At 55.7% G+C, this 57429-nt stretch carries 53 protein-coding genes and 1 other RNA gene (2 of these 54 running past the window's edge); 12 read left to right on the top strand and 42 right to left on the bottom strand.

Going from position 1 to position 57429, the window contains the following annotated elements; translation table 11 throughout:
* The 4 genes from ACIP6T_RS19410 to ACIP6T_RS19395 all read right to left on the bottom strand — a co-directional run.
* A protein-coding gene (locus tag ACIP6T_RS19410; RefSeq protein ID WP_400458455.1) for an efflux RND transporter permease subunit crosses the window boundary here: on the bottom strand, positions 1-330 show its beginning. It extends 2802 nt beyond the left edge of the window; the window shows 330 of its 3132 coding nt (coding positions 1-330); its start codon is at positions 328-330; its stop codon lies beyond the left edge, outside the window.
* An 8-nt stretch (positions 331-338) separates the two neighbouring features.
* Positions 339-1475, bottom strand: a complete 1137-nt coding sequence (locus ACIP6T_RS19405; protein ID WP_400458453.1) for an efflux RND transporter periplasmic adaptor subunit — start codon at positions 1473-1475, stop codon at positions 339-341.
* 478 nt (positions 1476-1953) lie between these two features.
* Positions 1954-3687 carry a penicillin-binding transpeptidase domain-containing protein gene (locus ACIP6T_RS19400; RefSeq protein ID WP_097096175.1) on the bottom strand — a complete coding sequence of 578 codons (1734 nt, stop codon included), beginning with the start codon at positions 3685-3687 and terminating at the stop codon, positions 1954-1956.
* A 245-nt stretch (positions 3688-3932) separates the two neighbouring features.
* On the bottom strand, positions 3933-6206 hold the full coding sequence (locus ACIP6T_RS19395) for a molybdopterin-dependent oxidoreductase (RefSeq protein WP_400458451.1): 2274 nt from the start codon (positions 6204-6206) through the stop codon (positions 3933-3935).
* 196 nt (positions 6207-6402) lie between these two features.
* Here ACIP6T_RS19395 and galR point away from each other — a divergent pair, with 196 nt between their 5' ends.
* Positions 6403-7404 carry an HTH-type transcriptional regulator GalR gene (gene galR, locus ACIP6T_RS19390; RefSeq protein WP_097096173.1) on the top strand — a complete coding sequence of 334 codons (1002 nt, stop codon included), beginning with the start codon at positions 6403-6405 and terminating at the stop codon, positions 7402-7404.
* 197 nt (positions 7405-7601) lie between these two features.
* On the opposite strand, the gene ACIP6T_RS19385 is transcribed toward galR, so the two are convergent.
* Together ACIP6T_RS19385 and lysA are read right to left on the bottom strand one after the other, a co-directional pair.
* A complete protein-coding gene (locus tag ACIP6T_RS19385) occupies positions 7602-8051 on the bottom strand; it encodes a GNAT family N-acetyltransferase (protein WP_097096172.1) in 450 nt (149 codons plus the stop codon).
* On the bottom strand, positions 8048-9304 hold the full coding sequence (lysA, locus tag ACIP6T_RS19380; RefSeq protein WP_400458448.1) for a diaminopimelate decarboxylase: 1257 nt from the start codon (positions 9302-9304) through the stop codon (positions 8048-8050). Before lysA ends, ACIP6T_RS19385 begins: the two co-directional genes overlap by 4 nt.
* 110 nt (positions 9305-9414) lie before the next feature.
* Between lysA and ACIP6T_RS19375 the strand changes: the two genes are divergently transcribed.
* Entirely contained in the window at positions 9415-10335 is a 921-nt protein-coding gene (locus ACIP6T_RS19375; protein ID WP_345828426.1) for a LysR family transcriptional regulator, read from the top strand.
* Here the strand turns inward: ACIP6T_RS19375 and ACIP6T_RS19370 are convergent.
* A complete protein-coding gene (locus ACIP6T_RS19370; protein ID WP_097096169.1) occupies positions 10332-11495 on the bottom strand; it encodes an MFS transporter in 1164 nt (387 codons plus the stop codon). The genes ACIP6T_RS19375 and ACIP6T_RS19370 overlap by 4 nt on opposite strands.
* A gap of 364 nt (positions 11496-11859) precedes the next feature.
* On the opposite strand from ACIP6T_RS19370, the gene ACIP6T_RS19365 reads away from it, so the two are divergent.
* Positions 11860-12486, top strand: coding sequence for a hypothetical protein (locus ACIP6T_RS19365; RefSeq protein ID WP_097096168.1), 627 nt, complete (start codon positions 11860-11862; stop codon positions 12484-12486).
* A gap of 115 nt (positions 12487-12601) precedes the next feature.
* Here ACIP6T_RS19365 and ACIP6T_RS19360 read toward each other — a convergent pair whose 3' ends face one another.
* From ACIP6T_RS19360 to xerD, 12 genes are all read right to left on the bottom strand, one after another.
* Complete coding sequence (locus tag ACIP6T_RS19360) at positions 12602-13276, bottom strand: DUF1989 domain-containing protein (protein WP_400458445.1); 675 nt, start codon at positions 13274-13276, stop codon at positions 12602-12604.
* 13 nt (positions 13277-13289) lie between these two features.
* Entirely contained in the window at positions 13290-13955 is a 666-nt protein-coding gene (locus ACIP6T_RS19355) for an amino acid ABC transporter permease (RefSeq protein ID WP_345828420.1), read from the bottom strand.
* Positions 13955-14605 carry an amino acid ABC transporter permease gene (locus ACIP6T_RS19350; protein WP_400458443.1) on the bottom strand — a complete coding sequence of 217 codons (651 nt, stop codon included), beginning with the start codon at positions 14603-14605 and terminating at the stop codon, positions 13955-13957. Before ACIP6T_RS19350 ends, ACIP6T_RS19355 begins: the two co-directional genes overlap by 1 nt.
* A gap of 3 nt (positions 14606-14608) precedes the next feature.
* The gene (locus ACIP6T_RS19345; RefSeq protein ID WP_400458441.1) at positions 14609-15256 is read right to left on the bottom strand and encodes an urea carboxylase-associated family protein; all 648 of its coding nucleotides are present in this window, start codon (positions 15254-15256) and stop codon (positions 14609-14611) included.
* Complete coding sequence (locus tag ACIP6T_RS19340; protein WP_400458439.1) at positions 15240-15872, bottom strand: DUF1989 domain-containing protein; 633 nt, start codon at positions 15870-15872, stop codon at positions 15240-15242. The genes ACIP6T_RS19345 and ACIP6T_RS19340 overlap by 17 nt, the downstream gene beginning before the upstream one ends.
* A gap of 2 nt (positions 15873-15874) precedes the next feature.
* Positions 15875-16711 carry a transporter substrate-binding domain-containing protein gene (locus tag ACIP6T_RS19335; protein ID WP_400458438.1) on the bottom strand — a complete coding sequence of 279 codons (837 nt, stop codon included), beginning with the start codon at positions 16709-16711 and terminating at the stop codon, positions 15875-15877.
* 261 nt (positions 16712-16972) lie between these two features.
* Positions 16973-17824 carry a MurR/RpiR family transcriptional regulator gene (locus ACIP6T_RS19330; protein WP_097096162.1) on the bottom strand — a complete coding sequence of 284 codons (852 nt, stop codon included), beginning with the start codon at positions 17822-17824 and terminating at the stop codon, positions 16973-16975.
* Between the two features lie 131 nt (positions 17825-17955).
* A complete protein-coding gene (lysS, locus tag ACIP6T_RS19325; RefSeq protein ID WP_345828416.1) occupies positions 17956-19476 on the bottom strand; it encodes a lysine--tRNA ligase in 1521 nt (506 codons plus the stop codon).
* Positions 19477-19485: 9 nt separating this feature from the next.
* Positions 19486-20584, bottom strand: a protein-coding gene (gene prfB, locus ACIP6T_RS19320; RefSeq protein ID WP_097096160.1) for a peptide chain release factor 2 whose coding sequence is annotated in 2 segments (ribosomal slippage) — positions 19486-20508 and positions 20510-20584 — 1098 coding nt in all. Because the reading frame shifts where the segments join, the coding sequence is not laid out codon by codon here.
* Positions 20585-20782: 198 nt separating this feature from the next.
* Positions 20783-22510: a single-stranded-DNA-specific exonuclease RecJ gene (recJ, locus tag ACIP6T_RS19315; RefSeq protein ID WP_097096159.1), complete on the bottom strand. Its 1728-nt coding sequence runs from the start codon at positions 22508-22510 to the stop codon at positions 20783-20785.
* Between the two features lie 6 nt (positions 22511-22516).
* Positions 22517-23230 (bottom strand): bifunctional protein-disulfide isomerase/oxidoreductase DsbC, encoded by a 714-nt coding sequence (dsbC, locus tag ACIP6T_RS19310; protein ID WP_097096158.1) that lies wholly within the window; start codon positions 23228-23230, stop codon positions 22517-22519.
* A gap of 22 nt (positions 23231-23252) precedes the next feature.
* Positions 23253-24146 (bottom strand): site-specific tyrosine recombinase XerD, encoded by an 894-nt coding sequence (gene xerD / locus ACIP6T_RS19305; RefSeq protein ID WP_370659792.1) that lies wholly within the window; start codon positions 24144-24146, stop codon positions 23253-23255.
* Between the two features lie 100 nt (positions 24147-24246).
* Between xerD and fldB the strand changes: the two genes are divergently transcribed.
* The gene (fldB, locus tag ACIP6T_RS19300) at positions 24247-24765 is read left to right on the top strand and encodes a flavodoxin FldB (protein WP_097096157.1); all 519 of its coding nucleotides are present in this window, start codon (positions 24247-24249) and stop codon (positions 24763-24765) included.
* Here the strand turns inward: fldB and ACIP6T_RS19295 are convergent.
* A complete protein-coding gene (locus ACIP6T_RS19295; RefSeq protein WP_345828412.1) occupies positions 24762-25181 on the bottom strand; it encodes a protein YgfX in 420 nt (139 codons plus the stop codon). The two genes, fldB and ACIP6T_RS19295, sit on opposite strands and share 4 nt — an antisense overlap.
* Positions 25156-25422 carry an FAD assembly factor SdhE gene (gene sdhE / locus ACIP6T_RS19290; protein WP_007890277.1) on the bottom strand — a complete coding sequence of 89 codons (267 nt, stop codon included), beginning with the start codon at positions 25420-25422 and terminating at the stop codon, positions 25156-25158. The genes ACIP6T_RS19295 and sdhE overlap by 26 nt, the downstream gene beginning before the upstream one ends.
* Before the next feature lie 217 nt (positions 25423-25639).
* Here sdhE and ygfZ point away from each other — a divergent pair, with 217 nt between their 5' ends.
* Positions 25640-26623, top strand: coding sequence for a tRNA-modifying protein YgfZ (gene ygfZ / locus ACIP6T_RS19285; RefSeq protein WP_400458435.1), 984 nt, complete (start codon positions 25640-25642; stop codon positions 26621-26623).
* 71 nt (positions 26624-26694) lie between these two features.
* Here ygfZ and ACIP6T_RS19280 read toward each other — a convergent pair whose 3' ends face one another.
* From ACIP6T_RS19280 to ACIP6T_RS19240, 9 genes are all read right to left on the bottom strand, one after another.
* Positions 26695-27348 (bottom strand): hemolysin III family protein, encoded by a 654-nt coding sequence (locus ACIP6T_RS19280; RefSeq protein ID WP_097096154.1) that lies wholly within the window; start codon positions 27346-27348, stop codon positions 26695-26697.
* Between the two features lie 241 nt (positions 27349-27589).
* Complete coding sequence (locus tag ACIP6T_RS19275) at positions 27590-28333, bottom strand: SDR family oxidoreductase (RefSeq protein WP_097096153.1); 744 nt, start codon at positions 28331-28333, stop codon at positions 27590-27592.
* 186 nt (positions 28334-28519) lie between these two features.
* Positions 28520-31393 carry an aminomethyl-transferring glycine dehydrogenase gene (gene gcvP, locus ACIP6T_RS19270; protein ID WP_400458433.1) on the bottom strand — a complete coding sequence of 958 codons (2874 nt, stop codon included), beginning with the start codon at positions 31391-31393 and terminating at the stop codon, positions 28520-28522.
* Positions 31394-31492: 99 nt separating this feature from the next.
* Positions 31493-31879 carry a glycine cleavage system protein GcvH gene (gene gcvH, locus ACIP6T_RS19265; RefSeq protein WP_097096151.1) on the bottom strand — a complete coding sequence of 129 codons (387 nt, stop codon included), beginning with the start codon at positions 31877-31879 and terminating at the stop codon, positions 31493-31495.
* Between the two features lie 22 nt (positions 31880-31901).
* A complete protein-coding gene (gene gcvT / locus ACIP6T_RS19260) occupies positions 31902-32999 on the bottom strand; it encodes a glycine cleavage system aminomethyltransferase GcvT (RefSeq protein ID WP_400458430.1) in 1098 nt (365 codons plus the stop codon).
* Positions 33000-33421: 422 nt separating this feature from the next.
* Positions 33422-34624: an FAD-dependent 2-octaprenylphenol hydroxylase gene (ubiI, locus tag ACIP6T_RS19255; RefSeq protein WP_400458429.1), complete on the bottom strand. Its 1203-nt coding sequence runs from the start codon at positions 34622-34624 to the stop codon at positions 33422-33424.
* 20 nt (positions 34625-34644) lie between these two features.
* On the bottom strand, positions 34645-35823 hold the full coding sequence (gene ubiH, locus ACIP6T_RS19250; protein WP_097096148.1) for a 2-octaprenyl-6-methoxyphenyl hydroxylase: 1179 nt from the start codon (positions 35821-35823) through the stop codon (positions 34645-34647).
* A complete protein-coding gene (pepP, locus tag ACIP6T_RS19245) occupies positions 35820-37142 on the bottom strand; it encodes a Xaa-Pro aminopeptidase (protein WP_400458427.1) in 1323 nt (440 codons plus the stop codon). Before pepP ends, ubiH begins: the two co-directional genes overlap by 4 nt.
* 50 nt (positions 37143-37192) lie before the next feature.
* Positions 37193-37774, bottom strand: coding sequence for a YecA family protein (locus tag ACIP6T_RS19240; protein WP_097096146.1), 582 nt, complete (start codon positions 37772-37774; stop codon positions 37193-37195).
* A 170-nt stretch (positions 37775-37944) separates the two neighbouring features.
* Here ACIP6T_RS19240 and zapA point away from each other — a divergent pair, with 170 nt between their 5' ends.
* From zapA to ACIP6T_RS19225, 3 genes are all read left to right on the top strand, one after another.
* The gene (gene zapA / locus ACIP6T_RS19235) at positions 37945-38274 is read left to right on the top strand and encodes a cell division protein ZapA (RefSeq protein ID WP_007890288.1); all 330 of its coding nucleotides are present in this window, start codon (positions 37945-37947) and stop codon (positions 38272-38274) included.
* A 39-nt stretch (positions 38275-38313) separates the two neighbouring features.
* Positions 38314-38497: non-coding RNA, 6S RNA (ssrS, locus tag ACIP6T_RS19230), on the top strand.
* Positions 38498-38577: 80 nt separating this feature from the next.
* The gene (locus ACIP6T_RS19225) at positions 38578-39174 is read left to right on the top strand and encodes a 5-formyltetrahydrofolate cyclo-ligase (RefSeq protein ID WP_345828399.1); all 597 of its coding nucleotides are present in this window, start codon (positions 38578-38580) and stop codon (positions 39172-39174) included.
* A gap of 38 nt (positions 39175-39212) precedes the next feature.
* Here the strand turns inward: ACIP6T_RS19225 and serA are convergent, their stop codons facing one another.
* Entirely contained in the window at positions 39213-40451 is a 1239-nt protein-coding gene (gene serA, locus ACIP6T_RS19220; protein ID WP_345828398.1) for a phosphoglycerate dehydrogenase, read from the bottom strand.
* A 279-nt stretch (positions 40452-40730) separates the two neighbouring features.
* Positions 40731-41390, bottom strand: a complete 660-nt coding sequence (rpiA, locus tag ACIP6T_RS19215; RefSeq protein WP_345828397.1) for a ribose-5-phosphate isomerase RpiA — start codon at positions 41388-41390, stop codon at positions 40731-40733.
* A 180-nt stretch (positions 41391-41570) separates the two neighbouring features.
* Here rpiA and ACIP6T_RS19210 point away from each other — a divergent pair, with 180 nt between their 5' ends.
* Positions 41571-42476: a LysR family transcriptional regulator ArgP gene (locus ACIP6T_RS19210; RefSeq protein WP_097096142.1), complete on the top strand. Its 906-nt coding sequence runs from the start codon at positions 41571-41573 to the stop codon at positions 42474-42476.
* A 38-nt stretch (positions 42477-42514) separates the two neighbouring features.
* Here the strand turns inward: ACIP6T_RS19210 and ACIP6T_RS19205 are convergent, their stop codons facing one another.
* Positions 42515-43243 (bottom strand): oxidative stress defense protein, encoded by a 729-nt coding sequence (locus ACIP6T_RS19205; RefSeq protein ID WP_400458423.1) that lies wholly within the window; start codon positions 43241-43243, stop codon positions 42515-42517.
* A 216-nt stretch (positions 43244-43459) separates the two neighbouring features.
* On the opposite strand from ACIP6T_RS19205, the gene ACIP6T_RS19200 reads away from it, so the two are divergent.
* The gene (locus tag ACIP6T_RS19200; RefSeq protein WP_400458421.1) at positions 43460-44767 is read left to right on the top strand and encodes an MFS transporter; all 1308 of its coding nucleotides are present in this window, start codon (positions 43460-43462) and stop codon (positions 44765-44767) included.
* On the opposite strand, the gene ACIP6T_RS19195 is transcribed toward ACIP6T_RS19200, so the two are convergent.
* Positions 44754-45452, bottom strand: coding sequence for a helix-turn-helix domain-containing protein (locus ACIP6T_RS19195; RefSeq protein WP_097096139.1), 699 nt, complete (start codon positions 45450-45452; stop codon positions 44754-44756). The two genes, ACIP6T_RS19200 and ACIP6T_RS19195, sit on opposite strands and share 14 nt — an antisense overlap.
* A 57-nt stretch (positions 45453-45509) precedes the next feature.
* Between ACIP6T_RS19195 and ACIP6T_RS19190 the strand changes: the two genes are divergently transcribed.
* On the top strand, positions 45510-47768 hold the full coding sequence (locus ACIP6T_RS19190) for an FAD-dependent oxidoreductase (RefSeq protein WP_400458571.1): 2259 nt from the start codon (positions 45510-45512) through the stop codon (positions 47766-47768).
* Here ACIP6T_RS19190 and argO read toward each other — a convergent pair.
* The 6 genes from argO to tkt form a co-directional block, all read right to left on the bottom strand.
* Positions 47765-48388 (bottom strand): arginine exporter ArgO, encoded by a 624-nt coding sequence (gene argO, locus ACIP6T_RS19185; protein ID WP_400458419.1) that lies wholly within the window; start codon positions 48386-48388, stop codon positions 47765-47767. The genes ACIP6T_RS19190 and argO overlap by 4 nt on opposite strands.
* A gap of 130 nt (positions 48389-48518) precedes the next feature.
* Positions 48519-49394 (bottom strand): small-conductance mechanosensitive channel MscS, encoded by an 876-nt coding sequence (gene mscS / locus ACIP6T_RS19180; RefSeq protein ID WP_097096136.1) that lies wholly within the window; start codon positions 49392-49394, stop codon positions 48519-48521.
* Positions 49395-49582: 188 nt separating this feature from the next.
* Complete coding sequence (gene fbaA, locus ACIP6T_RS19175; protein WP_097096135.1) at positions 49583-50662, bottom strand: class II fructose-bisphosphate aldolase; 1080 nt, start codon at positions 50660-50662, stop codon at positions 49583-49585.
* Positions 50663-50766: 104 nt separating this feature from the next.
* Positions 50767-51930: a phosphoglycerate kinase gene (gene pgk / locus ACIP6T_RS19170; protein WP_400458416.1), complete on the bottom strand. Its 1164-nt coding sequence runs from the start codon at positions 51928-51930 to the stop codon at positions 50767-50769.
* Between the two features lie 51 nt (positions 51931-51981).
* Positions 51982-53001: an erythrose-4-phosphate dehydrogenase gene (epd, locus tag ACIP6T_RS19165; RefSeq protein WP_097096133.1), complete on the bottom strand. Its 1020-nt coding sequence runs from the start codon at positions 52999-53001 to the stop codon at positions 51982-51984.
* A 346-nt stretch (positions 53002-53347) separates the two neighbouring features.
* The gene (gene tkt / locus ACIP6T_RS19160) at positions 53348-55339 is read right to left on the bottom strand and encodes a transketolase (protein WP_400458414.1); all 1992 of its coding nucleotides are present in this window, start codon (positions 55337-55339) and stop codon (positions 53348-53350) included.
* 273 nt (positions 55340-55612) lie between these two features.
* On the opposite strand from tkt, the gene ACIP6T_RS19155 reads away from it, so the two are divergent.
* Entirely contained in the window at positions 55613-56365 is a 753-nt protein-coding gene (locus tag ACIP6T_RS19155) for a M48 family metallopeptidase (RefSeq protein ID WP_345828383.1), read from the top strand.
* A 73-nt stretch (positions 56366-56438) separates the two neighbouring features.
* Here the strand turns inward: ACIP6T_RS19155 and ACIP6T_RS19150 are convergent, their stop codons facing one another.
* Both ACIP6T_RS19150 and speB read right to left on the bottom strand, forming a co-directional pair.
* Positions 56439-56843 (bottom strand): YidB family protein, encoded by a 405-nt coding sequence (locus tag ACIP6T_RS19150; RefSeq protein ID WP_400458412.1) that lies wholly within the window; start codon positions 56841-56843, stop codon positions 56439-56441.
* A 54-nt stretch (positions 56844-56897) separates the two neighbouring features.
* On the bottom strand, positions 56898-57429 hold the 3' portion of the coding sequence (gene speB, locus ACIP6T_RS19145; RefSeq protein ID WP_097096129.1) for an agmatinase. The gene runs 389 nt beyond the window's last position; the window shows 532 of its 921 coding nt (coding positions 390-921); its start codon lies off the right edge, out of view; it ends in the stop codon at positions 56898-56900.

The following is a 57429-nucleotide window of genomic DNA, read 5'->3' as shown; positions in this document are numbered from 1 at the left end:
GCGGTCTTGCACCTGTACCTGGGCGATATCCGGATTGATGCCCTGATTAAAGGTAGCGATGATCTGTGCGCTGCCGTCTGAGGCGCTGCTCGACTCCAGATAACGCAGGCCATCCAGACCATTGAGCTGCTGCTCAATCACCTGCACTACGGTGTTTTGCGTGGTTTCAGCGCTGGCACCCGGATACGTGACGGAGATCGACACTGCCGGCGGTGAGATATTGGGGTATTGATTAACCGGCAGACTGATGGCGGCAATCGCGCCGACCAGCATCACGATAATCGCGATAACCCAGGCGAAGATGGGACGTTCAATAAAAAACTTCGACATGCCGCCCCCTATTGCGCTGCTGCGTCGGTCATGGAAAGGCTGACCGCGTTGGCGGATGGCGTGTCATCGGTATTGGCCGCCGTAGTGGTGACTTTCTCTCCGCTGCGCACGCTTTGCAGGTTGTTCACCACCACGTTTTCCCCTTGCTGCAAGCCCGACGTCACCAGCCATTCTCCTTTGATCATCTCGCCGGTATGGATGCTGCGCTGCTCAATAGTGCTGTCACTTTTGACCACGAAGACATACGGCTGGCCTTTGGTGTCATGCATGATTGCCTCTTGCGGCAGCAAAATCCCCTGCTGCTGAATGCCCTGCGGGAAACTGGCATGCACGTACATGCCTGGCAGCAGGTCGTTATGCGGATTGGGGAATACCGCGCGCAGCACCACGGTGCCGGTGGTGGTATCAACGTTTACCTCCGAAAATGCCAGCTTGCCCTGTTCGGCATATTGGCTGTTATCCTCCAGCGATAACCCCACTGCCGCGGTGTTATCGGCCACTTTGGCAATTTTACCGTCGGCTAATGCGCGACGCAGACGCAGCAGATCGGTTGCCGATTCACTGACATCCACATAGATCGGATCGAGCTGGGTAATGGTGGCGAGATAATCGGTTTGGCCATTGGTCACCAGTGCACCGGCGGTGTACAGCGAACGGCTGATGTGGCCGGAAATTGGCGCTTTCACCAGCGTGTAATCGAGATTGACCTTGGCGGTTTCAACATCGGCCTGCGCTTCGCGCGCGGCAGCAACTGCATCATCGTATGTCTGCTGGCTGATAGCGTGCGCATTGGCCAGCGGCTGATAGCGTTTCACCACCATGGCATCGTTCTGCCAGGTTGCCATGGCTTTATCGTAGGCCGCTTTATAGGTGGCGGGATCAATCTGATACAGCGGCTGGCCGGCTTTCACTTCACCGCCTTCGGTAAACAGGATTTTTTCAATCACGCCGCTTACCTGCGGACGTACCTGCGCCGTTCGCACCGCCGTGGTACGGCCAGGCAATTGGGTAACAAGCGTAACGGGTTCGGCTTTCAGGTTTACCACGCCAACTTGCGGCGTGGCGGATGCGGCGGGTTTAGCTCCGCCCTGGTCACAGGCTGCCAGTAAAAACACCACGCTGGCAGAAAGAAGTTTCAGGCGCATAGTTGTTCTCTAAAAGATAGGAGGGGAATAGTCACGAAGGTAATGACGCTAAAAAGCCATTGTAGGGAGGCGGGTTAAGCGAGGTTGTTAAGGTTACGTAAAATATATTTTCCAAAGGAAAATGGTAAACCTTTCGTGCCATAAATCGTTGGGATTTTTAGCGTTTTGTGGGTTTAACCGTAGGGTCGCCATTCATGGCGACTTGGTTATTGGCCGCACCGTGCGGTCAGTTAAATGTCGTCATAAATGACGGCCCTAAGCGTTTTGGTAAATTGCAGGCAAAAAAAACCCACGCATCTGCGTGGGTCGGTGTAATAACAGGGATGCTGCAAAGCAGCGCTGTTTCACACCCATCAATACCTCTGGGATGACCATATTGGCACCGAACCGCCGGTGAAAGACAGGTGCAAAAAGCAACGGTGTTCGGCGAAGTGAAACGAGGTGTGAATTTTCTCCACACCTTAATTACATTTTGATTTCACTGAGATTTATCTGAAGGCGGCTTACTGTAGATGGCATCCGGTGCCACATTCATGTGCTTCAGCACCGGGCCCATGATATTGCCGAAGATCGGGGCGGCAACCGATCCACCAAAGTGATCGCCCGCGGTGGGATGGTTGATCATCACCACCAGCGCCACTTCCGGATGGCTGGCCGGCGCGATGCCGGCGGTATAGTTGATGTAGCCGCCATCGTACTTACCGCTGGAGCCCATCTTCTCCGCCGTACCGGTTTTGGTCGCCAGACGATATCCCGGCACCGCGGCTCTCACGCCGGTACCGCCCGGCAGCACATCACTCTCCAGCATGTGCACCACGGTTTGCACCACCTGCGGATTGGCCACCTGCTTGCCCAGCACCGGCGGCGTCACCTTGGTGATCGACAGCGGGCGATAAATACCGTACGAACCGAGCGTGGCGTATTCACGGGCAATTTGCAGCGGCGTCACGCGCAGGCCGTAGCCAAAAGCGAAGGTAGCGCGTTCGATGTCGGCCCAGCGTTCACGATGCAGCGGGAAGTAGCCGACGCTTTCGCCGGTCAGGCCCAGTCCGGTGGGTTTACCCAATCCAAACGCCTGATAGGTGTTGACCAGCGCTTCGGCGGGCATTGCCAGCGCAATGTGCGACACGCCGATATCACTCGATTTTTGCAAAATGCCGGTCATGGTAAGTCGCGGCCAGTGGCCAACGTCGCGGATCAGGTGGCCATTTACGCTGTAGGGCGTGGTATCAATCACCGAATCGGCGCGCACCAAATGGCGCTCCAGCCCTTCCATCACCACCAGCGGTTTCACCGTTGAACCCGGTTCGTAGCTGTCGTTGATCGCCGAGTTACGCATCTGTGCCGGCGTGGCGTTCTCATAATTGTTCGGGTTGAAAGACGGATAAGAGGCCATCGCCAGAATTTCGCCGGTATCGATTTTTACCAGCACCGCCGCGCCTGAATCCGCTTTGTTGAGCAGCACGCCGTCGCGCAGTTTGCTGTAAAGCGTGAACTGGTCGAATTTGTCGATGCTGAGCTGCACCGTTGGCGGCTGCTGCGGCGGCTGGTAATCGATCATCGCAATGATGTTGCCTTCACCATCCTGACGATAAACCTCTTTGCCCGGATCGCCCTGCAACACATGATCGAAGCCTTTTTCGATGCCGTTCAGGCCATTGCTGTCGGCGCCGACGATACCAATCAGCGGCGCGGCCGCTTCACTCATCGGATAGAAACGGCTGTCGTTATACACCGAGCTGATGCCTTTCAGTTTCAGCTCGGCGATGTCTTTAGCGATGCCGAGTTCGATCTTGCGTCCCAGATAAAGGAAGCGCTTTTTCGGGTTAGCGGTGATTTGCGCGCGCAGATCTTCCGGACGCAGATTGAGCGCCGCCGCCAGATAGGCCCATTTGGCGCTGGTGAAATCAGGATTGGCCTCCAGCACGCGCATCGGATCGGCGATGATATCGCGCGCTGGCACACTCAGCGCCAGCGCCTGACCATCGCGATCCAGCAAGGTGCCACGGTTGGTGGGCAGCGTGACGGTGCGCAGCGAGCGCTGATCGGCCTCGTGTTCCAGCATCGGATGTTTAATCAGTTGCAGGTCGCCGACACAGATCAGTAATAGCACCAGACAGCAGAAAACGCCGAGGCAAATCAGGCGAAAACGAAACGGGTTAAAGGGGGCTTTGATCTGGTCTTTTCCCAGAAATTTTTTAATAGGAGGCATGGTAATCCACTGAGGCGAAAATCAGGCTTAATGCCAGCAGTTATAAAGAAACGTAAAGCGAGTTGACAGGAAAACTATGTTTCAAAAAAAAACCTGCGCATCTGCGCAGGTCGGTGTAATCAAGAAAACTTTTTGATGTTCACCCATCAATACCTCTGGGACCCTGACTGTAGCAAGGCGGCATGATGAGAAACCATCGCCTAAACGCAACAGTTACCCGCAAAATGTAACCAGCGGTGAGATTGTTAACCGTTTGTGCAAATCCGATGTTTTTTGATTTCTACCAGGCAACTCATGGCGTTTGGCCCCTGCGTCAGCGACGAGGTGCCGATATCCAGCGTCAACACATTGGGGTTGCCGGCGCGATCCCACGGCTGCCACGCGCGACCAAATCCGGGATCGAACCACGCGCCGGTGGCGATGATCACCACACCCGGCGTTAAACCATCGGTAAGGCGTACGCCAGCCAGCATGCGGCCCCGCGCGTTGCTCACCTCAATCTCATCGCCATCCGCAATCGCGCGCGCGGCGGCATCCTGCGGATGCATATACAAGGTTTCATGTCCGGCGGTTTTATTGGCTTGTACGCTGGCGGTCGCATCCATCTGGCTGTGCAAACGATCCGACGGTTGAATGGAGATCATATGCAGCGGGAACTGCGCGCTGAGCGGCGCGCCCAGCCACTCTTGCGGCTCGCGCCATTCGGGATGGCCGGCGAAATCCTCCAGCTGATAGTCCGCGATGGTTTGGCTAAACAGTTCGATCTTGCCGCTGGCGGTTTGAATCGGATGACTTTGTGGATCAACACGAAAATCATCCATAAATACGTAAGGTTTGCCGCCTTCCGGAATCTCGACATACCCGCGCTGCCAAAACTCACCAAACTCTGGGAAATGAATATCTCTGCACGCATGCGCGGTGGCGCACTGCTGATACAGATGTTCAATCCACTGCATCTCGCTACGGCCCTCGGTGAAAACATCGCGATAGCCGAGGCGATCGGCAATATCGGCGAAGATATCGAAATCGTTACGCGCCTGATGCTGCGGCTTGATCGCCTGATGCATCGCCAGCACGAAGCGATCGCGCGATGAGCCGCCAATGTCGTTGCGCTCGAGCGTCGTGGTGGCGGGCAACACGATATCCGCCATCTGGGCCGCCGGCGTCCAGACAATATCCTGCACAATCACGGTGTCCGGACGCTGCCAGCCCTCCACCAGACGATTGAGCTGCTGATGATGATGGAACGGATTGCCGCCCGCCCAGTGCACCAAATGGATATCCGGATAGTGCTGGGTTTCCCCCTGAAAATGATAGGGCTGGCCCGGATTGAGCAGCATGTCGCTGATGCGCGCCACCGGAATCGACAGATTGCCCGGATTCGGCCCGGTGCTCATCATCGGTGCCGGGCCATCCTGACGCGGATTGCCGACGCTATTCATCGAACCGTGACCAAACGAGAAGCCGCCCCCCGGCAAACCTGGCTGGCCGAGCATTGATGACAGCGCAATCATCATCCAGTACGGCTGCTCGCCGCGATGCGCGCGCTGCACCGAATAGGAGCAGGTAATAAAGCTACGTTTGCCAATGAGCTGCTGCGCCAGCAGGGCAATGCGCGCCGCCGGAATGCCGGTGATCGCACTCGCCCACGCCGGCGTTTTAGCAATGCCATCGCTCTCGCCCAGCAAATAGCCGCGCAGCTGCGGCCAGCCGGTGCAGTGGCTGGCGAGGAAGCGTTCATCAATGCCGTTGCGGCGCGTTATTTCATATCCGAGCGCCAGCATCAGCGCGACATCGGTGTTGGGGCGAATCGGAATCCACTCGGCATTGACGAACGCCGGGCAATCATCGCGCATCGGGCTGATGTTAACGATTGGCGTGCCTTTGGCGCTGAGCTGTTCCAGCGCCGGTTTCAGGCTGTGCTGCCCGGCACCGCCGGATGCCACCTGGGCGTTTTTCAGCGCCAGACCACCAAAGGCGATAAAGATGTCGGCGTGTTCCACCACTTGCGGCCAGTCAGTCACGCGGCCGGTCAGCGGCATATAGGTGCCAATCACATACGGCAGGAAGAACTGCGCTGCGCCCCAGCTGTAGTTACCTTGCTGATCCACCCCGCCGCCGCCCTGAAAATAGAAGCGGCGAATCAGCGTGCGCGCGTGGTTGACGCGTCCCGCCGATGACCAGCCGTAAGAGCCGTTGAAAATGCCCGATGCGCCGTAGCGATCGCGCACGCGGCGATTCTCTTCCGCCACCAAATCCAGCGCGGTATCCCAATCCACCGCCACAAAATCTTCACGGCCACGTAAGGTACGATCGCTGTTCTCGCGTGACTTAAGCCAGGAACGGCGCACCATCGGCTGGCGGATACGCTTATCCGAATAGACCAGTTCAGGGATGGTGTTAAGCATCGGCGACGGATCGGCATCAGCAAAAAAGGGTTCGCAGCCAATCAGGCGATCGTTTTCAGTGACGGCGGTAAAGGCGCCCCAGTGCGCCAGATGCGGCACGCGAGTTTTCATGGTTTTTGGTCCGGCAGGCAGGTGTAATTATGGTTGGCAGCATACCATGAGGCGAACAATGAGCTAAAGTGCGGTCGTGAGCGCCTGATTTTCCGTGCTTTTGCGACAGCGCTGGCATTCTGGCGGGTTGCTACAGGGGGTGTTTTCCGTAACACTGATGGCATGTGTAAACGTTTTCCCGGATGTCGATAATCGCATGGCTACCATTAAGGATGTTGCCCGCATGGCGGGGGTTTCGGTCGCAACCGTTTCTCGCGTCATCAATAATTCGCCCAAAGCCAGCGAGAGCTCTCGCCTCGCCGTGACGCAGGCAATGGAGCAGTTGCAGTATCACCCGAACGCCAATGCGCGCGCCCTCGCGCAACAATCCACTGAAACCCTGGGTTTGGTGGTGGGCGATGTGTCCGATCCGTTTTTTGGCGCGATGGTCAAAGCGGTGGATGAAGTCGCAGGGCAGACCGGCAACTTTTTGCTGATTGGTAACGGTTACCACAATGAGCAAAAAGAGCGTCAGGCGATTGAGCAGCTGATGCGTCATCGCTGCGCCGCGCTGGTGGTGCACGCGAAGAAAATCCCCGACGACGATTTAGAGATGCTGATGAAGCAGGTGCCGGGCATGGTGCTGCTGAATCGCTTGCTAAAAGGCTTTGAGAATCGCTGCATCGCGCTGGATGACCGCTACGGCGCGTGGCTGGCAACCCGTCATCTGATTCAGCAGGGCCACACGCAAATCGCCTTTATCTGTTCCACCCACACCATTTCCGATGCCGAAGATCGCCTGCAGGGCTATTACGATGCGCTGAAAGAGCACGGGTTGCCGTGTAACGATCGTTTAGTGGCGTGGGGCGAACCGGACGAAGTGGGCGGCGAACAGGCGATGACGGAGTTGATGGGGCGCGGCAAGCAATTCACCGCGGTGGCCTGCTATAACGATTCGATGGCGGCCGGTGCGCTGGCGGTGCTGAGCGATAACGGCATCCGCGTGCCGGAAGAGATGTCGCTGATTGGCTTCGATGATGTGCTGGTGTCGCGCTATGTGCGTCCGCGATTGACCACGGTGCGCTATCCGATAGTGACCATGGCGCAACAGGCGGCGCAGCTGGCGCTGGCGTTAGCCAATGGCAGCGAGATGCCGGAAGTCACCAACATGTTTAGCCCAACGCTGGTGAGAAGGCATTCGGTGAGTGGGCCGGGTTGATTGGGGTTGGGTGCGGGGTTTCCCTCACCCTAGCCCTCTCCCGCACGCGGGAGAGGGAACCGATCGCGGATCGGGATGAGATAAGCACGTTGCTTTGAAATCGCTCAGGCACTTAACTTCTAAATCGCTCGGGTGGCTCCCTCGCCCGCTTGCGGGAGAGGGTTGGGGTGAGGGACAGCGCGCACCGCCCCAACCCATCACAACTCCCGCGCGTACACCTTCACCCGCACGTCCGGGAACTCCAGCGCCTCGCACTGATACTGCCAGCCAAAACGTTCGTAATAACCACCAAACGTCGACCATAACCACAGCTTGTCATACCCACGCTGACGCGCGAACGCAATCACATGCTGCTGTAGCGCTTCGCTCAATCCCTTGCCGCGCGCGGATTCCTCAACAAATAACGCGGCCACCCACGGATAGAGATCCTGACGACTGATCAAATCGCAGCGCCAAAATCCTACCGTGCCCAGCGGCGTATCGCCATCGAGCGCCACAAAGGTCACCGGAAAATCGGCACCGTTGAGGCTGCTGCGCACAATGCTGTCGTAAAACTCGCGCGAGGTGCCGTCGCCAAACGCCTGCCACAACCAATCGGTGATCTGTGTGGCATGATGCGGCACCGCGCTGAGCGCAACGATCTTCATCCGTGCAGTTCCAGCGCCAGCAGTTCCTGAATGGTCTGCGCGCGACGAATTTCCCGCGCCTTGCCGTTCTCAAACAGCACTTCCGGAATCAGCGGGCGGCTGTTGTAGTTCGACGACATCGATGCGCCGTACGCGCCGGTATCATGAAACACCAGATAATCGCCCACCTGCGCCGCTGGCAGCGCACGGGTTTCCACTTTGCCGCCTTCCAGCTGTGTAAACACGTCACCCGATTCACACAGCGGACCGGCCACCACACTTTCAATCGTGTCATCACCCAATGCACGGCCATCTGCCGGCAGCAGCGAAATATGGTGATAGCTGCCATACATTGATGGGCGCATCAAATCGCTGAAACCGGCATCAACCAACACAAAATGGCGACTGCCCATATCTTTCACCGCCCGCACCTGTGAAACCAGCACGCCTGATTCCGCGACGAGGAAGCGGCCCGGCTCAATCTCCAGCTTCACCGGATGACCAAGATGCGCAGCAATGCGCTCGCGCGCGCCGTTCCACAAGCCGTAATAGTGTTGAGTATCAATGGCCTCTTCACCAAAACGATAAGGAATCGACAAACCGCCGCCGGCGGAAATCGCCTCGAGGTCCTGACCAAACGCCACCACCTGATCGACCATCGCGTCACACACCTGTTGCAGGTGGCCGTAATCCACGCCAGAACCGATGTGCATATGCAGGCCCACCAGATGCAGACCGTGCTGCTGGATCGCCGCCAGCGCCAGCGGTAGATCGCTGTGCCAGATGCCGTGCTTGCTGTTCTCGCCGCCGGTGTTGGTTTTCTGGCTATGACCATGACCAAAACCGGGATTGATGCGCAGCCACACCGCGTGGCCCGGCGACAGTTCGCCCAGCTGATGCAGCATATCCACTGAACCGGCGTTGACTGGCACCTTCAGCTCGGCGATGCGCGCCAGCGTGGGCTGGTCGAACACGTCGGCGGTGAAGACGATATCTTCGCCCCCGGGCTGATAACCGGCGGCGATGGCGCGCTCGATTTCCCCCAGCGATACCGAATCCACTTTAACGCCCGCCGCACGCATCAACCGCAGGATGTGAATATTGGAGCAGGCTTTCTGCGCAAAACGCACCACGTCGAACGCGCTCAGCTGGGCAATGCGCTGCTGAATGATCGCCGCATCGTAAGCCCAAAATGGACCGACATAACGCTGCGCCAGCGGCAGTAAATGGGCGGCGGCTAACGCCGTTTCGGTGTTGTTCAGTGGACGGGGCATGTCAATTCTCCTGTGTCATTGAACGTATTTAGCCACAGCGCAGCGATTCAGAAAAATATCTGTTTTAGCGACAGCTATACAAATATGATATGGCTTTAGCAGAGGGCGCAATGGCAAAAATTAACTGGCGACATATCGAAATTTTTCACGCGGTGATGACCAGCGGCAACCTGACGCAGGCGGCGACGCTGCTGCGCACCTCGCAGCCGACGGTAAGCCGCGAGCTGGCGCGGCTGGAGCAGCAGCTCGGCCTACAGCTGTTCGAGCGGGTGCGCGGCCGCCTGCAGCCGACGGTGCAAGGCCTGCGGCTATACGAAGAGGTGCAGCGCTCGTGGTATGGGCTCGATCGCATTATGGATGCCGCCGAAGGATTACGTGAGTTTCGCCAGGGCGAACTGTCGATTGCCTGTTTGCCGGTATTTTCGCAGTCGCTGCTGCCACCGCTGCTGCAACCTTTTTTGCAGCGCTATCCACAGGTTAGCCTGAATATCATTCCGCAGGAGTCGCCGCTGCTGGAAGAGTGGCTATCGGCGCAGCGCTACGATCTCGGTCTGACCGAAACCCAGCATGCACCTGCCGGCACCGAGCGCCTGCCGCTGCTGACCTGTGATGAAGTGTGCGTGCTGCCGCCGCAGCATCCGCTGTGCCAGCGCGCGGTGCTGACGCCGCAGGATTTCCACGGCGAGAATTACGTCAGCCTGTCGCGCAGCGATAGCTATCGCCAGTTATTGGATTCACTGTTTCATGAGCAGGAGGTGGATCGTCGATTGGTGCTGGAGACGCACAGTGCGGCGTCGGTATGCGCAATGGTGCGCGCGGGCGTGGGGATTTCGATTGTGAATCCGCTGACGGCGCTTGATTACGCCGCCAGCGGAGTGGTGATGCGGCGCTTCAGTATCGCCGTACCGTTTACCGTCAGCCTGGTGAGGCCACAGCATCGACCGGCTTCGGCGCTGGTCGATCACTTCTGCGACCACCTGCAACAGCAGGTAGCCGCGTTTCCACAACGTATTGCCGAGCAATTAGCTTAAGCGTTGACTGCTTCGCCCTGCCCGCCCGATTTGCGGAAGGTGACGAGGCAGATCACCAATCCGATAGCCGCCAGCGCCGCCGCCGCAACCGGCACCGACGTCAGGCCGTAACCTTTCTCGATCACCGCACCACCGACCCATGCGCCAAGCGCGTTACCGACGTTGAAGGCGGAGATGTTGAGCGTGGAAACCAGGTTTGGCGCATCTTTACCGTGGCGCACCACGTTAATCTGCAGACCCGGCACGGTGGCAAAGGTCGCCATTGCCCACAGGAACAACGTAATTTCCGCCAGCCACAGCGCATGGCTGGTCCAGCTGAACAGCAGCGAGAATACCGCAATCAGTACAAAGCTGAGGATCAGGCTGAACGACACTTTCCAGTCGGCCAGCTTGCCGCCGAGGATATTGCCGACCGTTAAACCAGCGCCGATCAGGAACAGCGTCCAGCTGACGCCACGATCGCTAATCCCGGTCACCTGCAGCAACAGCGGAGCGATATAGCTGAACAGCGCAAACATCGCCGCCGCAAAGAACACCGTCATCAGCAGCGACAGCCACAGTTTGCCATTCGCCAGCGCGCTGATTTCACTCGCCAGATGCACCGGCTTCTCTTCTTTGTTGTTCGGCAGGCTAACAATTAGCGCGATAAAGGCGAAGATGCCGATAATCGCCACGCCCCAGAAAGTGGCACGCCAGCCAAACATCTGACCAAACCAGGTGCCCAATGGCACGCCGAGCACATTGGCCAACGTCAGGCCGGTGAACATCAGCGCCACGGCAGAAGCCTGACGACTCGGTGCCACCAGGCTGGCGGCCACCACCGCACCAATGCCGAAGAAGGCGCCGTGACACAGCGCTGTCACCACACGCGCCAGCATCAGCAGGTTATAGGTGTAGGCCAACGCACAGAGCACGTTACCGATGATGAAGATGATCATCAGTAGAATTAGCGTCTTCTTCCGCGGCAGTTTAGCGGTCAGCAGCGCCATGATCGGCGCACCAATGGCCACGCCCAGCGCGTAACCGCTGATCAACCATCCCGCAGAGGGGATCGACACCTGAAGATCGCCCGCCACATCCGGCAGTAATCCCATGATGACAAATTCCGTAGTGCCGATGGCGAACGCACTCAGCGCCAGCGCCAGTAATGCAACAGGCATAACACACTCTCCCAATAAATTTTTTGCAGGCGGGCCGCACTGCGAGCGCAGTACGGTTACAACAGACGCTTATTAAAATTTGAACTACGTCACATTGTTATTAAAGCATAGCCCTTGCACCGCAACCACCCCGCGTGGCGCAAGGCTATTTTGCCCGCACAGCAATAATCGCCGCGCGGAAAAATGACCGAAACCAACCATTGAGACAGATTGACGTTTTCACGCTACGCTTGTAGCAGGATGTGACGGTGGTCACAGCGGAACAGTTTTTGGCAATAAATCAGTCAGTAAAGGATGGACGCGTACTGCCGATACCTCAATGGATTGCCCGGTTAGGGGGTGTCAAAAATCGAGGGGAGAGCGTATGCGATGGCTCATCGCGCTAACGGTTGGCTGCCTGAGTGGCTGTTCTGTTGGACATTACGAATACAGCAAAGAAGCAGCAAAACGCGTCGATATGACCGTCACCGGTATTCCCACCGTTCTGGGCATTGGTGCGCTCGGCACCACCATTCCTCTTACGCGTGACTACAGCCTGACGGCGGCGCACGTAGCGAAGTTTTCCTTGTATCGGGTCAAAGCCTGGCATCCTGAATGTGATATCGCGGTGGTGTACCACAAAAACAGTGAAGCCAATCTGCCACCACCGTTTCGCAACAGCCATATTGGCGACAACGTGAATTTGTATGGCTACAGCTTTATTTCGGCGATGCCGGTGTCATCAAGCGGCAAGAATTTGATCAACACCACGCTGGCGAATGACTGGAATAAGGCCAGCTGCGTGGTGGTGGCGGCCAATGCCGGCGTGGTGAAAGGTATGTCCGGCGGCGCCGTGTATAACGCCAGCGACGATACATTGGCGGGTGTCATTGTCGGCTACAGCAGCCAGATCGACGATAATAAGAGCGGTAAAACGCTGTATAAAAATGTGGCGCTGTATGTGCCCTATGCGCGTTTTCAGGCGTGGCTGGATGGGGTGGTTAAGTCGTAGATTTGCTGCGGGCTGATGCCCTCACCCTAGCCCTCTCCCACAGGGAGAGGGAATAAAAGAAATACCCTGCCACATGCTCGCTCGGTCAGTTCCCTCTCCCGCTTGCGTGAGAGGGTTAGGGTGAGGGAACCCACGCGCCCTTCAGTTGCACCTGCGGGAATCCGCTGGTCAAAATGCGCAGCTCGGCATCACGCGGCGTATTATCGCCCTGCCCCTGAATGCTAACGATATCCTGCGGACAGGCCGAGAACGCCACAAAACAATCCATCTCGGCGCGCAGCACGATGTAGTCGCCCGGTTTGGTCACTACCGGCAGCGTCTTTAGCGTAATGCCGTCCGGCTGCACCTGAATATTCATAAAGATATTAAATGACGCCAGATTACCGTGCGGCAGCGTCACGCCCAGCTCGCGCATCCCCTCAAACAGATTGTCATGGCAGTTGCGATGCGGTTCGGTACAGCCGAGCAGCTCATAGCGCCGCGCGTCGCAGGCGGCCATAAAGGTGTCGTGCACGCCGGGCGACGTATCCGCCACCAGCGTCAAAATCGGATGGCGCTGGCTGGTGATGAAGCTGTCGCCCACTTTAGGATTGAGACGCTGATTCCACACGCGCGTCGCCTCCATACACATATATTCGCTCACATCCTCGGCGTTATAGGCCCAGCAATCTACCACCTGGGTACCGTGCAGGTTAATCACCTGTACCGCTTCGCCCTGCTTCAGGCGCACCGCTTTACCGTAGCGTGCCGGGATGGTAATCGCTTCACGGTGCTGAAATTCAGCTGACATGTTGTTCTCCAGATTAATGCTGCATGGCGCGACGATAGCGCGTCATGCGGGATTCGAGGCCGCGCGCCAGCCAGTCGATCGCGCTGTTGAGCAGCCAGTAACAGAGCGCCACGGTGAGATAGATCTCCAGCGGCGCGTAGGTATCCGAAATCGCCTGTTTGGCGGCGTACATAAACTCCTGCACCGAGACAATCGATAGCAGCGCCGAGTCTTTAATCAATCCGATCATCAGCCCGACCAACGGCGACAGCATCTGCGGCAGGGTTTGCGGCAGCACCACATCGCGCAGCTGCTCGCGGCGGCTTAAGCCCAATACGCGGCACGCTTCCCACTGCCCTTTCGGCAGCGCATCAATCGCCGAGCGAACCACCTGCGCAATGTAGGGCGCGTAGTAGAGCGTTAGCGCCAGCACACCCACTACCGGCGACGACAGCGTGATGTCATATTCCGGCAGCACGAAGTAGAGCAGATAGATCACCACCAGCAGCGGCAGCGCGAGGGTTAACCCGCTGTACAGATTAAGCAGACGCAGCCAGAACGGCGAGGCGCGCATCAGCAGTACGGCCAGCAGCGCGCCCCACAGCAGTGAACAAAGTGCCGCCACTAAACAGAGCTGCAGGGTAGCCACCAGGCCGTCAGCGAGCGACGGCAAGGAAGTGATAATTGCCTGCCAATCCATTATGCCATCCTCCGTTTTGCTTCCAGACGCCGCGCCGCTGCAATCAACGGCATGGCGATCAACAGATATCCGGCCGCCACCAGCAGCAGCACCTGGGTGGCTTCGTAGGTGCGGGCGATGACAATTTGCCCGGCGTAGGTCAACTCGGTCAGCGCCACCACCGAGGCCAGCGGCGTGGTTTTCAGCAGAATAGTGAACTCATTGACCAGCATCGGCAGGCTGGCGCGCATCACCTGGGGATTGATCACATACCACCAGCTGAGAAAACGGCTCAGGCCCAGCGTGCGCGCCGCTTCAAGCTGTCCACGCGTCACCAAACTGCGATTAACGCGCAGGATTTCCGCCACGTAAGCGCCGCTGTTGAGGCCGATAGCAATTACCGCCGCCAGCATCGGCTGGCCACCCAACCCCAGGCGCGGCAAGGTGAAAAACACCACAAACAGCTGCACAATTGCCGGGGTGCCGCGCATCACGCTGACATACAGGCGGCCGATGGTGCGCCAGATCCAGGCGCGACGCAGCTGCAGGAAGCAGGCAAGCTGCCCCATTACCACGCTGACGAGCGACGCCAGCACGGTGAGCAGCAACGTCATCAGCAGGCCGCGTCCGAGTTCCGGCAGCGCGGCCACTACCTGTTGATCCAGCCCCATGCGTTACTCCGCGTTAAAGTCGTGCAGGTTTTCCGCCACCGACAGCAGCAGCGGCGCGGGCTTATCGTTACCCTCAATGCCGGTGTTGCAGGCGGAGACGATGAATTCCGTATCCATCACCACGCGACAGGTAATGCTGTCGCCGGCTTTGGTCTGATTGGTTTCCGGCAGAATATCGCCCTCGCGCGTGAGCTTGAGGTGCATAAACAAGTTGATCGGATCGGGCAGCTTCGGCACCACCCGACCAAGACGTGCCAGCTCGCCGCGCACGCCCTCAAGGCAACCCTCGCCCTGATAGCCACGCTCGGCGAGAAACGCGGTGGTCGAGGCGGGCAGCAGCAGGTCGTGACGCTTTACGCTGTCTTTGCCCAGCACCATCATCGGACGGCGACGGTTATTCACCAGACGCATCCCGGAACCGAGCAGATAACTGTTGCTGAACACCCGCGTGTGGTGCACCGACAACCATACGTCGGGATCGGCAAGGCTAAAGCCAAACAGCGACGCGACGGCACCTTCGCCCAGCGCGGTGATGCGCAGCAGCTGACCGCGCAGCACGCGAATCGAACCTACGCTGCCCGGCGCAATCTGCACCGGTTCAGCCAGCGTGCGCACGGCGGTTTCTTCATAACGTTCACGCATTAACAGCATGATTCATCTCCTGAGCGTGAAAATGGTCGCTGACCACGATGTCGATGGGCGTCACCTGCAAACCGTTGCCGGGAATGATGTCCTGCGGGCAGGATGACACCGCGCAGATCAGGTCGCACAGCGCTTCAAAGGTGATGCTATCGCCCGCTTTGCTGTTGGGATCGGTGACTTCCATGCGGCCATCGGCGGTAACCGGACCGTTTTGGAACAGGTTGAACGGCTCCGGCAGCGAGAAGTAGGTCACCCCAAATGCCTTCATCCCTTCCAGCAGGTTATCAACGCAGTTGCGATGCCCTTCCACGCCGAAATCGACGCTAAAGCGCGTGCGATCGCAGGCCGGTACGTTGGAATCGTGAATGCCGATGCTGTCGGCAAGAATGCGCAGCATCGGGCGGTTTTCACTCGACCACAGCGCATCGCCGGGTTTGAAGAACAGCGACCGCAGCTGCTGGCGCGTATGCACCGGCGACAGTTTTTCGTTGAGATCGTCGGCGTTAACCGCGACAAAATCGGCGGCCTGCTGCCCTGCGCTATCAATTACGGTAATAAACTGGCCTTTGCGCACGCGAAAGGTTTTGCCAAAGCCGGCGGGCACCGTCAGGTTGGACTGGCACATAGTTACTCCTGCGGAATGAAGTCGCTGGCGGGCACGGTGAAGGTGGTGCCGAGATACTGCTGTTGCAGTTTGGTCAGCTCGCCATCTTTCTGCATCGCCAGAATATGATCGCTAATGGCTTTGTTCAGGCTGCCATCTTCTTTACGCGTCGCCCAACCCATCCACTGTGACGGACCGACTTCGCCCACCTGTGCCACTTTACCGGCGTATTTTTTCGCTACCGGCGCCAGTACTGAGATGTCGTCATAGACGAAATCGGCGCGTTTGGTCATCAGCGTGCTGACGGTTTGGTCCAGCGAATCCACGTTGATAATGACGATGGGTTTTTTACCCTCTTTCTTCAGCTGCTCGTTGAAACCCTTGAGCAGCTGTTCGGGCACGCTGGCGGTTTTCACTGCGCCGCGCAGGCCAGACAAACTTTCCGGACTCAGGGTGTTACCGCTGAAGGTTTTCGCCTCTGCTTCGCGTACCAGCACGCCGTTAACGGTTTTGCTGTACGGCACGGTGAACAACACTTTCTTCGCGCGTTCAGCGGTAACGTTGAGAGAGGAGCCTTCAGCATTGAAGGAGCCAGAAATCAGGCCCGGCAGAATGCCGCTGAAGGCGGTTTTCTGAAACTCGAGTTTCACGCCGAGATCTTTTGCGAAGGATTGCATGATCGCCACGCTGTAACCGGTGATCTCGCCTTTGTCGTCGGTGTATTCGTATGGCGGAAAGGTTGGATCGATACCGACGGTGATTTTGCCGCTGCTTTTGATGTCGGACAGCGTGTCGGCTTGCGCCTGCGCCACGGTGCCAACGGAAAGAAGTGCGGCGATCAGCAGTGCTGTTTTTTTCATTATGGTGTTTCCCTGGTGTTGGTGAAATGTCTTTTTCTACTGAGCATGTTTTGTGCCAGTTTTTTCACCACTGCGCAGAGGGCATCACGCCAGGTCAATCTTTAGCTAATAAAATCAACTGGAAACAACTGTTTCTTGATTTTTATTTTTATTTCTTAGGTTTCACAGGCGAGCGGGACGGCGGCTGTTGCTGGAGAGAGAGTTGGCAGGATTGCACTGCTTTGGTGAGATTTCTGGCGCGCAGTGCGCCAGCACGGCGCACTATTCTAGTTCATCGAGGGATTGGTGTAGCGCTTCAATTTGCGCGAGATGATCGTTGCTGGCTTTACCCATTTGTCGGGCCACCAGTGAACAGAGCAGATTACACACGCCAGAGAGCGCGGCGGTGCTATCGAAGATCAGGCTGCTATCGGTATGGCAGCGAATCACCCATTGCGCATGGCGCGCCGGTTTGCCGGAGAGCACGTCGGCGATATACAGCATGGGCACATTGCGCTCGGCTAATGCATTCATGGCCGTTTCCAGCGCCGGCATACGGCGGCGCAGTCCGACGCAAATTACCACGTCTTGCGCCGTCAGCGCTGCCATATGTTCCGCCAGCGAATCGCCCGGACGCGGCAGCAGGCGCACATCAGAATGGATATGAATCAGATCGCGATAGATCAAATGTGCAATGGTTTGGCTGTGGCGCCAGCCCATCACCACCACACGACGTGCCTGGCTGATAGCCGTCACCGCCTGCTGCAGCTGTTCGCTATCCAGCGTGCGATAGCTGTTGACCAGGTTGGCGATCTCTTTTTCCAGGTGCTGCTGCATGATGCTGGCCAGCGGCGATGCGCTGGGTGCCGGTTGCAGATAAAGCGGCGAACCGCTGCTCTGCATCTCGCGCGCCTGACGGCGTGCGGCTTCATAACTCTCATAGCCGAGATGACGAAAGAAACGTGTGGTGGTGGCTTTCGAGACGCCTGCGCTGTGCGCCAGTTCAGTGGCGGTGTTCATGGCTAACTGCCCGGGCGCGGCGAGAAGCACGTCGGCTAAGCGCTGTTCGTGGCTGGAGAGCTGATCCCAGTGCTGACGAATCCGGCCCTCTAACGTTGCCGCTTTTGCACTCATGGTGTTTCCCTGAAAATGAAAAAAACCATCCTGCACAGAGCGTGCCGGGTTGTCATCAGGAATTTTGTTTTATGCCGCTGGAATAAAAAAAGGTCGCCATGAATGGCGACCCTACGAGATATCGGAGAGGATTACTTGCCGGTTGGACGCAGTGCCGGGAACAGGATCACGTCGCGGATGGTGTGGCTGTTGGTAAACAGCATCACCATACGGTCGATACCAATACCCAAACCTGCGGTTGGCGGCAGGCCGTGCTCCAATGCGGTGACGTAATCTTCATCGTAGAACATCGCTTCGTCATCACCGGCATCTTTGGCATTCACCTGCTGCAGGAAACGCTCAGCCTGATCTTCTGCATCGTTCAGCTCCGAGAAGCCGTTACCGATTTCACGGCCGCCGATGAAGAATTCAAAGCGATCGGTGATTTCCGGGTTCTCGTCGTTACGACGCGCCAGCGGGGAAACCTCAGCCGGATATTCGGTGATGAAGGTTGGCTGAATCAGGTGCGCTTCGGCGGTCTCTTCGAAGATCTCCGTGACCACGCGGCCCAGTCCCCAGCTCTTCTCAACTTTGATATGCAGCGAGTTAGCAATCGCCACCGCTTTATCGAAGTCTTCCAGATCGCTCAGGTCGGTTTCCGGACGGTATTTCTTGATCGCTTCACGCATGGTGAGCTTCTCAAACGGCTTGCCGAAATCGAAGCTGTGATCGCCATACGGCACTTCGGTGGTGCCCAACACATCCTGCGCCAGAGTGCGGAACAGGCTTTCGGTCAGCTCGATCAGATCTTTGTAATCCGCATACGCCATATAGAGCTCCATCATAGTGAACTCTGGGTTATGACGCGGCGAAATACCTTCGTTACGGAAGTTACGGTTGATCTCGAACACGCGATCAAAACCGCCTACCACCAGACGCTTCAGGTACAGCTCTGGCGCAATACGCAGGTACATATCGATGTCGAGCGCATTGTGATGGGTGATGAACGGACGCGCAGAGGCACCGCCAGGAATCACCTGCATCATTGGCGTTTCCACTTCCATGAAGTCGCGGTTAACCATGAACTGGCGAATGCCGGCCATGATCTTTGAGCGTACTTTGAAGGTGTTACGTGATTCGTCGTTAGAGATCAGGTCCAGGTAACGCTGACGATAACGGGTTTCCTGATCGGCCAGGCCGTGGAATTTATCCGGCAGCGGACGCAGCGCTTTGGTCAGCAGACGCAGCTCAGAGATGTGGATCGACAGCTCACCGGTTTTGGTCTTGAACAGCTTACCGCGCGCGCCAAGGATATCGCCGAGATCCCACTTTTTGAACTGCTCGTTGTAAACGCCTTCTGGCAGATCGTCGCGAGATACGTAGATCTGAATCTGGCCGCCGACATCCTGCAGGGTGGCGAAGGAGGCTTTACCCATGATGCGGCGCGTCATCATACGACCGGCCACGCTCACTTCGACGCCCAGCGCTTCCAGCTCTTCGTTGCTCTTTTCGTCATAGCTGGCGTGCAGCAGATCGGACGTGGTATCACGGCGGAAATCGTTGGGAAACGCCACGCCTTTTTCACGCAGCGCGTTGAGTTTTTCGCGACGCGCTTTCAGTTCGTTATTTAACTCAAGGGCGGCATCAGCGCTCTGCGGTTGTTGTTCAGACATGTCGGTTCCTTATAGCCCTGCTTTTAAACTTGCTTCAATAAAACGATCGATATCGCCATCCAACACCGCCTGGGTGTTGCGGGTTTCTACGCCGGTGCGCAGATCCTTGATGCGTGAATCGTCGAGAACATAAGAACGGATCTGGCTGCCCCAGCCGATATCAGACTTGTTATCTTCCGCTGCCTGCTTGTCCGCGTTTTTCTTCTGCATCTCATATTCGTACAGCTTGGCGCGTAACTGCTTGAAGGCCTGATCTTTGTTCTTGTGCTGTGAACGGTCGTTCTGGCACTGCACCACAATGTTGGTCGGCAAGTGGGTAATACGCACCGCAGACTCGGTTTTGTTAACGTGCTGGCCGCCCGCACCGGAGGCACGGTAAACGTCGATACGCAGATCGGCGGGGTTAATGTCGATATCGATGTTGTCATCCACTTCCGGGTAGATAAACACCGAACTGAATGAGGTATGGCGACGGCCGCCGGAATCGAATGGGCTCTTACGCACCAGGCGATGGACGCCGGTTTCGGTGCGCAACCAGCCAAACGCGTAGTCGCCGATGATTTTAATGGTAGCGGATTTAGTACCAGCCACTTCACCGTCTGACTCTTCGATAATTTCGGTTTTATAGCCTTTGGCTTCGGCCCAGCGCAGATACATGCGCAGCAGCATGCTGGCCCAATCCTGCGCTTCGGTGCCGCCGGAACCGGCCTGAATATCCATGTAGCAATCAGCGCTGTCATATTCGCCAGAGAACATGCGGCGGAATTCCAGTTCGCCCAGCTTCACTTCCAGCGCATCCAGCTCGGCAACGGCTTCGTTGAAGGTCTCTTCGTCGTCGGCTTCTACCGCCAGATCCAGCAGGCCCTGCACATCTTCCAGGCCCTGACGCATATGATCTAGGGTTTCAACCACCGCCTCAAGCGAAGCACGTTCTTTACCCAGCGCTTGCGCGCGATCGGGTTCGTTCCAGACGTCCGGCTGTTCCAGCTCGGCGTTTACTTCTTCAAGGCGTTCTTTCTTGGCATCGTAGTCAAAGATACCCCCGAAGAACGTCGCTGCGCTCACTGAGGTCCTGGATACGATTTTTGACCGGATTAATTTCAAACATGGCTTTTCAGTCTTTTTTGACGATTCGGTGAAAGGAGATAAAAACTAACGCGCTAGTTTACCCGAAAGCACACCCACTTTGTAGCGGCGCGATTTATCGCGTATTGAATTGCGCCGCTACCATGTGTGCTTTCGATAATGAGGGTTTTTCATGCCTTAACGGACAACCAGTAGCGCATTGATGGCGACTTCATTTTTCCTACATCGGCCAGAGATGATCGATGATCAGCTGCACCGAGCGATTGCCGCGATACTCATTGATATCCAGTTTATAGGCCAACTGCACCTGCCGCACGCTGGTGTCTGGCCACAGCGTAGTATCCACGTTGAAGGCGATGCCATCTAACAGCGGGCCGCCGCCGATAGGCTCGATCATCACTTTCAGATGGCGTTCGCCCACCAGGCGCTGCTGCAGCAGTTTGAATTTACCGTCGAATACCGGTTCCGGGAATGCCTGACCCCACGGACCCGCTTCGCGCAGCATTTCAGCGGTGTGCAGCGTAAACTCCTGCGCATGCAGTTCGCCGTCTGACCAAATCACGCCCTGTAACGCTTCGCCATCCAGCCACTCATCAATAAGCGCGGCAAAACGTTCACGGAATGGTTCGTACTTTTCGCTTTGCAGCGACAAACCTGCCGCCATCGCATGACCGCCAAACTTAATCATCATGCCGGGGTACAGCGTGTCGAGACGCTCCAGCGCATCGCGCAGATGTAAACCGGCAATTGAGCGACCGGAACCTTTCAGCGTGCCGTCACCGGCAGGCGCGAAAGCAATCACCGGGCGATGAAAGCGCTCTTTCAGCCGCGAAGCGAGGATGCCGACCACGCCCTGATGCCACTCCGGATGATAGAACGCCAGGCCAAGCGGCAGATCGGTATGCTGGCGCTCGAGCTCATCGCACAACGCCAGCGCTTCGCTCTTCATGCCCTGCTCAATCTCTTTGCGCGTCTGATTGAGCGCATCGAGTTCATTCGCCAACATGCGTGCCTGGGAAATGTCTTCGGTGAGCAACAGCGCCACGCCAACCGACATATCATCCAGACGACCGGCGGCATTGAGACGCGGACCGACAGCAAAACCGAGATCGCTGGCGGCGAGCTGACGCGCATCGCGATTGGCAATTTCTAACAGTGCGCGAATACCCGCGCGGCATTTACCCGCGCGAATGCGACTTAAGCCTTGCCACACCAGAATGCGGTTATTGGCATCCAGTGGTACCACGTCCGCCACGGTGCCCAGCGCCACCAGATCCAGCAGTTCCGCCAGATTTGGCTCCGCACGACCGGCACTAAACCAGTTTTGCTGACGCAGATGCGCACGCAGCGCCAGCATCAGATAGAAAGCAACGCCAACACCCGCCAGCGAGCGCGAAGGGAATGCGCTGTCGTTGAGATTGGGATTCACAATCGCTTCGGCGGCGGGCAAGGTGTCGCCCGGCAGATGGTGATCGGTAACCAGCACCGGAATGCCATGCTGATGCGCAGTATCGACGCCGGCGTGCGAGGAGATACCGTTATCGACGGTGAGGATCATCTCTGCACCGCGCGCTTTGGCCTGCTCAACCACTTCCGGACTCAATCCGTAGCCATCTTCAAAGCGGTTTGGCACCAGATAATCAACGTTACCGCCCAGGCTACGCAGTGCCAGCACGGTTAGCGCCGTGCTGGTGGCGCCATCGGCATCAAAGTCACCAACTACCACGATGCGCTTGCCGGTTTGCAGCATCTGATGCAGCAGCGTAACCGCGCCTTCAATACCGCCGAGGGTTTGCCACGGCAGCAAATGTTTGGCACCACGTTCCAGTTCCAGCGCATCTTTCACGCCGCGTTGCAGATAGAGACGACGAAGCAAAGGGGGCAAATCAGCGGGCAAGCTGGCGTCGGCCTCAGCTTCGCGCCGACGGAGTTCAACAGAATGAATCACTGTGCGTTAACCGCCACGCTTCTGGCCGTCAAGCACTTGCTTCAGCTCTTGCGGTCCCTGATAGCCAGGAATCATCATACCGCTATCGGTAAGAATGGCCGGCGTGCCCTGAATACCAAACAGGATGCCCAGTTTGTACTGCTGTTCGATATTGATTTTGCAGGTGGCGGGCGCATCCATTTGCGGCGCATCGCCTTTCATCGCGGCATCGAAAGCTTTGTTGCGATCGGCGCTGCACCAGATGGCACGCATGGCTTTTTCAACCTGACCGTTCAGCCCTTCACGCGGGAAAGCCAGATAACGAACGGTGATGCCGAGCGCATTGTAGTCCGCCATCTGCTCATGAAGCTTACGGCAGTAGCCACAGGTGATATCGGTGAACACGGTAATGACGTGCTGCTCTTTAGGCGCTTTGTAGACAATCATGTCAGGCGCCAGCGCGCTGACTTTTTTGTCCAGCAGCTGATTGGTGACGTTAACCGGCTGAGTGCCGCTAACATCATAAAGCGGCCCCTGAATCATATGTTTACCGTCTTCAGAAACATACAGCACGCCACTTTCTGTCAGCACGGTTTTCATGCCCGGCAGCGGTGAGGGCTGGATTTCCGCCTGTTGCAGGCCCAGTTTTTTCAGCGTTTGCTGAATGGCGTTGTCATCGGCATGCGCCAATCCAGTGAATGCGCTGACCAGCAGAGCCAGCATCGTGAGCTGCTTTTTCATCTTAAATCCTTGTTACCGCTTGTTAAGCGCGCGGATGATGCTGTTGATGTAACAGACGCAGGCGCTCAGTGGCGACATGCGTATAAATTTGCGTCGTCGAGAGGTCGCTGTGGCCCAGCAACATCTGTACGACGCGTAAATCGGCGCCATGGTTCAGTAAATGTGTGGCAAATGCGTGGCGCAACACGTGCGGCGACAGCTTTTCGCTATCAATACCGGCAAGGGTCGCATAGTGTTTGATGCGATGCCAGAAGGTCTGCCGCGTCATTTGTTGCGCACGCTGGCTGGGGAACATCACATCCAGCGTTTGCCCATTCAGCAGCCACGGCCGGCCATGTTCCATATAGTATTCAATCCAGTAAACCGCCTCTTCACCTAACGGCACAAGGCGCTCTTTGTTGCCTTTACCGATGACCCGCACCACGCCCTGGCGCAGGCTGATATCACTGATGGTTAACCCTACCAGCTCGGTAACGCGTAATCCGGTGGCGTACAGCAGCTCCAGCATCGCTTTATCACGCAGTTCCAGCGGCACATCAATGCTGGGTGCCTGTAACAAGCGTTCAACCTGATTTTCACTGAGATCTTTCGGCAAGCGCTGCGGCAGCTTAGGGGCAGAAAGCAGCGCGCTGGGATCGTCGCTGCGCACTTTTTCCCGATACAAATATTGGCACAAGCGGCGAATGGCGCTGAGGGTGCGCGCGGAGCTGGTGGCTTTATAGCCGCCCTCGACGCGCTCGGCGAGAAACTGCTGTAAATCAAGCGCTTCTAGCGTCAACAGCGTACGATCGTGATGGTGCAGCCAACCGATCAGCGTTTGCAAATCCTGCCGGTAGGACGCGAGCGTGTTCTGCGCCAGATTACGTTCAATCCAAAGCGCATCGAGAAACTGTTCGATCAGATCGCTGTCCTGCACTGTTATCTCCGCCCGTGTGAAATCGTGCTCATTATGCCTGAAAGTAGCCTGCTTCTGGTACAATTGCCCCCGAGTCAGTTTCAGTCAGAGCATTAATTGCATGAATATTGGATTATTTTACGGTTCCAGTACCTGTTACACCGAGATGACTGCGGAGAAAATTCGCGACTTTATCGGCGAAGAATTAGTCACGCTGCACAATTTGAAAGATGACGATCCGTCGCTGATGGAGCAGTACGATTTGCTGATCCTGGGTATTCCCACGTGGGATTTTGGTGAGTTGCAGGAAGACTGGGAAGCGATTTGGCCGCAAATCCCGGCCCTGAATCTGCGCGGCAAAATCGTGGCGCTGTACGGCATGGGCGACCAGGGTGAATATGCCGAATGGTTTCTCGATGCGCTCGGCATGCTGCACGAGCTGCTGCAGCCAATGGGCGTGCAGTTTGTCGGTTACTGGCCGCTGGAAGGCTACGAGTTCACCAGTAAAAAACCGCTGACTGCCGACGGCGCACAGTTTGTGGGTTTAGCGCTTGATGATGTGAATCAGTTCGAATTGAGTGATGAGCGCATCGAACAGTGGTGCGAACAGATTCTGACAGAAACCGCGGCGCTGCTTTAAGGCAGCGTTTGCCCCTCATGCAGAAAACAGCAGGCGCGTAACGTGCGCCATTCACCGGGCGGCAGATTATCGTGCATCAGCCACAGCCGCCAGCGCTTACCCTGCTGATTACGCAGCACCAGCAAGACGCCAAACGGCAGCCAATCCGCTTTACGTTCTGTTCGCCAGCGCGCCTCACGCCACAGCCACTCGCCGTTCACGTCCAACGCCAGACAGCCTACGCGCTGCACCAGATGTCGCTCGTTACGCCAGCCTTCCACCAGCAGCAGTACTAAAATCGGCGCTTTACACCACGCCCATTCGTCTGGCCAGCTCAGGCTCAGCAGTAGAGCCACGCACAGCGCAAACAGCGCCACATTCAGTGCTCGCGCACTGGGTGACGCCCGCAGATTACATCGCCACCGGACCGCGTTCACGATTGCGCTGCTGAATCAGTTTCACCATGCGTTTGAACTCGGGATCCACCGGTTCACCGTGATTCATCAACCAGTTGAACAAGTCAGGATCGTCACTCTTCAGCAGCGCGATAAACACCTGCTTGTCGGTATCATTAAGCGAATCATATTCGTACTTAAAGAACGGCATAATAGCGATATCCAGTTCCAGCATACCTCGGCGGCACGCCCATTGGACGCGGGCTTTGTCATTAATTTCCATGTCTCTCATTCCATGGCTAAAAACAGTGGGCTCAGTGTACCTGCTTTTTTTTCTCGCTGCAGGCGCTGTGCTTATCCCTGTGCAATGTCACGGCGTTACAGCCCCTGATTTGCAAAGGACATCACGCGATTTGTGCGCCAGATTCAGTAAACAGGTTGCAAAGCCGCACTGCTCTTTTACCATTGCTACCTATTACCTCATTAATCAGGAATGACCCATGTCGATTTTTACCCTTCCTCCCCGCCAGCCTGCTGCATCGGCACGCCTGCCTTTAACCCTGATGTCGCTCGACGAATGGGCACTGGTTAAGGTGCAGGGCAAGGACAGCACCTCTTATCTGCAAGGTCAGTTGACGTTGGATGTCGCCGCCATGGATGCAACACAACATCGCCCGGCCGCACACTGCGATGCTAAGGGGAAGATGTGGAGCAACATTCGTCTGTTCCATCGTGGTGAAGGTTATGCCTACACGGTTCGTCGCAACCTGCGCGAGCAGCAGCTGACTGAGCTGAAGAAATATGCGGTGTTCGCCAAGGTAACACTCGTCGCTGATGATGAAGCGGTGTTGCTGGGCGTCGCCGGCTTCCAGGCACGTGCCGCGCTGGCAAACCTGTTCAGCACGCTCCCGGATGCGGAAACGCCGGTGGTGCAGCAGGATGAGAGCACGCTGCTGTGGTTTGCGCAGCCCGCTGAGCGTTTTCTGCTGGTGACGACGCCAGAACAAGCGCAGGTGCTTAAAGAGAAACTCGCCGGTGAAGCACAGTTTAACGACAGCCTGCAGTGGCTGGCGCTGGATATCGAAGCGGGTATTCCGGTAATTGAAAGCGCCACCAGCGCACAGCTGATTCCGCAAGCCACCAATCTGCAGGTGCTGGATGCCATCAGTTTCAAAAAAGGCTGCTACACCGGCCAGGAAATGGTTGCGCGCGCTAAATTCCGCGGCGCTAACAAACGTGCACTTTATTGGCTGGCTGGAAGCGCCAGCAAGGTACCCGATGTTGGTGGCTCGCTGGAACTGCAAATGGGCGACAAATGGCGTCGTACCGGTACGGTGCTCACTGGCGTGCAGCTGGATGACGGCAGCGTGTGGGTGCAAGTGGTGATGAACAATGATCTGGAGCCGGAAAGCGTGCTGCGTGTGGAAGGCGACGAAAGCGGCAAACTGACGATTCAGCCGCTGCCATATTCATTGGCAGAATGATTGACGCTGTTTTAGGTGCACATGAATGCGCACCCTACGAAGTTCGTGCGGTTCTCATGTAGGGCCGCAAGTTACATCACATAAAAATAGATTGCGCAGAAGTGCAATACGCTGCCGCCAAGCACAAAGCCATGCCAGATAGCGTGGCTGTAAGGAATGCGGCGCGAGACGTAGAAAATCACCCCGAGCGAATAGACCACGCCACCGGCTGCCAGCAGCCAAATCCCGCCCGGCGACAGTTTGATTGCCAGCTGATAAATCACCACCAACGACAACCATCCCATGCTGAGATAGGTCACCAGCGACAGCGCTTCAAAGCGGTGGGCAAACGCAATTTTGAACAGCACGCCGATCAGCGCCAGACTCCAGATCACCACCATCAAGCCCTGCGCTAGCGGCGAGTTCAGGCCTACCAGCAAAAACGGTGTATAAGTGCCGGCAATCAAAACATAGATGGCGCAGTGGTCGAATTTTTTCAGCCAGTATTTAGCTCTCTGATGCGGAATTGCATGATAAAGCGTTGAGGCAAGGTACAGCAAAATAATGCTGCCGCCATACAAACTGTAGCTGGTAATGGCTGTGATGTTAGCTTGAGATTCGACGGCTTGCGTTAGCATTAAGACCAAGCCGATGATGCCGAAAATGCAGCCAATTCCGTGGCTGATGCTATTGGCAATCTCTTCTGCCAATGAGTAGCCCTCGGCAATAATTCGGTTCTGTACCATGGAAGGGGATTCCTGAAAAACGGAAAAAGCGAGTGTGCTATTTCTGAGCAACCAGAGTAGCGAAGATAAATTTCAGAGTACACATGTACGCTAAAATAAATGTGTCAGCGGGTGTGAACGGCTAGCGCGCAAATTTGGCTGCATTAACAGGTATCAGTCACCATGAATGGCGACCCTATAATATTCGGGTACGATTTTGGAACGGCTTTTATAGGGACAGCATACATGCCAAACAGGTCAATTAGCGTCCGCCGGCGGCATCAATAAAAGTGCCCGTCACGTACGACGCAGCATCACTTGCCAGCCAGACAATTGCCTCGGCGATCTCTTCCGCCTGGCCGCCGCGCGCCATGGGAAGCGCACTTGCTAAACGATCCACTCGGCCCGGTTCGCCGCCATCGGCGTGCATTTCGGTATAAATCAGGCCTGGACGCACGCTGTTAACGCGAATGCCCTGCGCCGCCACTTCCAGCGATAAGCCTTTAGTTAGCGTATCCATCGCCCCTTTCGACGCGGCGTAATCCACATATTCACCTGGCGCACCGAGGCGTGACGCGGCAGATGACACATTGACGATGGCACCACCTTTGCCACCATGATGCGTGCCCATGCGTTTAACCGCTTCGCGGCAGCAGATAAAGGTACCGAGGACGTTGGTGGCGAACACGCGCTGAATGCGCTCGGCATCCAACTCTTCAACCCGACACTGGGTAAACAAAATTCCGGCGTTATTCACCAACACGCGCAGCGCGCCGTCTTGCTCATCCAGTTGGGCAAACATGCGCATCACCTGTGCCTCATCAGCGATATCGGCTTGTAGCGCAAAAGCGCTGCCGCCCTGCGCTTCAATTTCTGCCACCACGCTTGCCGCTTCAGCTGCACGCTGGCGATAGTTAATCGCTACACGATAACCGGCCTGCGCCAGCAATAAGGCCGTTGCACGTCCAATGCCGCGACTGCCGCCCGTCACCAAAGCCAGATCCATTTTTGCCTCCAAAACAAAAGGGCCGAATAGTCGGCCCTTAATAAAATATATCCGGAATTTTAGCCTAAATAATTTGAGATGCAGCAAGGCGGCAAGCTCGTACATCCTCGGGAGCTTACATCGGTAAGTGACCGGGGATGAAGGAGCGCAGCCAACGCCGCTGCAGCTTAAGGTATGACGGCTAAATTACTGGTATTCGCTCATGGGTACACACGAACAGAACACGTTGCGGTCACCAAATACATCGTCCAGACGTTTAACGGTCGGCCAGTATTTGTTAGCGCTGCCTGCCGGGAACACCGCCAGCTCGCGGGTGTACGGGTGTGCCCAGTCGCCGACGATTTCTGTCTGCGTGTGCGGGGCGTTCACCAAGGGGTTATCCTCCAGCGGCCACTCGCCATCGGCAACGCGGTCGATCTCCATGCGGATGGCCAGCATCGCATCGATAAAGCGGTCCAGCTCAATTTTGCTTTCCGATTCCGTTGGTTCAACCATCAGCGTACCCGCAACCGGGAATGACATGGTAGGTGCGTGGAAACCATAATCGATCAGACGCTTGGCGATATCCAGTTCACTAATGCCGGTTTGCTCTTTCAGCGGACGAATATCGAGAATACATTCGTGCGCCACGCGGCCATCGCGACCTGCGTACAGAATCGGATAAGCGGATTGTAGACGGCTGGCAATGTAGTTGGCATTCAGAATCGCCACTGAACTCGCCTGCTTCAGGCCTTCCGCGCCCATCATGCGGATATACATCCAGCTGATTGGCAGAATCGAGGCGCTACCGAAAGGAGCTGCAGAAACTGCGCCCTGCTGCGTCAGCACGCCGTCAATTTGTACCACGCTGTGACCCGGCACGAACGGCGCCAGATGCGCTTTCACGCCGATGGGGCCCATGCCCGGGCCACCGCCGCCGTGCGGGATGCAGAAGGTTTTGTGCAGGTTGAGGTGCGAGACATCCGCGCCAATATAACCTGGCGTGGTGATCCCCACCTGCGCGTTCATGTTAGCGCCGTCGAGATACACCTGGCCGCCGTGCTGATGCACGATCTGGCACACTTCGCGAATGGTCTCTTCATAAACCCCGTGCGTTGACGGGTAAGTCACCATAATGCACGACAGCTGCTCGCCTACCTGCGCCGCTTTCTCACGCAAATCGCCAAGATCGATATTGCCTTGTTTATCGCAAGCCACAACGACAACCGACATGCCCGCCATCTGCGCTGACGCCGGGTTGGTGCCGTGGGCCGAGCTTGGGATCAGGCAGACATTACGGCCGCCTTCGTTGCGGCTTTCATGGTAACGACGAATCGCCAACAGACCCGCATATTCACCCTGTGCGCCTGAGTTTGGCTGCATGCACAGCGCGTCGTAGCCAGTTAGCTGTACCAGCCATTGCGATAGCTGACCAATCATCTGCAGGTAACCCGAAGCCTGATCTGCCGGGCAGAACGGATGCAGCTCGGCAAATTCAGGCCAGGTGATCGGAATCATTTCAGCAGCGGCGTTAAGTTTCATGGTGCACGAGCCGAGTGGGATCATCGCCTGATTCAGCGCCAAATCCTTTTTCTCCAGACTGTGCATATAACGCATCATCTCAGTTTCGCTGTGATGACGGTTGAACACCGGATGCGTCAGGAAGGCGCTTTCACGCACCTGACCGGCCGGAATCGCACTGTTTTCCGCCGCCACCGCCGTATCCAGCACATCAATATCCTGGCCGTGCGCATCGCCCAGCAGGATGGCGAACAGTGCCAGCACGTCTTCACGCGTGGTGGTTTCATCCAGCGTAATGCCAACGGCATTATGGATATCACTGCGCAGATTGACGCCAAAGCTCAGTGCACGGTTCAGCATCGCGGCTTTATCAGCAACGTCTACCGTTAGCGTATCAAACCAGCTGTTGTGGCGCAGTTTCAGGCCACCATTCTGCAGGCCAGCAGCCAGAATGCTGGTCAGACGATGAATGCGGGAAGCAATGCGCTTCAGGCCAGCCGGGCCGTGATAAACAGCATAAAGACCGGCGATATTCGCCAACAGCACCTGCGAAGTACAGATGTTGGAGTTGGCTTTCTCACGGCGGATATGCTGCTCACGGGTTTGCATCGCCATACGCAGCGCGGTGTTACCGGCGGCATCGCGTGATACGCCAATGATACGACCCGGCATTGAGCGCTTGTGTTCATCGCGACTGGCGAAGAACGCAGCGTGCGGTCCGCCATAACCCATCGGCACGCCGAAACGCTGTGCGGAACCGAACACGATATCTGCGCCCTGCTTGCCTGGCGCTTCTAACTGCACCAGCGCCATAAAGTCTGCCGCGACGCTCACCACCACTTTGCGGCTTTTCAGCTCGGTAATCAGTGAACGGTAATCGTGCACTTCACCGTGTGTACCCACCTGTTGCAGCAGCACGCCAAACAGATCGTCGTGATCCAGCGCCTTGTCTGCACTATCAATAATCAATTCGAAACCAAAGGTCTCGGCGCGAGTACGCACCACATCCAGCGTTTGGGGATGAATGTCATTGGCGATGAAGAATTTTGTCGCGTTTTTCAATTTGCTGACGCGCTTAGCCATCGCCATAGCTTCTGCGGCGGCGGTGGCTTCGTCCAGCAACGAGGCGGACGCGATGTCCAGACCGGTCAGATCCAGCGTCAGGGTTTGGAAGTTCAGCAGCGCTTCCAGGCGGCCCTGCGACACTTCTGGCTGATACGGCGTATACGCGGTGTACCAGCCCGGATTTTCCAGCATATTGCGCAGGATAACCGGCGGCGTGATCACCGCGCTGTAGCCCATGCCGATCCAGGATTTGTAGCGGTGGTTCTGACTGGCAATGGCTTTCAGCTCTGCCAGCGCTTGCTGCTCGGTCGCGGCATCGCCCACTGCAGGCGGGCCTGGCAGCTGGATATCAGCAGGCACAATAGAACTGATCAATGATGAGAGCGAACGGGCACCAATCGCTTCCAGCATTAAGGCCTGTTGTTCCGGCGTAGGACCGATGTGGCGCTCAATGAAAGCACCGTTATGTTCGAGCTGGCTGAGAGTCTGGGTCATTTGCAGTAAATCCTGAATCGGGCTGGGTTACAAAAATGGCGTTAAGTCAGGCAGATAAAAAAGAAGGCGCCGCTGTGCGTCACCTTCTGTCACTACCGGTTACTCGTCAATCGCGGCTTTGTAGGCATCGGCATCCAGCATGGAGTCGAGCTCTGATTCGTCGCTGGCTTTGATGCGGAACAGCCAACCCTCGGCGTACGGCGCGCTGTTAACCAGTTCCGGCGAATCGCCTAGCTGATCATTCACCGCAACGATTTCACCGCTTAAGGGTGCATAGATGTCAGAAGCGGCTTTCACCGACTCCGCGACCGCGCAGTCATCACCCGCCGCGAAGGAGACGCCGACGTCTGGCAGATCGACAAACACCATATCGCCCAGCAGTTCCTGTGCGTGTTCGGTGATACCTACCGTGAAGGTGCCGTCAGCTTCTTTACGGACCCATTCGTGGCTATCGCGGTATTTCAATTCACTTGGCACATTGCTCATTGGCCATTTCTCCTGAAAAAAATTACTGGGCGACCGGCTTACCGGCGCGAACAAAAATCGGTTTAGTGACTTTTACTGGCATTTCACGATTGCGGATTTCCACAATCGCCTGCTCGCCAATTCCCGCCGGCACACGTGCCAGCGCAATGCTGCAACCCAGCGTTGGCGAGAAGGAACCACTGGTGATAATACCCTGCTGCGGCTGGCCTTGTTCATCGGTGAAGCGCACAGTGAGACCGTTACGCAGCACCCCTTTTTCGGTCATCACTAAACCAACCAACTTTTCGGTGCCTTTTTCGCGCTGCGCTTGCAGGGCATCACGACCAATAAAATCACGATCGGCGGGCTCCCAGCTGATGGTCCAGCCCATGTTAGCAGCCAACGGCGAAACGCCTTCATCCATCTCCTGACCATACAGATTCATGCCCGCTTCCAGGCGCAGCGTGTCACGCGCGCCTAAACCCGCCGGTTTAACACCTACGGCCAACAGCTGCTGCCAAAAAGCAGCGGCTTCAGTGGCAGGCATGGCAATCTCGTAGCCTGCTTCGCCGGTGTAACCGGTCGTTGCGATGAACAGGTTTTCCGCTTGTACACCGAAGAACGGCTTCATGCCGGTCACGGCGTCTCGCTGAGCGGCGCTAAACAGCGTTTGCGCTTTCTGCTGCGCATTCGGACCTTGCACCGCAATCAGCGCCAGATCGTCACGCTCAGTCAATTCCACGCCAAACGGCTGCGCATGCTGTTTAATCCACGCCAAATCTTTCTCACGCGTGGCGGAGTTAACCACCAGACGGAAGAAATCTTCGCTCATAAAGTAAACAATCAAATCATCGATGACGCCAGCCGAGGCATTCAACATGCCGGTGTAAAGCGCTTTGCCGGGCTGAGTCAATTTGGCGACATCATTTGCTAGTAGATAGCGCAGAAACTCGCGGGTACGTGCACCGCGCAGATCGACGATGGTCATGTGGGAAACATCAAACATGCCGGCATCGTTGCGCACCGCGTGATGCTCATCCATTTGCGAGCCGTAATGCAGCGGCATCATCCAACCGTGGAAGTCCACCATGCGGGCACCGCATGCCTGATGCTGTTCGAATAGAGGCGTTTGCTGAGTCATAACCATCCTGTGAAAACAAGTAAGTGTGACGCGCCTGCGTCGCCTTATCAGGCTGACGCAAACGTTCTCTTTGTGCTGAAGTTATCACCGAATGCGGCAATTAACCATAAGCAAAACGAGGGTGAAACCCTAGCACCTTTCAACACCTCATCGAACACAGAACAGCATAAATCACTGCATTATTGTGATTAGCCTCGCACAAAATACGACTAAATTACTTTCATGCAGCAAACTGAGTGAATCAGGACCACAAACTTAAGGATGAGCATGGCAGCAACACTGATGTAGCATGAGATAAACTAATGCGAATTAAGGGGTAAAATTAGAATAAATCAAACGAGGCGCGATCGCGGTGCAGCGGTGCATCTTTACGGTGCAATAGACAAAAACGGCGCCCAATTGGGCGCCGTCAGCAAGGTGAATTAACGGATCCAGCTGGGCAAGTCGTTCAGCCCCATTGCCTGTTTAAGCATCATGGGTTTAACGCCCGGTAAAGTATCGGCCAGCTTCAGACCGACATCACGCAGCAGCTTTTTCGCCGGATGCGTGCCGGCAAACAGCTCGCGGAAACCTTGCATCCCCGCCAACATCATCGCTGCACTGTGCTTGCGGCTGCGCTCATAGCGGCGCAAATAGAGATGCTGCCCAATATCTTTACCTTCCTGATGCAGTCGACGGATCTCACCAATCAATTCTGCGGCATCCATAAAGCCGAGATTCACACCCTGTCCGGCCAGCGGATGAATGGTGTGTGCTGCATCACCCACCAATGCCAAGCGGTGCGCGGCGAAGTTACGTGCATAACGTGCCGTCAGTGGGAAGGTTCTGCGCTCACTCTCGACCTGACACAGGCCCAGCCGCATATCAAACGCCACCGACAGCTGTTGGTTAAACAGCGCTTGCGGCATGGATTGCAGGCGCGTAGCTTCCTGCGGCGAGAGCGACCACACAATTGAACACAGGTGCGGATCCTGCATCGGCAGGAACGCCAGAATGCCATCGCCATGAAACACCTGACGCGCGATGGCATCATGCGGCATGTCGGTGCGGATATTGGCCACTAATGCATGATGCTCATAATCCCAGAAGGTGAGCGGGATATCGGCTTTATCACGCAGCCAGGAATTTGCGCCGTCAGCGGCAACCAGCAAACGTGCGCTCATCATGCTGCCATCTTGCAACGTAATGAAGGCTTCGTTATCACCAAAGGCCACCTGCTGCAACTGCGCGGGCGCAAACAGCGTGATATCGCTGCTGTTGCTGGCACGCTGCCACAAAGCGCTATGAATCACTTCGTTTTCGATAATATGGCCGAGATGCGATAGCCCCTGCTGTTCATCATCAAAACTGATCGAGCCGAAGCTGTCCTGATCCCACACTTCCATACCGTGATAGGCGCTGGCACGCAGGGCCAGAATGCTTGACCATACGTCAAGCTTTTGCAGCAGACGTTCGCTGGCAGCATTGATGGCAGAAACGCGAATCGACGCGTTAGCCGCCGGATCAAATTGTGGCTCAGGTGCCTTTTCCAGCACGGCAACGCGTAAGCCGCTACCTTGTAATCCGCAGGCGACGGCCAACCCCACCATGCCGCCACCGGCGATTGCCACATCAAAAGTTTGCATTGCTGCCCCTTAGTTCGTGCTTAACGCTTCACCCAGCCGAGCGTGCGCGCGGCAAGTGGGTTTCGCAGCCAAGGCAGATGGTCCATTGCCACCAGCCCAAGATTTCGTCCTGCTACTAACGGCGCATAGCGGTTAGCAAACAGTCGGACTAAACCGTCGGTAACGCCAATTGTGGCGGCACGATCGGGCTGACGCCGCGCGGCAAAGTGCTGCAATACGGCAAAACTGCCGGGATCGTGCTGCTGACGCCACGCCCCTGCTAACGTCTCTGCCAGTGACATAACATCGCGCAGGCCAAGATTGAAACCTTGTCCGGCGATCGGGTGCAGCGTCTGCGCCGCATTGCCCACCAGCGCCAGCCGATGCGTTACCTGACGTTCGGCGGTTTGCAGCGCCAGGGGATAATGTTCGCGTTGCCCAGCGTGGGTGAAACGCCCCAATCGCCAGCCAAACGCACGCTGGAGCGCTTGCAGGAAAGTCGCCTCGTCCCATTGCTTAATGGTTGCTTGCGCAGCAATCGGGTGACACCACACCAGCGACATACGGTTGCCGGACATCGGCAGCAACGCCAGCGGGCCATGTTCGGTAAAACGTTCGAAGGCGCGGCCCTGGTGCGGCAATTGCGTTGCAACATTGGCGATAACGGCCAACTGTTGATAATCATCGCGCTGCCAGGTGATGCCGCAGGAGGCGCCCAAAGGTGAACGCGAGCCATCGGCGGCTACTAATAATGCGCCATCCAGCTGTTCGCCGCTGCTGAGCGTAACCTGTACGCTATCCGGCGTACGTGTCACAGAAGTGACGTGATCCGGACAGCGTAGCGTAACGCCGGGAGCCGTTTTCAGACGCTGAAAAAGGCGCTGCCCAACATCAAAAAGCTCCACCACCTGACCGAGCGCAGGCAGTTGATGATCGTCCGCTTTGAGCGAGACGAAGCCGGTATGACCGCGATCGGAGACGTGGATATCGGTGATAGCAGTGGCGCAATCCGCCAGTGAACGCCATAGGTCGATATCGGCTAATTGCTGGCAAGTGCCAGCCGCCAATGCAATGGCACGGCCATCGAAGCCCGGATGCGCACGGCTATCGGGTTGGCTACGCTCAATCAAGGTGACCGGTAGCTGGCCTTGCGTCAGGTGAGAAATCGCCAGCGCCAGAGTCGCACCAGTCATGCCGCCGCCGGCAATTAAAATACTCATGCGTGGCGTGCCGCCGCCATCAGCGCTTCGATCGCGTCAGCATCTTTCACCACGCTGTCTGTAAGATTTTCGTTGCCGTCCGCGGTGATGACGATGTCATCTTCGATGCGAATACCAATGCCACGATATTGCGGCGGCACTTTGGCATTTGGCGCGATATACAAGCCTGGCTCAACGGTCAGCACCATACCCGGCTCAAGAATGCGGTCGCGGCTTGGCGTGCCGTAATGGCCGACGTCGTGCACATCCAGCCCCAGCCAGTGGCTCAAACCGTGCATAAAGAACGGGCGGTGCGCCTGTTCTTCAAACAGCGTATCGATATTGCCATCCAGAATGCCGAGATCGACCAGGCCGGTAATCATGATGCGCACCACTTCGTCATTAACGTCATGGATGCTGATACCCGGGCGGAACATCGACAACGCTTTGTACAGCGAAGCGAGCACGATGTCGTAGATGGCGCGCTGCGGCTCACTAAACGTGCCGTTGACCGGGAAGGTGCGGGTGATATCACCCGCGTAGCCATGGAATTCGCAGCCAGCATCAATCAGCACTAAATCGCCGTCGCGCATTTCCGATTCGTTTTCGGTGTAGTGCAGAATGCAGCCGTTTTCGCCAGAACCAACGATAGTGTTGTAAGAGGGAAAACGCGCGCCGTGGCGATTGAATTCATGATGAATTTCACCTTCCAGCTGATATTCGAACATACCAGGACGACAGGCCTGCATGGCTCGCGTGTGCGCCAGCGCGCTGATTTTGCCCGCACGGCGCAGAATCTCAATCTCTTGTGCACTTTTGAACAGGCGCATCTCATGCACCCACGGACGCCAGTCGGTGATCGTATCCGGCGCACTGAGGTTTTGACGGAAGCCGCGACGCAATTTATCCAGCGCGCTAAACACCAGCTGATCCGCCTCAGCGTATTCGCCCTGCGCGTGGTACACCACGTCCAAACCATTCAGCAATTGATGCAGCTGCTCGCCGATGTCATCCCACGGCAAGGCGCGATCGACACCCAATTTAGCCGGTGCGGCGTCCTGACCAAGACGGCGACCAAACCAGATTTCGGCGGTCAGATCGCGCATACGATTGAACAACACGCTGTGGTTATGCGTGTCATCGCTTTTGATTAATACCAGCAGCGCCTGCGGTTCGTTAAAGCCCGTGAAATACCAAAAATCACTGTTTTGACGAAAGTTATATTCGGTATCGTTGCTGCGCGTCACTTCAGGTGCAGCAAAAATCAATGCGGCACTGCCTGGCGCCATGCGGGCAATCAGCGCCTGACGACGCTGTTGAAACGTATCCAGAGTAATCATGTTTGCACTCCCTGTTGAAAACGGGCCACAACGTACCCGCATTGACGCGCTTAGTGTAACGTCGGTTTCTGCACTTCGGGTGCCGTTGGCTGATGCTGACGTGTGAAGGTGTCGTGGCACAGCAGAGCGGCTACGCGCACGTACTCAATCACCTCTTCCAGCGACTGCTCCAGCTCTTCCTGATCTTCGTCTTCGTCATAACCAAGTTGCGCGATGGTGCGCAGATCGTCGATGGCTTCACCGGTTTCGCCGGTGACTTTTTCCAGCTTAGGCTGTGTAACCCCTAAACCGAGCAGGAAATGGTTTACCCAACCGGCCAGCGCATCCGCGCGATCGAATACCGTGATGTCATCATCTTCCGGCAACATCAACTGGAACATGAAGCCTTCGTCTTCCAGCGTATTCGCCAGGCTTTCATGCAGCGCCTGCAACGGCTGAGACAGGCTTTGTGAAAACGCCATGCCTTCGTTGGTAAGATCGTGAACCATGGTTTTCCAGCTGGTATCCTGATTGCCGCCGCACAGAATCCCAGAGAGAAGTCCGTGCATTTCGGCTGGCGTCATACCCACGCCCTGCTGAGAAAGGGCCGCGGCCAGCGCGTTGTAACTAGGCGATGCGTTCGGTAAAGACATAAGCTTTGGTCGTCGTTGACAGAATAAGTTCGTGTTATGCTACCACCAGGTGCCTCTGGGTTTCCAGAAAAGGGGTTGTAAGTTATAACTCGGGTATATATAGTTTCGCTCCTCCCAACCCATTGACCGGTAAGGGAGATGCGATCGAAGTAATCAGTCAGGATGGTGGCATGTCTGCACAACCAGTAGATATTCAAATTTTTGGTCGTTCATTGAGAGTGAATTGTCCGCCTGAACAGCAAGATGCGCTGAATCTGGCCGCAGAGGATCTCAATCAACGGTTGCAAGATTTAAAAGTTCGCACTAGAGTCACCAATACAGAGCAACTGGTGTTCATCGCCGCGTTAAACATCTGCCACGAGTTGGCACAAGAGAAAGGTAAGACGCGCGACTATGCAGCAAACATGGAACAACGTATCCGCATGCTGCAACAGACCATTGAACAAGCGTTAGTTGAGCAAGGTCGCATAACCGATCGCCAGGGCCCTAATTTTGAATAAAGCTTCATGGTCCTCATGCTAGAGTGACGGTGAAGTACATTTTCTCTGAGATGTTTGCAAGCGGGCCAGTCCCCTGAGCCGATATTTCATACCAACAGAATGTGACGCTCCACAATTTGTGCGCATGCTCGGTCCGTCCGAGAAGCCTAATAGTTGTGACGGCATGTTCACCTTGAACCAAGGGTTCAAGGGTTACAGCCTGCGGCGGCATCTCGGAGATCTCCCTTCAGTAGTAAATCTGTTTCCCCGGTTCGCATGATATAATCGCTTTTAAAAAGCGATTATTCCGGGGATGTAGATACCATGCCAGCGCCCTCACTTCTCGACCGTCACGATATTCGTCAGCATGTGCGCCATTTGCGCCGCAACCTCACGTCTGAGCAGCAGGAACAGGCCGCCGATCAGCTGGCTGAACACGCCATTAATATTGCGCCGATCGCCAATGCCCAACGCATCGCGCTGTTTTTATCGGTTGATGGTGAAATCAATACCCGCCCGCTGATCGCCAAACTGTGGCAGCAAAAAAAGCAGGTTTATCTGCCGGTGCTGCACCCTTTCTCGCCAGGCAATCTGCTGTTTATTCGCTACACGCCTGAAACCACCCTTATGCCTAATAAACTGCGCATTCCGGAACCGCCGTTAGATATCACGCAACTGGCCACGCTGGACCAATTAGATGTAATGCTGGTGCCGCTGGTGGCGTTTGACCACCAGGGCCAACGTTTGGGGATGGGCGGTGGATTCTACGATCGCACGCTGCAAAACTGGCAGCAGCATGGTTTTCTTCCGGTGGGCATTGCGCATGATTGCCAGCGCGTGGATGCACTCCCCGTCGCGGCATGGGATGTCCCGCTGCCAGCAATATTGACGCCATCTAAACTGTGGCAATGGGAAGCGTAAGCAGAAAAAACAAAGGGCGCCAACGGCGCCCTGTTCGATCAGTACAACAGACGAGCGCGAATGGTGCCTGGAATGGCCTTCATCGCCTGTAGCGCTTTATCCGCCACATCTTCTGACGCATCAATATCAATGACCACGTAGCCCATTATCGGCGTGGTTTGCAGATACTGCGCAGCAATGTTGATGCCCTGCTCAGCAAAAATCTGGTTGATAGCCGTCAATACACCCGGACGGTTTTCATGGATGTGCAGCAGACGGCTGGCGCTGGCTGCGTGCATCGGCAATGACACTTCCGGGAAGTTAACTGCAGACAAAGTAGAGCCGTTGTCAGAGTACTTTGCCAGCTTGCCAGACACTTCTAAGCCGATATTTTCCTGCGCTTCCTGGGTTGAACCACCAATGTGCGGCGTCAAAATCACATTGTCGAACTCGCACAGCGGAGAGTTGAAAGGATCGCTATTGGTGGCAGGTTCAACCGGGAAGACGTCAATAGCGGCACCGGCCAGATGCTTGTTTGCCAGCGCATTACACAACGCGGGGATATCAATCACGGTTCCGCGCGCGGCGTTGATCAGCAGCGAGCCCGGCTTCATTAGTGCCAGCTCTTCAGCACCCATCATATTTTGCGTCGATGGCGTTTCTGGCACGTGCAGGCTGACCACATCGCTCATGTTGAGCAAGTCAGAGAGATGGCGAACCTGCGTAGCGTTACCCAGCGGCAGTTTGCTTTCGATATCGTAGAAGAACACGTGCATACCCAGGCTCTCGGCCAGCACACCCAGCTGCATGCCGATATGGCCATAGCCGATGATACCCAGTTTTTTGCCACGCGCTTCGTAGGAACCGTTAGCGACTTTATTCCAGATACCACGGTGTGCTTTGGCGTTCGCCTCCGGAATACCTCGCAGCATCAGCAGCATTTCGCCAATCACCAGCTCAGCCACCGAACGGGTATTCGAGAACGGTGCGTTGAACACCGGTACGCCGCGTTTCGCCGCAGCGCCAAGATCAACCTGATTAGTACCGATACAGAAGCAGCCGACAGCCACCAGCTTTTCAGCGGCAGCAAAGATCTCTTCAGTCAGTTGGGTGCGGGAACGGATACCAATGAAGTGCGCATCGCGGATGGAGGATTTCAGCGACTCCGCATCCAGCGCCCCTTTGTGAAACTCGATGTTGGTGTAGCCTGCTGCACGCAGGTTTTCCAGCGCACTCTGGTGAACGCCTTCCACCAGCAGGAACTTAATCTTGTCTTTTTCCAGTGATACCTTTGCCATTTCCCGACCCTATTCAGAATTCAACGAGGACTACCATAAGGTAGCCTTCTGTCAAAATATCAAATATTTCGTGCGCAGCAATACAAACGATTGCCTGGCGACCAGCACGCGCCCATGCGTAGACAGCACAAAGCCGTACAAAATCATGGCATCTCTATAGGACAGAGTACGAACCTGCTGCTGATGAACCTTTTGTGACATAAGTCACCAAATTTCAGCCTGGCGAGAAAAGATGTTTTGCGCATGGAAATAACCGGCGCACTGCCTGCGCCGGACAGATCATTTTACGATGGTTTTCACGCCTTCAGCGCTGCCAATCAGCGCAACATCGGCACCGCGCGCGGCAAACAGGCCAACCGTCACCACGCCTGGCAGCGCGTTAATGGTTTTTTCCAGCTCGATGGGATCAAGAATACGCAGATTATGTACGTCGAGAATAATGTTGCCGTTATCGGTGATAACGTTCTGACGATACTCGGGCAAGCCGCCCAGCTTCACCAGTTCACGTGCCACAAAGGAACGCGCCATGGGAATGACTTCAACCGGCAGCGGGAAGTGGCCCAGTACATCAACTTCTTTCGATGCATCCGCAATACAGATAAATTTCTTCGCCACTGCGGCGACGATTTTCTCGCGGGTTAGCGCGGCGCCACCGCCTTTGATCATCTGCATCTGCGGGTTGATTTCATCAGCACCATCTACGTAAACCGACAGCTCATCAATCTCGTTAAGATCGAAGACATGGATGCCTAAGGCTTTCAGTTTCTCGGTTGAGGCTTCCGAGCTGGAAACCGCGCCTTCAATCTGATTCTTGATGGTGCCGAGCGCATCAATGAAATGCGCTGCGGTTGAACCTGTACCAACACCGACAATCGTGCCCGGCTCTACGTATTTTAGCGCTGCCCAACCTACCGCTTTTTTCAGTTCATCCTGGGTCATGGTATGTTTAAAACCTGTGCGACATCGAAGTGTGCGTAGTATAAAACAAGGCGTCGTAAAAAAGCGCGACTGTTAAACCGCCGATTTACGTCTTTGGAAGCCAGCCCGCAAAAAAGCGCCGCAGCACAATTTGACAGTTTTATGGCATAGTAATGTCCACCTGAACGAGAGAGAACAACAATGAAACGCCCGGATTATCGAACGCTTCAGGCGCTGGATGCTGTGATTCGTGAGCGCGGCTTTGAGCGCGCGGCACAAAAACTTTGTATTACGCAATCTGCGGTTTCTCAGCGTATTAAACAGCTGGAGAATTTATTCGGTCAGCCGCTGCTGGTGCGTACAGTACCGCCGCGTCCCACCGAGCAGGGACAAAAATTGCTGGCGTTATTGCATCAGGTTGAGCTACTGGAAGAGGAGTGGCTAGGTGACGATAACGGCGGAACAACGCCACTGCTGCTGTCGCTGGCGGTCAACGCCGACAGTCTGGCAACCTGGCTGCTGCCGGCGCTAAAAGATGTGCTGGCCGATTCGCCTGTGCGTCTGAATTTGCAGGTGGAAGATGAAACCCGCACCCAGGAACGTCTGCGTCGCGGTGAAGTGGTTGGTGCAGTGAGTATTCAGCCGCAACCGCTACCAAGCTGTTTGGTGGATCAACTGGGCGCATTGGATTATCTGTTCTGCGCATCGCCAGAATTTGCCGCACGCTATTTCCCAAACGGCGTTACGCGCTCGGCGTTACTGAAAGCGCCGGCGGTGGCATTCGACCATCTGGATGATATGCATCAGGCATTTTTACAGCAGAACTTTGACCTGTCGCCGGGCAGCGTGCCCTGCCACATCGTTAACTCATCAGAAGCCTTTGTGCAGTTAGCCCGCCAGGGTTCCGTGTGCTGTATGATTCCGCATCTGCAAATTGAGCGCGAGCTGGCGCAAGGTGAGCTGGTGGATTTAACGCCGGGTTTGTACCAGCGTCGGATGCTGTATTGGCACCGTTTTGCTCCGGAAAGTCGCTTGATGCGCAGCGTAACAGATGCGCTGATCGCGCATGGTCATCGCGTGCTGCGTCAGGATGTTTCGCCGGTGTAATGTTCAGGTCGCCATAAATGGCGACCTGATATCAAGCGTTACGGCGTATTCGGTTTGATTTCGAATACAACATCCACCTGATCGTCGAAGTGAATGCTCTGCTGCTCGTAAGTTTGCTGCGCGGTGGTGTCTGCGGGTGCGGCGGCGGCTTTATACATGCGCGCCATCGGCATTGGCTGGTAGTTAGCAACGTGATAACGAATGCTGTACACCGAACCCAATTTTGCGTTGAAACCTTCTGCCAGCGCATTTGCCTGCTGCGTCGCATTGGCGATTGCCACTTTACGCGCCTGCTCTTTATAGCTGTCCGGATTCGCCACGCCCAACTCCACTGAACGGATCTCATTCAGGCCCGATTTCAGCGCACCATCCAGCAGTTCGTTCAGCTTATCTAGCTTACGCAACGTCACCTGGACCTGACGCTCAGCACGATAACCTTTCAGTACTGACTTACCCTCTTTGGTGTAGTCGTACTCCGGCTGCGTACTCAGGTTTGCCGCATCGATATCTTTTTTCTCAATACCATTCTTTTGCAGGAAATCGAAGTATTGCGCCACGCGGTCATCAGCTTGTTTTTTTGCTTCCGCCGCGTCTTTCGAGGAAACATTAACCACAATAGCGAGCGTCGCAATATCGGGTTTGGCATCAACACTTGCTTGCCCAGAAGTCACCACATGCGGTCCATTTGGCAATTCACCCGCCTGGACTAAACCGGACATTGCGCCAGTGCTCATTACGGCGGCTAGCGCCAGTGCTTTCAGTTTCACGAAAGTCCTCCTTGAGGGATTCAATTTGCAGGTCGCCACTATGGCTAAACCCAAAACACATTACCATGCGTGATGGTCTGAGTTTTGAATTGACAAAAAGTTCGGGCAATCTGCTGTTTTAACGTCGCCGCGATCGCAAAGTTTGGTGAACAGATTCGCCAAAACCCCACTAAAACGTTTCTATTAAAGAAACACTCGGCATTCGGGAGTTGCATAATGACTGAACAACCGCTGAGCCAAACCGCTACCAGCATGCGAGCAGGACGCACCCGCTTTCTGATGCTGGGTTTGGTGTTTATTAATATCATTATCAACTACATGGACCGCACCAATCTATCGGTTGCCGCCACTGAGATGGCGGGTGAATTACGCTTCACGCCGATGGAGATGGGGTTAATCTTTTCCGCCTTCGGCTGGATCTATGCCGCCTTGCAGATTCCCGGAGGATTTCTCATCGATCGTCTCGGAGCTCGCCTGGTCTACGGGGTTGGCTTATTTGTCTGGTCGCTCATTACCCTACTGCATGCTTTTGCCAGCACGTTCGCCGCGCTGTTTGGCCTGCGCTTGGGTGTCGGCGCGTTTGAAGCACCGGTGATGCCCGCCAATAATCGGGTGATTTCCAGCTGGTTTCCGGAGCACGAGCGCGCCAGCGCCATTGGTATCTACTCATCCGCACAGTTTGTCGGGCTGGCCTGTATGACACCGCTGCTGTTCCACGTGCAGGATGCGTTTGGCTGGCGCGGCCTGTTTCTCATCACCGGGTTGGCGGGCATGGTTTGGGCGCTGCTGTGGTATTGGCTTTACCGCGAGCCACATCAACATAAACGGGTCTCCGCAGCAGAACTGAACTACTTGCGCCATAACGGCGCGCTACTGCAGAGCGAGCAAGGCCATCACCCCACCAAAGCACGCTGGCGTGATTTAGCGCAGATGTTCCGCAGCCGCAAATTGGTCGGCATCTATATTGGACAATTCACCATCTCCGCCACCTTCTGGTTCTTTCTCACTTGGTTTCCCACCTATCTGGTGGAGTATCGCCACATGGGGTTCATCAAAAGTGGCTATGTGGCATCGGTGCCCTACTTCGCCGCTTTCTGCGGTGTGCTGCTGGCCGGATTTGCCTCAGATCGCATGATGCGACGGGGGGTATCCACCAGCGTGGCACGCAAGTTACCGGTGATCCTCGGGCTGTTCCTGACGCTTTTCATCCTCGGTGCCAATTACACCGACGATTCGACGCTGATCATTGTGTTTATGTCGCTGGCATTCTTCGGCAACGGTTTGGCAACCATCACCTGGGTTTTTGTCACCGCACTGGCTCCGCGCCATTTGATTGGCCTGGCGGGCGGCGTGTTTAACTTTACGGGTGCGCTCTCTTCCATCGTGGTGCCAATTGCCATTGGCGCCTTGATTGATGGCGACAACTTCGCACCAGCTTTGGCGTTTATCGCCGTGCTGGCCGCTATTGGTATCGGTAGCTATCTATTTATTGTGGGGAAAATTGACCATGTTAGTGCGGGCTAATCAAAACCTGCGCCAGAGTTTGCAGCTGTTGCAGACGCTCCGCGAGATGCGCCTCATCAGGTTGCCAGATTTTAGCAAAGGCCAGCGCCGCGCGATTGTTATCGATTGGCTGCGCCATGCTGATTTCACCGTCATCACGATGCCAAATCAGATGGTCTTCACCACGCTTGCGCGCCAGCAGCGGAGCAATTTGTTGCCACTGCGCATCGCTAAAGCGCGGTTGCAGCGCCTCATCACTTTCAGCCGCCAGCAGCGACACGCCAATTACCGATTGCCAGGCAGGCAGCATACGAAAGCCAGCCAGCGCCTGACTGGCGCTGGTACGTTCGCCGGGCTCAGAGTGCCAGATATAGATCACCTGATCTTCCCACAGTACGCCCAGGGCAACCACGATATCACGCGGCGCGTGAAGTTCCAGCTGTGGCAAAGCCTGCGCAAACAGCGAAGAGCCGCGAATCGCCTGCGCCGCCAGCGCGTGAATGCCAGGACCAGGCAGATAACGCCGATGTTCATCCTGCGTCGTCAGACCTATTGCTGCCATGGTCATCAGCAGCCGATTAACCCGCGTGCTATTCATCCCCATCTGACGTGCCAATTCACGACAACCTACGGCTTTGTCGCTGGAAACCAGATATTGCAGGCAGCGAATACCATCAATCAGGCTTTGGTTGGGTTGAGAAGACATAGATCACCTGCGGCGGGTAAAACTCAATCTTAGCCTTAGCCATAGAGGAATGAAATGATGCAAATTTTCTCATCACAAAATGCACGCGACTTTCCTCAGCAACAGCTGCAGGCAGACTTATTGGTTGCCGGTGGAGGTTTAGCGGGCGTGTGTGCCGCTTTAGCCGCTGCACGCGAGGGGCTGAGCGTGGTGTTGATTCAGGATCGCCCGGTGCTGGGCGGCAACGCCTCCAGTGAGGTACGCCTGTGGGCTAACGGTGCCACTTCTCACATGGGCAATAACAACCGCTGGGCGCGCGAAGGCGGCATCATGGGCGAGATCATGGAGGAGAATCTGTGGCGTAATAAAGAGGGCAATCCCGTGCTGTTTGATCTGGTGCTGCTGGATATTGTGCAGGCACAGCCGGGACTGACCTTACTGCTCAATACTGTGGTTACTGATATCGCAAAATCTGGCCGCCGCCTGCAGGCCGTACAGGCATTTAACGCTATCAACCAGACGCACTATCGGGTTTCGGCCGCGCAGTTTATTGATGCCAGCGGAGATGGCGTCCTGGGCTATCTGGCCGGTGCCGCACATCGTGTCGGCGCAGAATCCGTTGACGAGTTTGGCGAGAAAATGGCGCCAGGCGAAAATTTTGGCCACAAGCTCGGGCATTCGATCTACTTTTACACCAAACGCGCCGCACAGCCCGTCCGCTTTGTACCGCCCTCTTTTGCGCTGAAAGAGATCAGCGCTATTCCGCGCTACCAACGCCTGAATGCTACTCTCAACGGATGCGATTTATGGTGGCTGGAATGGGGCGGACGGCTGGATACCGTGCACGAAAGCGAAGCCATTAAGTGGGAACTGTGGAAAATTGTCTGGGGCGTGTGGGATTACATCAAAAACGCCGGTGAATTCCCGGATGCCGCTAACCTCACCATTGAATGGGTTGGGCTCATTCCCGGCAAGCGCGAGAGCCGACGTTTTCTTGGCGATACGCTGCTCTGCCAGCAGGACATCATTGAGCAGCGCGATCACTACGATGCCGTGGCGTATGGCGGCTGGTCGATTGATTTGCATCCGGCCGACGGCGTCTATAGCCAACACGAAGGGTGTCGTCAGTTTCACAGCAAAGGCACCTACACCATTCCATTCCGCGCGTTGTATAGCCAATCGCTGGATAATTTGCTGTTAACCGGCCGCCTTATCTCCGCAACGCACGTGGCATTTGGCAGCGCACGCGTGATGTGTACCTGCGGCGTACTGGGTGAAGCCGTGGGACGCGCAGCCGCCATCTGTCAGCGGCAACAGCTTACGCCCGCCGAGCTGGCGCAGCCGGATCGGGTGGGAGACTTGCAGCAACAGTTGCTGCGTCAGGGCGCATTTATACCGCGCGTGCCGCTGGCGAATCCCGCCCGAGACGCACAGGTTACGGTCAGCAGTACGCTACAGCTGCGCGCCCTGCCCGCGGATGCAGGATGGCAGCCCATGACATCTCGCTGCGCACTGCTGCTGCCGATAAAAGCAGGCGAACGGTTGCCGGCCATCACCGTGCAACTGCGTGCCGCGCGGGCGCAAACCTTACAGGTGTCGCTGCTCACCAGTGACAACCCCGCCAATACCTGCGGCGATCGCCCGCTCGCCGCGCAACGCATCGAGGTCAAGGATCAGGGCGCTTATCGCCTGAATTTTGATTATCTGGCCGATAGCGATCGCTATCTGTTTATCGCTTTTGCAGAGAATCCGGATATTGAGATGGCGCTGACCAGCCAGCGTTTGCCGGGCGTGATGATGGTGTTTAATAGCCTCAACCCTCGCGTAGCAAAACGTACCCGTCAGATTAATGATGGTGATTACGGGGTTGATGAGTTTGATTTTTGGTTGCCGCGTCGCGCGCCGCAGCAAATCCTGCTGGCCTTTGCGCTGGAAGCGCCGCTGCAGCTGTGGCATCGCGATTATTTGCTGAATGGCAAGTTACGTCCGGAACGCCACACAAACTGCTGGGTGCCGGCGCTGGACGACGCACATCCCCACGTAAGCTGGCAATGGCGGGAACCGCAGCAGGCGCGCCAACTCACCTTGTTATTTGATAACGATTTCGATCATGCGATGGAGACGGTGCAGATGGGGCATGCGCAGTCGATAACGCCACACTGCACCACGCATTATCGCTTGTGGCTGGATGACACATTACTGGTTGAAGTGCAGGAAAATCACCATTCACTGTGTCATCACCTTGTGCCGCAGGAAATGCGTTTCAGCCAGATCCGACTGGAACTGCTCGCCAGTGCGGGTTCGCTGCCCGCACTTTACGGCTTACATCTGCATTAGAACGCAGCTATCCCCTGGCGCGCCAGCTGGATGGCGATAAACCACATCACGCCACCAACCAGCAGATTAATAACGCGTTGCGCCCGCACGGTGCGCAATCGTGGTGACAGCCATGCCGCCATCAGTGCCAGGCCAAAGAACCAAATAATAGACGCGCTGACGGTGCCAAAGGCAAACCAGCGGCGTGCGTCCACTGATGGCAACTGACTGCCCAGGCTGCCAAGTACTACAAAAGTATCGAGATAGACGTGCGGATTCAGCCAGGTTACCGCCAATAGTGTGCCGATAATGCGCCAACGTCCCTGCTTCAGCTCGGCTTCAGAAGCCAACGACACATCACCTTGCCATGCACTGCGCAGCGCACCCCAGCCATACCACAGTAAAAATGCCACGCCCGCCCAGGTAATGATCATCAGTAAGATGGGTGATTGATTCAGCAACGCGCTGCCGCCAAAAATTCCACCACAGATCAGCGCAATATCGCTAAGGGTACAGAGCGCAGCGGTCATCAGATGGTAATGGCGCTTAATGCCCTGATTCATCACGAAAGCATTTTGCGGACCTAATGGCAGGATTAGCGCGGCACCAAGGGCAAGCCCTTGTAAATAAACAGATAACACAGTGTCATTCCTGAACAATAAGAAGATGCTGTGCAGTATAGTGAGGTGAGAGTATTAGAGGAAATTGAAAGAATTAATTGCTCATTAGTTTCATTAATAAAAAAGGCACCCGCAGGTGCCTCTTGCTCAATTACTCGGTGCGAGCGGGCAGCTGTTGCTCGCTTTTCACCTGATGCAGATGCACATCCATCTGCGGATAAGGAATACCAATTCCATTCGCATCCAGCGTGCGCTTGAAGTTCTTCATCAGGTCCCAATAGACGTTTTGCAGATCGCTGCTTTTGCTCCAGCAACGCACGACAAAGTTGAGCGAGGAGGCCGCCAGTTCGTTCAGGCCAATCTGGATACCGAGATCTTTTAAGACGCGCTCATCCGCTTCCACCACTTCCTGTAACAGTGCAATGACCTGATCAACATCCGCATCGTAGGCCACGCCAATGATGAATTCATTACGACGAATCGGTTCACGTGAATAGTTAATGATGTTGCCGGCAATGATTTTACCGTTTGGCACCACCACAATTTTGCCATCGGCGCTTTTCAGGGTCGTAGAGAAAATCTGTACGTTCTGCACGGTACCCATCACACCACCAAGATCAACAAACTCACCGGTTTTGAACGGACGGAAGGTCACCAGCAGCACGCCGGCAGCAAGATTCGACAGCGACCCTTGCAATGCTAAACCCACGGCCAAACCAGCGGCACCCAGCACGGCGATCACCGAGGCGGTTTGCACGCCAACGCGACCCAATGCAGCAATAATGGTGAACGCGATAACGCCGTATCGCACCATCGCCGAGAGGAAATCAGCCACGGTGGCATCAATATGACGCGCCAGCAGCACGCGGTTAATGGCATTTGAAATAATGCGTGCGATGAACATACCAATGATGATGGTAACGATCGCCGCCACAATATTGACCGCATAGCTAAGGATCAGTGCCTGATTACGTACCAGCCATCCACCGGCACTGTTAATGCCATTAACGACATTTAAGTCTTCCATTTGTTAGCCCTGTTATTGAGTTTCCCGCGGGAAAATGCAAAAAACTGCCAGATTGACTCCGACACTCCGATTACAAGGTTAAACAAAAATAGGGCGAAGCGCCAAAAATGGCCTGAATTCGTGGGATTTTCCAGACGAGACGCATAAAAAAAGGCCCTTTCGGGCCTTTATTGTACTGTAAGGAATAATTACAGGACGTCGACAGCGTTAAGTTCTTTGAATGCTTGTTCCAGACGAACAACCATTGATGCCTGCGCTGAACGCAGCCAAACGCGTGGATCGTAGTATTTCTTGTTCGGGCTATCAGCGCCGTTCGGGTTACCCAGCTGGCCTTGCAGATAAGCTTCGTTCTTTTTGTAGTACTGCAGGATACCGTCCCAAGTTGCCCACTGGGTGTCGGTATCGATGTTCATTTTGATTACGCCGTAACCGATTGATTCTTCGATTTCTGCCGCAGAAGAACCTGAACCACCGTGGAACACGAAGTTAAGCGCGTTGTGCGGCAGATTATGTTTCTTGGTTACGTATTCCTGAGAATCACGCAGGATGGTTGGGGTCAGTTTCACATTGCCTGGCTTGTACACGCCGTGCACGTTACCGAAGGAAGCCGCGATAGTGAAACGTGGGCTGATTTTGTTCAGCTCGGTGTAGGCGTAATCAACGTCTTCTGGCTGGGTGTACAGGGCAGAAGCGTCCATGTGGCTGTTGTCCACGCCGTCTTCTTCGCCACCGGTGCAGCCCAGTTCGATTTCCAGGGTCATATCCAGCTTAGCCATACGCGCCAGATATTTAGAGGAGATCTCGATGTTCTCTTCCAGTGACTCTTCAGACAGATCAATCATGTGCGAGGAGAACAGTGGCTTACCGGTTTTCTTGAAGTGCTCTTCGCCCGCGTCCAGCAGACCATCGATCCACGGCAGCAGTTTCTTCGCGCAGTGGTCGGTGTGCAGGATAACTGGCACGCCGTATTTTTCAGCCATCAGATGCACATGATAGGCACCCGCAATAGCACCAGCGATTGCCGCGCCTTGTGGCTCATCAGTTTTAAAACCTTTACCGGCGATGAAGGCAGCACCACCATTGGAGAACTGAACGATGACCGGCGCTTTCACTTTGGCCGCAGCTTCCAGTACCGCGTTGATGGAATCCGTGCCAACGCAGTTAACTGCAGGCAGAGCGAATTTGTTTTCTTTCGCTACTTGGAAAATTTTCTGAACGTCGTCACCAGTGACAACGCCGGGTTTTACGAAATCAAAAATTTTAGACATGGTTGTGTCCCGTTTCGTTACCGTTCATCCCCGAAGGGATTGCGATTTGATTGCCCAAAAAAGGGCTAGCCTTCAGGCGACGCCGAAGCGCCGCCCCCAAAGAGTTACTGCTTCGCGCGCTCTTCCAGCATAGCAACTGCTGGCAGTTTTTTGCCTTCCACGAACTCGAGGAATGCGCCGCCGCCGGTAGAGATATAGGAGATCTTATCTTCGATACCGAACAGGTCGATAGCGGCCAGCGTATCGCCGCCACCGGCAACAGAGAATGCATTGCTATCAGCGATGGCGTTGGCCACGATCTCGGTACCTTTACGGAAGTTCGGGAATTCGAACACGCCAACCGGACCGTTCCACAGGATGGTTTTCGCGTCTTTCAGGATCGCAGCCATCGCGTTCGCCGTTTCGTCGCCGAAGTCCATAATCTCTTCGTTATCCGCAACTTCGGTAACCTTTTTCACGGTTGCCGGTGCAGTTTCAGAGAATTCCGTGCCTACGCGGGAATCAGTAGGAACCGGGATGCCGTGCTCATCACGCAGCTTTTTCGCCGCTTCAACGAAGTCTGGCTCGTACAGAGATTTACCGACGTTATTGTCGATGGCAACGAAGGTATTCGCGATACCACCGCCCACGATCACGGTGTCGGCGATCTTAACCAGCGACTGCAGCACGTCAAATTTGGTAGAAACTTTAGAACCGCCTACCACAGCAACCAGCGGACGTTCTGGATTGCTCATCACTTTACCCAGTGCTTCCAGCTCAGCAGACAGCAGCGGACCGGCACAAGCGATAGGCGCGAACTTGCCCACGCCGTGGGTAGAAGCCTGCGCACGGTGCGCGGTGCCGAACGCATCCATGACGAAGACGTCGCACAGCGCGGCATATTTCTTCGACAGGGTTTCTTCGTCTTTTTTCTCGCCTTTGTTAAAGCGTACGTTTTCCAGCACCACCAGCTCACCCGCGCCAACTTCTACGCCTTCGAGATAGTCTTTCGCCAGGGTTACGTTGGTGCTGTTCAGTTTTTCTTTCAGGTAGTTAACAACCGGCAGCAGGGAGAACTCTTCGTTGTATTCACCTTCGGTCGGACGACCCAGGTGAGAGGTAACCATCACTTTCGCGCCCTGTTTCAACGCCGCTTCGATGGTAGGCAGAGAAGCACGAATACGTGCATCTGACGTCACTTTCCCTTCTTTCACTGGCACGTTGAGATCGGCACGGATCAGAACGCGTTTACCAGCAAGATCCAGATCGGTCATCTTAATTACAGACATGGTGAACCCTCTCGTTGATTCTCATAAGTTTTGCCAGACGCAGTCCGCGTCTTACCTGAAACCGCTTGCGGCCATTGCTAACGTCGTGTCGATCATGCGGTTAGCAAAGCCCCACTCGTTGTCACACCAAACCAGCGTTTTGATAAGGTGATGACCACTAACCCGCGTTTGCGTGCCATCAACGATGGCACTGTGCGGATCATGGTTAAAATCTACTGAGACTAACGGTAATTCCGTATAGTCAACTATACCACGAAACGCCCCTTCTGACGCGTTTTGCAGCAACGCGTTGACCTCACACGCCTTCACCGCCTCGCGCACAGACACGCTTAAATCAATGGCTGTCACGTTGATGGTGGGTACGCGCACCGCAATAGCCTCGAAGCGATCGTTAAATTTCGGAAAAATACGGGTAATGCCAGCAGCAAGACGCGTATCCACCGGAATGATCGATTGACTGGCGGCGCGGGTACGGCGCAGATCGCTGTGATAGGCGTCAATCACCTGCTGATCGTGCATCGCTGAGTGAATGGTGGTCACGGTGCCCGACTCAATGCCAAACGCGTCATCCAACAATTTGATCACCGGAATAATACAGTTGGTGGTACAGGATGCGTTGGAGACGATGCGGTCAGTTTGTTTAAGAGCCTGTTCGTTTACACCGAACACCACGGTGGCATCAAGATCGTTACCGCCAGGATGCGAGAACAACACTTTCTTCGCGCCCGCCAGCAAATGTGCCTCGCCATCGGCGCGGCTACCGTAAACGCCGGTGCAATCCAGCACGATATCCACATTCAATTCTCGCCACGGCAGCACCTCTATTTCGGCCTGATGCAGGATGCGGATGGTGTCCTCGCCAACAAACAGTTGGTCGCGCTCCTGGCGCACATCAAAGGCAAAACGTCCGTGGCTGGTATCGTACTTCAGCAGATGCGCCATGCCGGCGGCGTCCGCCAGTTCGTTAATGGCGACCACGGTGATTTCAGCCCGGCGGCCGGTTTCATACAGAGCGCGCAACACGTTACGCCCGATACGACCAAAACCATTTATTGCTACGCGAACGGTCATCTCTACCTTCAACAACACCCGAAAAAACGTGCCGATTAGCCTGAGCGTTTCACACCGTTTTGTACAGGGAATTATTGTCTGTCAGCAGAGGCAAAATGTAGAAACTCGCTCACAACTGAAACGGTTCAGCTAGAGTAATGCAAGAGAGGAATAACGGGAATGATTGCGATCAATTGAGTGGCAGAATATTGGATCCACGTCACAAATTTTGCATGAAGAAATTATTACTGCAGGAATAATTGAACCGTTTCAGGTTTGAGGTAGGAGATATGTAACAGATGCGCGCGATGAATCGCGCCGCTACAGGCGGTGCATAACCGGTAGCGGCGCAATTTATTACGCAAAATTACAGAATCGATTTCGCCGTCTTAACTACGTTCTCAACGGTGAAGCCAAACTCTTTGAACAGCTGATCCGCCGGCGCTGACTCACCGAAAGTGGTCATACCGACGATTGCGCCGTTCAGGCCGGTGTATTTGAACCAGTAATCGGCGATGCCCGCTTCGATTGCCACGCGAGCGGCAACGGCTTTCGGCAGCACGGATTCACGGTACGCCGCATCCTGCTTATCGAAGGCGTCGGTAGACGGCATAGAGACCACGCGCACCTTACGGCCTTCGGCCGTCAGCTGCTCATATGCCGCCACCGCCAGCTCCACTTCAGAACCGGTAGCGATCAGGATCAGCTCAGGCGTTCCCTGGCTGTCTTTCAGCACGTAACCACCGCGCACCACATTAGCCAGCTGCTCAGCGCTGCGATCCTGCTGTGCCAGGTTCTGACGCGAGAAGATCAGCGCCGATGGACCGTCAACGCGCTCGATGGCGTACTTCCACGCCACGGCAGATTCAACCTGGTCGCACGGGCGCCACAGGCTCATGTTTGGCGTCACGCGCAGGCTGGCCATCTGCTCAACCGGCTGGTGCGTTGGGCCATCTTCGCCCAGGCCAATCGAATCATGCGTGTAGACCATGATCTGACGGATTTTCATCAGCGCGGCCATACGTGCGGCGTTACGCGCGTACTCAACGAACATCAGGAAGGTGGCGGTGTACGGCAGGAAGCCGCCGTGTAGCGCAATACCGTTGGCGATAGCGGTCATACCGAATTCGCGCACGCCGTAGTGAATATAGTTGCCCGCCGCGTCTTCATTGATCGGCTTAGAACCCGACCACATGGTGAGGTTGCTTGGCGCCAGGTCAGCGGAGCCGCCCAGGTATTCCGGCAGGATTTTACCAAATGCTTCAATGGCATTCTGCGAGGCTTTACGGCTGGCGATTTTCGCCGGGTTGGCCTGCAGCTGCTCAATGAACTTCTGCGACTCGCTGGCCCAGTTAGCCGGCAATTCGTTGTTCACGCGACGCTTGAACTCAGCAGCCAGCTCTGGATGCGCGGCAGCGTAGGCAGCAAACTTCTTATCCCACGCAGACTCTTTCGCCTGGCCGGCTTCTTTAGCATCCCACTGCGCGTAAATGTCTGAAGGGATTTCGAACGGACCGTGGTTCCAGCCCAGCTGTTTGCGGGTCAGCGCGATTTCATCGGCACCCAGCGGCGCGCCGTGCGAGTCGTGCGTGCCGGCTTTGTTCGGCGAACCGAAGCCAATCACGGTTTTGCACATCAGCAGCGAAGGTTTATCGGAAACCGCTTTGGCTTCTTCCACCGCTTTCTTAATCGCGTCAGCGTCGTGACCGTCCACGCCGCGCACTACGTGCCAGCCGTAGGCTTCGAAGCGTTTCGCGGTGTCGTCCGTGAACCAGCCATCCACGTGGCCGTCGATAGAGATGCCGTTGTCATCATAGAAGGCAACCAGTTTGCCCAGCTTCAGGGTACCGGCGATGGAGCACACTTCGTGAGAAATGCCTTCCATCATGCAGCCGTCGCCCATAAACACGTAGGTGTTATGGTCTACGATGTCATGACCGGGACGGTTGAACTGCGCCGCCAGCGTGCGCTCGGCAATGGCAAAACCGACCGCGTTTGCAATGCCCTGACCCAGCGGGCCGGTGGTGGTTTCCACGCCAGCGGTGTAGCCGTATTCCGGATGACCTGGAGTTTTAGAATGCAGCTGACGGAAGTTCTGCAGTTCGCTCATTGGCAGGTTGTAGCCAGTGAGATGCAGCAGGCTGTAAATCAGCATTGAGCCGTGACCGTTAGACAGCACGAAGCGGTCGCGATCTGCCCACAGCGGGTTAGTAGGGTTATGGTTCAGGAAGTCACGCCACAGCACTTCGGCGATGTCCGCCATGCCCATTGGGGCACCCGGATGTCCCGAATTGGCTTTCTGTACTGCATCCATACTTAACGCGCGAATGGCGTTGGCAAGCTCTTTACGAGAGGGCATCTTCTACTCCAGGTCGGATTAATGCTCCGCCACGCTTAACTTATTGTAATTAATCAGTTATAAGGCGAAGCGAGAAAAAAGTCGCACATCAATGTACATGAAAATCAGGGCAAAAGTACATGCATCAGGGTGCTAAATCACGGCGATTCGGTTGCATTTCCAGCCTTGTCTGCTAGCAAGTGAACAACTTGCGAGCTATAACCAAAGCGTTTAAACGCCTGTGTCTGTTTCAGGTGTTTGTTTTCTTTACCTTGTTACTCAAAGGATGCTGATATGAAAATGAGAGCCACCGTTCTCGCTCTGGGCATGGCTTCGCTATTAAGCGGTTGCCAGGGATTCGATAACAACGCGCTGCTGCAATCTGGCGCACAGGCCTATCAGGCCTATACGTTGAACGATTCACAGGTGAAGGAGTTAAGCGATCAATCCTGTGCGCAGATGGATAAAGACAACCAACTGGCCCCCGCTAACAGTGAATATCAGCAGCGACTGAACAAAATCGCTGCCGCGCTGGGCGACAACATCAACGGCGTGCCGGCCAACTACAAGGTGTATCTCACCAAAGACGTCAATGCCTGGGCGATGGCGAACGGTTGCATCCGCGTCTACAGCGGGTTGATGGATATGATGACCGACAACGAAGTGGAGGGCGTACTCGGCCATGAAATGGGCCACGTGGCGCTTGGCCATACGCGCAAAGCGATGCAGGTAGCGCTCACCACCACGGCAACGCGCAGCGCGGCGGCATCGGTTGGCGGCGTGATTGGCTCGCTATCGCAGTCGGAACTGGGTGAAATGGGTGAGAAATTAGTGAATGCACAATTCTCGCAAACCCAGGAGTCTCAAGCTGATGATTACTCTTACGATCTGCTGAAAAAGCGCGGCATTAATCCACTCGGCTTAGCAACCAGTTTTGAGAAACTGTCGAAGCTGGAACAGGGTCATCAGAGCACAATGTTTGATTCGCATCCTGATTCTGCAGCCCGCGCGCAACATATTCGTGACCGGATTGCATCGGGTAAGTAATGCGCATAAAAAAGGAGCGCATCAAAGCGCTCCTTAACACGTAGGGTTGGCATTCATGCCAACCTGGCAAAACTCAGCGCTTAAACAAGCCGTCCACCATCGCGCCCAAATCCTGCGTACTGGACGTGTCGACGTGTCCCTGCGGCGACAGCTTATCAATTACCTGCGGCAGCAGCGCCGCCAGCGTGCCGGATGCACCATTCACATCGGTACCCAGCTTATCCGCCAGCGACTGCAGCTGATCCTGGCCGAGCGCATTTTGAATCTCGCCGCTATTAACCGGTTGATTGTTACCGCTGCCAATCCAGGTATTCAGCACCTGCCCCAGGCCGCCCTGCTGGAACTTTTGCAGCAACACTTCAACGCCGCCCTGCTCCTGCACCCAGTTCCAGATAGCCATAAGCTGCTGGAGCTGATTGCCCTGCCCGCTTCCGTTGTTATTTCTCAGCGATCCAACTAAATCATCAAGTAAGCCCATCGTTGCCTCCGCAGATTAATTGACTGCCAGTAAGTGTAGCCGCAAGCGCAAGGATTAACCTTTATTCGCGGCCTGTACGTGCAGCATATCGAGTGCCAACGTCGCCGCCGCCAGCGAAGTCAGATCCGCGTGATCGTAGCCCGGCGCCACTTCCACCAGATCCATACCGACAATATTCATGCCCTGCAAACCACGAATCAGCTTGGTAGCTTTGTCGCTGGTCAGGCCGCCAATCACTGGCGTACCGGTGCCCGGCGCGTGTGCCGGATCGAGGCAATCGATATCAAAGGTCAGATACACCGGCAGATCGCCAACGGTGCGCTTCACTTCCGCCAGAATATCGTCAACGCTGCGATCGTTGACCTGCGCCGCATCCAGCACGTTAAAACCGAGGCTCTTATCGAACTCAGTACGGATACCAATTTGCACAGAGTGCTGTGGATCGATCAGGCCCTCTTTCGGCGCGGTGAAGAACATAGTGCCATGATCGAAGGTTGGACCGTTGGAATAGGTATCGGTATGCGCATCAAAGTGCACCAGCGCCATTTTGCCAAAGTGCTTAGCGTGCGCGCGCAGCAGCGGCAGC

The sequence above is a fragment of the Pantoea sp. NPDC088449 genome (assembly GCF_044753225.1).
Classification (GTDB): domain Bacteria; phylum Pseudomonadota; class Gammaproteobacteria; order Enterobacterales; family Enterobacteriaceae; genus Pantoea; species Pantoea floridensis.
Note: the sequence above shows the minus strand (reverse complement) of the source record. Positions and strands in the feature narration are given on the sequence as shown.

What these genes read in the sequence shown, in the direction of transcription:
- ACIP6T_RS19405 (WP_400458453.1), bottom strand. Translation starts at nt 1,475, where the DNA reads ATGCGCCTGAAACTTCTTTCTGCCAGCGTGGTGTTTTTACTGGCAGCC.
- ACIP6T_RS19400 (WP_097096175.1), bottom strand. Translation starts at nt 3,687, where the DNA reads ATGCCTCCTATTAAAAAATTTCTGGGAAAAGACCAGATCAAAGCCCCC.
- ACIP6T_RS19395 (WP_400458451.1), bottom strand. Translation starts at nt 6,206, where the DNA reads ATGAAAACTCGCGTGCCGCATCTGGCGCACTGGGGCGCCTTTACCGCC.
- galR (WP_097096173.1), top strand. Translation starts at nt 6,403, where the DNA reads ATGGCTACCATTAAGGATGTTGCCCGCATGGCGGGGGTTTCGGTCGCA.
- ACIP6T_RS19385 (WP_097096172.1), bottom strand. Translation starts at nt 8,051, where the DNA reads ATGAAGATCGTTGCGCTCAGCGCGGTGCCGCATCATGCCACACAGATC.
- lysA (WP_400458448.1), bottom strand. Translation starts at nt 9,304, where the DNA reads ATGCCCCGTCCACTGAACAACACCGAAACGGCGTTAGCCGCCGCCCAT.
- ACIP6T_RS19375 (WP_345828426.1), top strand. Translation starts at nt 9,415, where the DNA reads ATGGCAAAAATTAACTGGCGACATATCGAAATTTTTCACGCGGTGATG.
- ACIP6T_RS19370 (WP_097096169.1), bottom strand. Translation starts at nt 11,495, where the DNA reads ATGCCTGTTGCATTACTGGCGCTGGCGCTGAGTGCGTTCGCCATCGGC.
- ACIP6T_RS19365 (WP_097096168.1), top strand. Translation starts at nt 11,860, where the DNA reads ATGCGATGGCTCATCGCGCTAACGGTTGGCTGCCTGAGTGGCTGTTCT.
- ACIP6T_RS19360 (WP_400458445.1), bottom strand. Translation starts at nt 13,276, where the DNA reads ATGTCAGCTGAATTTCAGCACCGTGAAGCGATTACCATCCCGGCACGC.
- ACIP6T_RS19355 (WP_345828420.1), bottom strand. Translation starts at nt 13,955, where the DNA reads ATGGATTGGCAGGCAATTATCACTTCCTTGCCGTCGCTCGCTGACGGC.
- ACIP6T_RS19350 (WP_400458443.1), bottom strand. Translation starts at nt 14,605, where the DNA reads ATGGGGCTGGATCAACAGGTAGTGGCCGCGCTGCCGGAACTCGGACGC.
- ACIP6T_RS19345 (WP_400458441.1), bottom strand. Translation starts at nt 15,256, where the DNA reads ATGCTGTTAATGCGTGAACGTTATGAAGAAACCGCCGTGCGCACGCTG.
- ACIP6T_RS19340 (WP_400458439.1), bottom strand. Translation starts at nt 15,872, where the DNA reads ATGTGCCAGTCCAACCTGACGGTGCCCGCCGGCTTTGGCAAAACCTTT.
- ACIP6T_RS19335 (WP_400458438.1), bottom strand. Translation starts at nt 16,711, where the DNA reads ATGAAAAAAACAGCACTGCTGATCGCCGCACTTCTTTCCGTTGGCACC.
- ACIP6T_RS19330 (WP_097096162.1), bottom strand. Translation starts at nt 17,824, where the DNA reads ATGAGTGCAAAAGCGGCAACGTTAGAGGGCCGGATTCGTCAGCACTGG.
- lysS (WP_345828416.1), bottom strand. Translation starts at nt 19,476, where the DNA reads ATGTCTGAACAACAACCGCAGAGCGCTGATGCCGCCCTTGAGTTAAAT.
- dsbC (WP_097096158.1), bottom strand. Translation starts at nt 23,230, where the DNA reads ATGAAAAAGCAGCTCACGATGCTGGCTCTGCTGGTCAGCGCATTCACT.
- fldB (WP_097096157.1), top strand. Translation starts at nt 24,247, where the DNA reads ATGAATATTGGATTATTTTACGGTTCCAGTACCTGTTACACCGAGATG.
- sdhE (WP_007890277.1), bottom strand. Translation starts at nt 25,422, where the DNA reads ATGGAAATTAATGACAAAGCCCGCGTCCAATGGGCGTGCCGCCGAGGT.
- ygfZ (WP_400458435.1), top strand. Translation starts at nt 25,640, where the DNA reads ATGTCGATTTTTACCCTTCCTCCCCGCCAGCCTGCTGCATCGGCACGC.
- ACIP6T_RS19280 (WP_097096154.1), bottom strand. Translation starts at nt 27,348, where the DNA reads ATGGTACAGAACCGAATTATTGCCGAGGGCTACTCATTGGCAGAAGAG.
- ACIP6T_RS19275 (WP_097096153.1), bottom strand. Translation starts at nt 28,333, where the DNA reads ATGGATCTGGCTTTGGTGACGGGCGGCAGTCGCGGCATTGGACGTGCA.
- gcvP (WP_400458433.1), bottom strand. Translation starts at nt 31,393, where the DNA reads ATGACCCAGACTCTCAGCCAGCTCGAACATAACGGTGCTTTCATTGAG.
- gcvH (WP_097096151.1), bottom strand. Translation starts at nt 31,879, where the DNA reads ATGAGCAATGTGCCAAGTGAATTGAAATACCGCGATAGCCACGAATGG.
- gcvT (WP_400458430.1), bottom strand. Translation starts at nt 32,999, where the DNA reads ATGACTCAGCAAACGCCTCTATTCGAACAGCATCAGGCATGCGGTGCC.
- ubiI (WP_400458429.1), bottom strand. Translation starts at nt 34,624, where the DNA reads ATGCAAACTTTTGATGTGGCAATCGCCGGTGGCGGCATGGTGGGGTTG.
- ubiH (WP_097096148.1), bottom strand. Translation starts at nt 35,823, where the DNA reads ATGAGTATTTTAATTGCCGGCGGCGGCATGACTGGTGCGACTCTGGCG.
- pepP (WP_400458427.1), bottom strand. Translation starts at nt 37,142, where the DNA reads ATGATTACTCTGGATACGTTTCAACAGCGTCGTCAGGCGCTGATTGCC.
- ACIP6T_RS19240 (WP_097096146.1), bottom strand. Translation starts at nt 37,774, where the DNA reads ATGTCTTTACCGAACGCATCGCCTAGTTACAACGCGCTGGCCGCGGCC.
- zapA (WP_007890288.1), top strand. Translation starts at nt 37,945, where the DNA reads ATGTCTGCACAACCAGTAGATATTCAAATTTTTGGTCGTTCATTGAGA.
- ACIP6T_RS19225 (WP_345828399.1), top strand. Translation starts at nt 38,578, where the DNA reads ATGCCAGCGCCCTCACTTCTCGACCGTCACGATATTCGTCAGCATGTG.
- serA (WP_345828398.1), bottom strand. Translation starts at nt 40,451, where the DNA reads ATGGCAAAGGTATCACTGGAAAAAGACAAGATTAAGTTCCTGCTGGTG.
- rpiA (WP_345828397.1), bottom strand. Translation starts at nt 41,390, where the DNA reads ATGACCCAGGATGAACTGAAAAAAGCGGTAGGTTGGGCAGCGCTAAAA.
- ACIP6T_RS19210 (WP_097096142.1), top strand. Translation starts at nt 41,571, where the DNA reads ATGAAACGCCCGGATTATCGAACGCTTCAGGCGCTGGATGCTGTGATT.
- ACIP6T_RS19200 (WP_400458421.1), top strand. Translation starts at nt 43,460, where the DNA reads ATGACTGAACAACCGCTGAGCCAAACCGCTACCAGCATGCGAGCAGGA.
- ACIP6T_RS19195 (WP_097096139.1), bottom strand. Translation starts at nt 45,452, where the DNA reads ATGTCTTCTCAACCCAACCAAAGCCTGATTGATGGTATTCGCTGCCTG.
- ACIP6T_RS19190 (WP_400458571.1), top strand. Translation starts at nt 45,510, where the DNA reads ATGCAAATTTTCTCATCACAAAATGCACGCGACTTTCCTCAGCAACAG.
- mscS (WP_097096136.1), bottom strand. Translation starts at nt 49,394, where the DNA reads ATGGAAGACTTAAATGTCGTTAATGGCATTAACAGTGCCGGTGGATGG.
- fbaA (WP_097096135.1), bottom strand. Translation starts at nt 50,662, where the DNA reads ATGTCTAAAATTTTTGATTTCGTAAAACCCGGCGTTGTCACTGGTGAC.
- pgk (WP_400458416.1), bottom strand. Translation starts at nt 51,930, where the DNA reads ATGTCTGTAATTAAGATGACCGATCTGGATCTTGCTGGTAAACGCGTT.
- epd (WP_097096133.1), bottom strand. Translation starts at nt 53,001, where the DNA reads ATGACCGTTCGCGTAGCAATAAATGGTTTTGGTCGTATCGGGCGTAAC.
- tkt (WP_400458414.1), bottom strand. Translation starts at nt 55,339, where the DNA reads ATGCCCTCTCGTAAAGAGCTTGCCAACGCCATTCGCGCGTTAAGTATG.
- ACIP6T_RS19155 (WP_345828383.1), top strand. Translation starts at nt 55,613, where the DNA reads ATGAAAATGAGAGCCACCGTTCTCGCTCTGGGCATGGCTTCGCTATTA.
- ACIP6T_RS19150 (WP_400458412.1), bottom strand. Translation starts at nt 56,843, where the DNA reads ATGGGCTTACTTGATGATTTAGTTGGATCGCTGAGAAATAACAACGGA.